Origin of the sequence: Nonomuraea pusilla, from assembly GCF_900109355.1 — a bacterium.
In the GTDB taxonomy this organism is placed as follows: Bacteria; Actinomycetota; Actinomycetes; order Streptosporangiales; family Streptosporangiaceae; genus Nonomuraea; species Nonomuraea pusilla.
The window spans coordinates 1-56,953 of sequence record NZ_FOBF01000004.1 but is presented as its reverse complement, the minus strand read 5'-3'; the positions used below and the strand labels follow the sequence as shown (position 1 = coordinate 56,953).

51 protein-coding genes and 1 tRNA gene (1 of these 52 cut by a window edge) are annotated in these 56,953 nt (G+C 70.6%); 23 read left to right on the top strand and 29 right to left on the bottom strand.

Annotation, left to right across the window (positions count from 1 at the left end; translation table 11 throughout):
* Positions 1-986, top strand: partial view of a phytoene desaturase family protein gene (locus BMX74_RS09245; protein ID WP_091099677.1) — the 3' portion only. The gene continues 523 nt to the left of window position 1, outside the view; only the last 986 of its 1,509 coding nucleotides appear in the window; the start codon falls outside the window, past its left edge; it ends in the stop codon at positions 984-986.
* Between the two features lie 21 nt (positions 987-1,007).
* Here BMX74_RS09245 and BMX74_RS09240 read toward each other — a convergent pair whose 3' ends face one another.
* The 11 genes from BMX74_RS09240 to BMX74_RS09190 form a co-directional block, all read right to left on the bottom strand.
* Positions 1,008-2,054 carry a threonine aldolase family protein gene (locus BMX74_RS09240; protein WP_055503313.1) on the bottom strand — a complete coding sequence of 349 codons (1,047 nt, stop codon included), beginning with the start codon at positions 2,052-2,054 and terminating at the stop codon, positions 1,008-1,010.
* The gene (locus BMX74_RS09235) at positions 2,051-2,680 is read right to left on the bottom strand and encodes an SDR family NAD(P)-dependent oxidoreductase (RefSeq protein WP_055503314.1); all 630 of its coding nucleotides are present in this window, start codon (positions 2,678-2,680) and stop codon (positions 2,051-2,053) included. Before BMX74_RS09235 ends, BMX74_RS09240 begins: the two co-directional genes overlap by 4 nt.
* Entirely contained in the window at positions 2,677-4,740 is a 2,064-nt protein-coding gene (locus BMX74_RS09230) for a DUF6421 family protein (protein WP_091099674.1), read from the bottom strand. The genes BMX74_RS09235 and BMX74_RS09230 overlap by 4 nt, the downstream gene beginning before the upstream one ends.
* An 88-nt stretch (positions 4,741-4,828) precedes the next feature.
* Entirely contained in the window at positions 4,829-5,485 is a 657-nt protein-coding gene (locus tag BMX74_RS09225; protein WP_055503316.1) for a response regulator, read from the bottom strand.
* A 98-nt stretch (positions 5,486-5,583) separates the two neighbouring features.
* Positions 5,584-7,392 (bottom strand): serine/threonine-protein kinase, encoded by a 1,809-nt coding sequence (locus BMX74_RS09220; RefSeq protein WP_091099672.1) that lies wholly within the window; start codon positions 7,390-7,392, stop codon positions 5,584-5,586.
* Positions 7,392-8,858 carry a zinc ribbon domain-containing protein gene (locus tag BMX74_RS09215; RefSeq protein WP_055503318.1) on the bottom strand — a complete coding sequence of 489 codons (1,467 nt, stop codon included), beginning with the start codon at positions 8,856-8,858 and terminating at the stop codon, positions 7,392-7,394. The genes BMX74_RS09220 and BMX74_RS09215 overlap by 1 nt, the downstream gene beginning before the upstream one ends.
* A 322-nt stretch (positions 8,859-9,180) precedes the next feature.
* The gene (locus BMX74_RS09210) at positions 9,181-9,837 is read right to left on the bottom strand and encodes an adenosylcobinamide amidohydrolase (protein ID WP_091099668.1); all 657 of its coding nucleotides are present in this window, start codon (positions 9,835-9,837) and stop codon (positions 9,181-9,183) included.
* Positions 9,834-10,607 (bottom strand): ABC transporter ATP-binding protein, encoded by a 774-nt coding sequence (locus BMX74_RS09205; protein WP_091099666.1) that lies wholly within the window; start codon positions 10,605-10,607, stop codon positions 9,834-9,836. Before BMX74_RS09205 ends, BMX74_RS09210 begins: the two co-directional genes overlap by 4 nt.
* The gene (locus BMX74_RS09200; protein WP_055504068.1) at positions 10,604-11,596 is read right to left on the bottom strand and encodes a FecCD family ABC transporter permease; all 993 of its coding nucleotides are present in this window, start codon (positions 11,594-11,596) and stop codon (positions 10,604-10,606) included. The genes BMX74_RS09205 and BMX74_RS09200 overlap by 4 nt, the downstream gene beginning before the upstream one ends.
* Before the next feature lie 107 nt (positions 11,597-11,703).
* Positions 11,704-12,669: an ABC transporter substrate-binding protein gene (locus BMX74_RS09195; RefSeq protein WP_055503321.1), complete on the bottom strand. Its 966-nt coding sequence runs from the start codon at positions 12,667-12,669 to the stop codon at positions 11,704-11,706.
* A 237-nt stretch (positions 12,670-12,906) separates the two neighbouring features.
* Entirely contained in the window at positions 12,907-13,764 is an 858-nt protein-coding gene (locus BMX74_RS09190) for a Gfo/Idh/MocA family protein (protein WP_091099663.1), read from the bottom strand.
* 99 nt (positions 13,765-13,863) lie between these two features.
* Here BMX74_RS09190 and BMX74_RS09185 point away from each other — a divergent pair, with 99 nt between their 5' ends.
* Positions 13,864-14,460 (top strand): histidine phosphatase family protein, encoded by a 597-nt coding sequence (locus BMX74_RS09185; protein ID WP_055503323.1) that lies wholly within the window; start codon positions 13,864-13,866, stop codon positions 14,458-14,460.
* A gap of 9 nt (positions 14,461-14,469) precedes the next feature.
* On the opposite strand, the gene BMX74_RS09180 is transcribed toward BMX74_RS09185, so the two are convergent.
* The 3 genes from BMX74_RS09180 to BMX74_RS09170 all read right to left on the bottom strand — a co-directional run bounded on the left by BMX74_RS09180 (position 14,470) and on the right by BMX74_RS09170 (position 15,873).
* Positions 14,470-14,727, bottom strand: a complete 258-nt coding sequence (locus tag BMX74_RS09180; protein ID WP_055503324.1) for a hypothetical protein — start codon at positions 14,725-14,727, stop codon at positions 14,470-14,472.
* A gap of 87 nt (positions 14,728-14,814) precedes the next feature.
* A complete protein-coding gene (locus BMX74_RS09175; RefSeq protein ID WP_055503325.1) occupies positions 14,815-15,051 on the bottom strand; it encodes a DUF397 domain-containing protein in 237 nt (78 codons plus the stop codon).
* Positions 15,052-15,873, bottom strand: coding sequence for a helix-turn-helix domain-containing protein (locus tag BMX74_RS09170; protein WP_055503326.1), 822 nt, complete (start codon positions 15,871-15,873; stop codon positions 15,052-15,054).
* A gap of 223 nt (positions 15,874-16,096) precedes the next feature.
* Between BMX74_RS09170 and BMX74_RS09165 the strand changes: the two genes are divergently transcribed.
* The gene (locus BMX74_RS09165) at positions 16,097-16,600 is read left to right on the top strand and encodes an ATP-binding protein (RefSeq protein ID WP_055503327.1); all 504 of its coding nucleotides are present in this window, start codon (positions 16,097-16,099) and stop codon (positions 16,598-16,600) included.
* Between the two features lie 77 nt (positions 16,601-16,677).
* Positions 16,678-19,080, top strand: coding sequence for a helicase-associated domain-containing protein (locus BMX74_RS09160; protein WP_091099657.1), 2,403 nt, complete (start codon positions 16,678-16,680; stop codon positions 19,078-19,080).
* On the opposite strand, the gene BMX74_RS09155 is transcribed toward BMX74_RS09160, so the two are convergent.
* Positions 19,064-20,068: an ABC transporter substrate-binding protein gene (locus tag BMX74_RS09155; RefSeq protein WP_091099656.1), complete on the bottom strand. Its 1,005-nt coding sequence runs from the start codon at positions 20,066-20,068 to the stop codon at positions 19,064-19,066. The genes BMX74_RS09160 and BMX74_RS09155 overlap by 17 nt on opposite strands.
* Positions 20,069-20,153: 85 nt before the next feature.
* Here BMX74_RS09155 and BMX74_RS09150 point away from each other — a divergent pair, with 85 nt between their 5' ends.
* The 3 genes from BMX74_RS09150 to BMX74_RS09140 are packed head-to-tail and all read left to right on the top strand — an operon-like array spanning position 20,154 to position 23,010.
* Positions 20,154-21,203, top strand: a complete 1,050-nt coding sequence (locus BMX74_RS09150; RefSeq protein WP_091099655.1) for a FecCD family ABC transporter permease — start codon at positions 20,154-20,156, stop codon at positions 21,201-21,203.
* Complete coding sequence (locus tag BMX74_RS09145; RefSeq protein ID WP_091099650.1) at positions 21,200-22,207, top strand: FecCD family ABC transporter permease; 1,008 nt, start codon at positions 21,200-21,202, stop codon at positions 22,205-22,207. The genes BMX74_RS09150 and BMX74_RS09145 overlap by 4 nt, the downstream gene beginning before the upstream one ends.
* A complete protein-coding gene (locus tag BMX74_RS09140) occupies positions 22,207-23,010 on the top strand; it encodes an ABC transporter ATP-binding protein (protein ID WP_055503332.1) in 804 nt (267 codons plus the stop codon). The genes BMX74_RS09145 and BMX74_RS09140 overlap by 1 nt, the downstream gene beginning before the upstream one ends.
* A gap of 16 nt (positions 23,011-23,026) precedes the next feature.
* On the opposite strand, the gene BMX74_RS09135 is transcribed toward BMX74_RS09140, so the two are convergent.
* Together BMX74_RS09135 and BMX74_RS09130 are read right to left on the bottom strand one after the other, a co-directional pair.
* Positions 23,027-23,632 carry a TetR/AcrR family transcriptional regulator gene (locus BMX74_RS09135; RefSeq protein WP_091099649.1) on the bottom strand — a complete coding sequence of 202 codons (606 nt, stop codon included), beginning with the start codon at positions 23,630-23,632 and terminating at the stop codon, positions 23,027-23,029.
* 117 nt (positions 23,633-23,749) lie between these two features.
* Positions 23,750-25,003: an ArgE/DapE family deacylase gene (locus BMX74_RS09130; protein WP_091100127.1), complete on the bottom strand. Its 1,254-nt coding sequence runs from the start codon at positions 25,001-25,003 to the stop codon at positions 23,750-23,752.
* Between the two features lie 55 nt (positions 25,004-25,058).
* Between BMX74_RS09130 and BMX74_RS09125 the strand changes: the two genes are divergently transcribed.
* The gene (locus BMX74_RS09125) at positions 25,059-25,991 is read left to right on the top strand and encodes an endonuclease/exonuclease/phosphatase family protein (protein ID WP_055503334.1); all 933 of its coding nucleotides are present in this window, start codon (positions 25,059-25,061) and stop codon (positions 25,989-25,991) included.
* Between the two features lie 52 nt (positions 25,992-26,043).
* On the opposite strand, the gene BMX74_RS09120 is transcribed toward BMX74_RS09125, so the two are convergent.
* On the bottom strand, positions 26,044-26,574 hold the full coding sequence (locus tag BMX74_RS09120) for a spherulation-specific family 4 protein (RefSeq protein WP_177227298.1): 531 nt from the start codon (positions 26,572-26,574) through the stop codon (positions 26,044-26,046).
* Between the two features lie 248 nt (positions 26,575-26,822).
* On the opposite strand from BMX74_RS09120, the gene BMX74_RS09115 reads away from it, so the two are divergent.
* Positions 26,823-27,143 carry a GroES family chaperonin gene (locus tag BMX74_RS09115; protein WP_055503336.1) on the top strand — a complete coding sequence of 107 codons (321 nt, stop codon included), beginning with the start codon at positions 26,823-26,825 and terminating at the stop codon, positions 27,141-27,143.
* 69 nt (positions 27,144-27,212) lie between these two features.
* Here the strand turns inward: BMX74_RS09115 and BMX74_RS09110 are convergent, their stop codons facing one another.
* The gene (locus BMX74_RS09110) at positions 27,213-28,178 is read right to left on the bottom strand and encodes a TolB-like translocation protein (RefSeq protein WP_091099647.1); all 966 of its coding nucleotides are present in this window, start codon (positions 28,176-28,178) and stop codon (positions 27,213-27,215) included.
* A gap of 96 nt (positions 28,179-28,274) precedes the next feature.
* A complete protein-coding gene (locus tag BMX74_RS09105; protein WP_055503338.1) occupies positions 28,275-28,739 on the bottom strand; it encodes a TIGR02611 family protein in 465 nt (154 codons plus the stop codon).
* Between the two features lie 147 nt (positions 28,740-28,886).
* Here BMX74_RS09105 and BMX74_RS09100 point away from each other — a divergent pair, with 147 nt between their 5' ends.
* From BMX74_RS09100 to BMX74_RS09085, 4 genes are all read left to right on the top strand, one after another.
* Entirely contained in the window at positions 28,887-29,795 is a 909-nt protein-coding gene (locus BMX74_RS09100) for a phosphotriesterase family protein (protein ID WP_091099646.1), read from the top strand.
* Between the two features lie 33 nt (positions 29,796-29,828).
* Entirely contained in the window at positions 29,829-30,218 is a 390-nt protein-coding gene (locus BMX74_RS09095) for a PPOX class F420-dependent oxidoreductase (protein ID WP_055503340.1), read from the top strand.
* 118 nt (positions 30,219-30,336) lie between these two features.
* Positions 30,337-31,326 carry a sensor histidine kinase gene (locus BMX74_RS09090; RefSeq protein ID WP_177227297.1) on the top strand — a complete coding sequence of 330 codons (990 nt, stop codon included), beginning with the start codon at positions 30,337-30,339 and terminating at the stop codon, positions 31,324-31,326.
* Positions 31,327-31,436: 110 nt separating this feature from the next.
* Positions 31,437-32,087: a response regulator gene (locus BMX74_RS09085; protein WP_091100125.1), complete on the top strand. Its 651-nt coding sequence runs from the start codon at positions 31,437-31,439 to the stop codon at positions 32,085-32,087.
* Between the two features lie 2 nt (positions 32,088-32,089).
* Here the strand turns inward: BMX74_RS09085 and secY are convergent, their stop codons facing one another.
* A complete protein-coding gene (gene secY / locus BMX74_RS09080) occupies positions 32,090-33,379 on the bottom strand; it encodes a preprotein translocase subunit SecY (RefSeq protein WP_091099644.1) in 1,290 nt (429 codons plus the stop codon).
* Between the two features lie 280 nt (positions 33,380-33,659).
* On the opposite strand from secY, the gene BMX74_RS09075 reads away from it, so the two are divergent.
* From BMX74_RS09075 to BMX74_RS09060, 4 genes are all read left to right on the top strand, one after another.
* Positions 33,660-34,634 (top strand): hypothetical protein, encoded by a 975-nt coding sequence (locus tag BMX74_RS09075; protein WP_143078606.1) that lies wholly within the window; start codon positions 33,660-33,662, stop codon positions 34,632-34,634.
* A gap of 3 nt (positions 34,635-34,637) precedes the next feature.
* Positions 34,638-35,447 carry a hypothetical protein gene (locus BMX74_RS09070; RefSeq protein ID WP_091099639.1) on the top strand — a complete coding sequence of 270 codons (810 nt, stop codon included), beginning with the start codon at positions 34,638-34,640 and terminating at the stop codon, positions 35,445-35,447.
* 266 nt (positions 35,448-35,713) lie between these two features.
* The gene (locus tag BMX74_RS43950) at positions 35,714-36,133 is read left to right on the top strand and encodes an RDD family protein (RefSeq protein WP_177227296.1); all 420 of its coding nucleotides are present in this window, start codon (positions 35,714-35,716) and stop codon (positions 36,131-36,133) included.
* Positions 36,134-36,186: 53 nt separating this feature from the next.
* Positions 36,187-36,771, top strand: coding sequence for a P-loop nucleotide/nucleoside kinase family protein (locus tag BMX74_RS09060; protein WP_091100122.1), 585 nt, complete (start codon positions 36,187-36,189; stop codon positions 36,769-36,771).
* A 60-nt stretch (positions 36,772-36,831) separates the two neighbouring features.
* On the opposite strand, the gene BMX74_RS09055 is transcribed toward BMX74_RS09060, so the two are convergent.
* Genes BMX74_RS09055 through BMX74_RS09045 form a run of 3 tightly spaced genes read right to left on the bottom strand, consistent with a single transcriptional unit; the run spans position 36,832 to position 38,111 of the window.
* Entirely contained in the window at positions 36,832-37,611 is a 780-nt protein-coding gene (locus BMX74_RS09055) for a putative hydro-lyase (RefSeq protein WP_256256846.1), read from the bottom strand.
* A 39-nt stretch (positions 37,612-37,650) separates the two neighbouring features.
* A complete protein-coding gene (locus BMX74_RS09050; RefSeq protein ID WP_091099619.1) occupies positions 37,651-37,887 on the bottom strand; it encodes an IclR family transcriptional regulator in 237 nt (78 codons plus the stop codon).
* The gene (locus BMX74_RS09045) at positions 37,887-38,111 is read right to left on the bottom strand and encodes a DUF6158 family protein (RefSeq protein ID WP_055503346.1); all 225 of its coding nucleotides are present in this window, start codon (positions 38,109-38,111) and stop codon (positions 37,887-37,889) included. The genes BMX74_RS09050 and BMX74_RS09045 overlap by 1 nt, the downstream gene beginning before the upstream one ends.
* Positions 38,112-38,201: 90 nt before the next feature.
* Between BMX74_RS09045 and BMX74_RS09040 the strand changes: the two genes are divergently transcribed.
* Entirely contained in the window at positions 38,202-39,134 is a 933-nt protein-coding gene (locus tag BMX74_RS09040; protein WP_091099616.1) for a LysR family transcriptional regulator, read from the top strand.
* 195 nt (positions 39,135-39,329) lie between these two features.
* On the opposite strand, the gene BMX74_RS09035 is transcribed toward BMX74_RS09040, so the two are convergent.
* Positions 39,330-39,857 carry a histidine phosphatase family protein gene (locus BMX74_RS09035; RefSeq protein WP_091100120.1) on the bottom strand — a complete coding sequence of 176 codons (528 nt, stop codon included), beginning with the start codon at positions 39,855-39,857 and terminating at the stop codon, positions 39,330-39,332.
* A gap of 181 nt (positions 39,858-40,038) precedes the next feature.
* Here BMX74_RS09035 and BMX74_RS09030 point away from each other — a divergent pair.
* Positions 40,039-40,112: transfer RNA gene (locus BMX74_RS09030), tRNA-Ile, on the top strand.
* Positions 40,113-40,578: 466 nt separating this feature from the next.
* Here BMX74_RS09030 and BMX74_RS09025 read toward each other — a convergent pair.
* Both BMX74_RS09025 and BMX74_RS09020 read right to left on the bottom strand, forming a co-directional pair.
* Positions 40,579-40,836, bottom strand: a complete 258-nt coding sequence (locus tag BMX74_RS09025; RefSeq protein ID WP_091099613.1) for a tyrosine-type recombinase/integrase — start codon at positions 40,834-40,836, stop codon at positions 40,579-40,581.
* Between the two features lie 9 nt (positions 40,837-40,845).
* Positions 40,846-41,946 (bottom strand): integrase core domain-containing protein, encoded by a 1,101-nt coding sequence (locus BMX74_RS09020; protein WP_091099612.1) that lies wholly within the window; start codon positions 41,944-41,946, stop codon positions 40,846-40,848.
* 276 nt (positions 41,947-42,222) lie between these two features.
* Between BMX74_RS09020 and BMX74_RS09015 the strand changes: the two genes are divergently transcribed.
* Positions 42,223-45,531: a type ISP restriction/modification enzyme gene (locus BMX74_RS09015; protein WP_256256881.1), complete on the top strand. Its 3,309-nt coding sequence runs from the start codon at positions 42,223-42,225 to the stop codon at positions 45,529-45,531.
* A 131-nt stretch (positions 45,532-45,662) separates the two neighbouring features.
* Here BMX74_RS09015 and BMX74_RS09010 read toward each other — a convergent pair whose 3' ends face one another.
* Positions 45,663-49,838 carry an NACHT domain-containing protein gene (locus BMX74_RS09010; RefSeq protein ID WP_091099610.1) on the bottom strand — a complete coding sequence of 1,392 codons (4,176 nt, stop codon included), beginning with the start codon at positions 49,836-49,838 and terminating at the stop codon, positions 45,663-45,665.
* Between the two features lie 554 nt (positions 49,839-50,392).
* Between BMX74_RS09010 and BMX74_RS42940 the strand changes: the two genes are divergently transcribed.
* Both BMX74_RS42940 and BMX74_RS09000 read left to right on the top strand, forming a co-directional pair.
* A complete protein-coding gene (locus BMX74_RS42940) occupies positions 50,393-50,818 on the top strand; it encodes a hypothetical protein (RefSeq protein WP_143078605.1) in 426 nt (141 codons plus the stop codon).
* A gap of 73 nt (positions 50,819-50,891) precedes the next feature.
* Entirely contained in the window at positions 50,892-55,100 is a 4,209-nt protein-coding gene (locus tag BMX74_RS09000; protein ID WP_143078604.1) for an NACHT domain-containing protein, read from the top strand.
* A 934-nt stretch (positions 55,101-56,034) separates the two neighbouring features.
* Here the strand turns inward: BMX74_RS09000 and BMX74_RS08990 are convergent.
* Positions 56,035-56,364 (bottom strand): hypothetical protein, encoded by a 330-nt coding sequence (locus BMX74_RS08990; RefSeq protein WP_091099605.1) that lies wholly within the window; start codon positions 56,362-56,364, stop codon positions 56,035-56,037.
* Positions 56,365-56,764: 400 nt separating this feature from the next.
* On the opposite strand from BMX74_RS08990, the gene BMX74_RS08985 reads away from it, so the two are divergent.
* Positions 56,765-56,953, top strand: a 189-nt coding sequence (locus BMX74_RS08985) for a helix-turn-helix domain-containing protein (RefSeq protein ID WP_143078603.1), incomplete at its 3' end; no start/stop codon positions are given.

Below are 56,953 nucleotides of genomic sequence, written 5' to 3'. Positions count from 1 at the left end.
GCCCGTGGCGGGCGCCGCTCGGCACGTTCGCCGCCGCGGCCGCGTTCGGCGCGGCCGGCCTGCTGCCCGCCACGACGTTCGCCCGGCGGGCGTTCCGCACGGTCGAGGGGCGGGCGGTGTTCGCGGGCATGGCCGCGCACTCGGTGCTCGACCTGCGCGCACCCCTCACCACCGGCTACGGCCTGATGCTCGCCGGGCTCGCCCACCTGGTGGGCTGGCCGCTCGTCCGCGGCGGGTCGCAGGTGCTCGCCGACGCCCTCGTGGCCGCGCTGCGCGAGCTGGGCGGCGAGGCCGTCAGCGGCCACCCGGTGCGCCGCCTCGACGAGCTCTCCGCCGAGACGATCGTGCTCGACGTGACGCCCCGGCAGTTCCTCGCCATGGCGGACCTGCCGCCGCGCTACCGCAGGGCGCTGCGACGCCACCGGTACGGCCCCGGCGTGTTCAAGCTCGACTGGGCGCTCGACGGCCCCGTGCCGTGGCGCGACCCGGCGGTGGCGGGGGCGGGCACCGTGCACCTCGGCGGCACGCTGGAGGAGATCGCGCTCAGCGAGGCGGAGATGGCCGCGGGCCGCCACTCGCCACGCCCGTTCGTGCTGCTCGTGCAGCCGTACGCGGCCGACCCGACCAGGGGCGGCCACACCCTGTACGCCTACTGCCACGTCCCGAACGGCTCGGCCGTGGACATGACGGGGCGGATCGAGTCGCAGATCGAGCGGTTCGCGCCCGGCTTCCGCGACCGGGTGCTGGCCAGGCACGCGTCGGGCCCCGCCGACCTGGAGGCGGGCAACCCGAACCTGGTCGGCGGCGACATCGGCGGCGGGCTGGCCAGCCTGGTGCAGTTCCTCAGGCGGCCGGTGTGGTCGCCCGCCCCGTGGCGCACGCCCCTGCCGGGCGTGTTCCTGTGCTCGTCCTCGACGCCGCCGGGCGGCGGCACGCACGGCATGGGCGGCTGGCAGGCGGCCAGGCTCGCCCTGCGGGGCCGCTGAGGGCCCCGCAGGGGGCCGGGCTCAGGCGGTCTCCTCCGCCACGGCCGCCGCGAACGCGTCGACGTCGGCCTCGGTCGTGTCGTACGCGCACATCCAGCGCACCTCGCCCGTCGCCTCGTTCCAGGTGTAGAAGCGGAAGCGCTTGCGCAGCCGGTCGGCGGCGTCGGCGGGCAGGACGGCGAAGACGGCGTTGGCCTCGACCGGCCTGGTCAGCTCGACGCCGGGCAGGCCGCCCACCGCCTCGGCCAGCCGCCGCCCCATGGCGTTGGCGTTGCGCGCGTTGCGCAGCCACAGGTCGCCCGAGAGCAGGGCCACGAACTGCGCCGACACGAACCGCATCTTCGACGACAGCTGCATGAACGTCTTGCGGATGTAGTCGACGCCCTGAGCGGCCTCGGGGTTGAGCACGACGACCGCCTCGCCGTACAGCATGCCGATCTTGGTGCCGCCGAACGAGACGACGTCCACGCCGGCGTCGGTGGTCAGCGCCCGCATGGGGACGTCCAGCGCGGCGGCGGCGTTCGTCAGGCGCGAGCCGTCGAGGTGGACGAGCAGGCCGAGGTCGTGCGCGTGCGCGCAGATCGCGGCGATCTCGCCGGGCGTGTAGACGGTGCCCAGCTCGGTGGTGTTCGAGATGGACACCACCTTCGGCTGGGCCCGGTGCACGTCGCCGAACCCCCATGCCTGCCGGTCGATCAGCTCGGGCGTGAGCTTGCCGTCGGGCGTGGGGACGGTGAGCAGCTTGATGCCGCCCACCACCTCGGGCGCGCCGCCCTCGTCGGTGTTGATGTGGGCGGTCTCCGCGCAGACGACCGCCTCCCACTGCGCGGTCATCGCGCGCAGCGAGACGACGTTGGCGGCGGTGCCGTTGAACACCGGGTACGCCTGCGCCCCCTCGCCGAAGTGGCGGGCGAAGACCTCGCGCAGCTCGGCGGTGTAGACGTCGTCGCCGTAGGCGATCTGGTGGCCGCCGTTGGCCGCGGCGATCGCCTCCAGGATCTCCGGGTGGACTCCGGCGTAGTTGTCGCTGGCGAACGACTTGAGGAGGGGGTCGTGCCTGGGTGTCACGTGGTGAGGTCCAATCGGGTGCCGTTGATCTCCGCTGCGGGCCGGTCGTAGAGCCCGCCGATGGCTTCGGCGAGGTCGCGCACGTCGGTGAAGCCCGGGAAGGCCGCCTCGGGCTTCTCCGCCCGCATGGCGTCGTTGACGAGGGCCTTGACGACGAGGACCACGGCCGCGCTGCCCGTGCCCTTGAGGGCGTCGGCCAGCGAGAGCGTCCACGCCTCGGCCGCCGCCTTGGCCGCGCTGTAGACGGCGCCGCCGGCGCCGGGACGCTCCGCCGCCTTGGCGGAGACGATCACGAAGCGGCCGTTGTCGCTCTCGCGCAGCAGCGGCTCGAAGGCCAGCGAGACGTGCTGGAGCGTGCGGATCAGCAGGTCGTGCAGGACGGCCCAGTCGTCGAGGCTGGTCTCGGCGAACGTGCGCGACCCGCGCCAGCCGCCGACCAGGTGGACGACGCCGTCGACCTTGCCGTGCTCGCGGCCGACCCGGTCGGCGAACTCCTGCACGGCGGCCCGGTCGAGCAGGTCGACGTCGGACTTGTCCACCCCGATGACCGTGTGGCCGTGCTTGGTGAAGTACTCGGACACGGCCTGGCCGGTGGGCCCGCCGGCGCCCGTCACCACGATGATCATGCTCGGATACCCCTCGTCGACTCGACCACTTCGGCCAGCTTACGGCGCAGCGCCTCGTAGAACATGCTCAGGGGGAACTCGTCCGGCAGCACCGCGTCCACCTTGGCCTTCTGCTCCTCGGGCAGCGCCTGCGCGCCCTTCGCCCACACCGAGGCGGGGCTCGGCGGTACGTACGCGCTCACCAGCTCGTACGCCGCCAGCCAGTGCGCCAGCTTGGAGCGGTCGATGCTGTCGCGGTAGAGCTTCTCCACCTCGCCGCGCAGGTCGGCGACGCCGTCGGCGACCCGGTCCCAGTCGACGCTGAGCCGGTTGTCGGTCCAGCGGACGATGTCGTTGCGGTGCAGGTAGGCGAACAGCAGCTGGCCGCCGAGCCCGTCGTAGTTGCGCACCCGCTCACCGGTGATCGGGAAGCGGAACAGCCGGTCGAACAGGATGGCGTACTGGACGTAGCGGGCGTGCGGCACGCCCTGCCGCTCCAGCTCGACCGCCTCGCCGAACGCGGTCAGGTCGCAGCGCAGCTCCTCCAGCGAGTACAGCCAGTACGGCATCCGCTGCTTGATCATGAACGGGTCGAACGGCAGGTCGCCGTGGCTGTGGGTGCGGTCGTGGATGAGGTCCCACAGCACGAAGGTGTCCTGGGCGAGCGCCTGCGAGGCGAGCAGCCTGGCGGCGTCCGGCGGCAGCTCCAGCTTGAGCGTCTCGGTGGCCGCGCCGGAGACCCGGCGGAAGCGGGCCGACTCGCGGTCGGCGAAGATGCCGCCCCAGGTGAAGCGCGACGGCGTCTGCCGCACGGCGACGGTCTCGGGGAACAGCACGGCCGAGTGGGTGTCGTAGCCGGCGGTGAAGTCCTCGAACGCGATCGGCACGAACATCGGGTTGTCGTAGCGGGACGACTCCAGCGCGGCCAGCCAGCCGGGCCAGATCGTGCGCAGCCAGACGGCCTCCAGGTTGCGGTCGAGGTTGCCGTTCTGGGTGTACATGGGGAAGACGACGACGTGCTCCAGGCCGTCCACCCGCTGGGTGTCGGGGTGGAAGCGGTCGAGCGAGTCGAGGAAGTCGGGCACGCCGAGGTCCTGGTCGGCCCAGCGGGCGAGGTCGGCGTCCACGGCGCTCAGGTACTCGGCGTCGTGGGGGAAGTGCGGGGCGATCGCGGCCAGCCGCTCGCGGACGGCGGCGACCAGTTCCTTGCCGCGCTCCTTGTCCTCGGGGACGGAGCCGTCCTTGACCTGGAGCGGCCGCAGCGCCTCCACGGCCTCCTTCAGCGTGGCGAACAGCCCGGCCTTGACCTGGTCGCGCGGCTCCGCGCGCCCGTCGCCCTCGGGGACGCGGGCGGCCCAGGTGACGACGTTGCCCCAGAGCCTGCGGTGGTCGTGGTCCTCGATGGAGTCGTCGCCGAACAGGTCGGAGTCGGCGAACGCGACGACCCTGCCGTTGCCGTGCCGCAGGGCGACGGCGAGCGGGGCGCCGGCCGGGTCGGCGTCGGCGGAGGTGGAGAAGAGCACGGTCGCGCCGTCGGGGGCCTTCAGCACGCCGGAACGGTAGAAGCAGGCGCTGCGCACGCCGGCGAGCAGGCCGTCGTCGGTGGCGCGCTCGCCGAGCACCCAGGTGGCGACGCCGCGGTGGGCGTGGCGCGGGTCGCGCACGGTGGTGTGCTCGACGCCCACGCCGAACCCGGCGAGCAGCTCGGCCAGGTTGTTGCCGTACTTGTCCTGCTCCTCCTCGGCGAGGACGACGAGGCCGCCGCCTTCGGCGACGAACGCGCGCACCGTGGCGAGCTCGGCGTCGGAGAACACCGGGCTGCCCAGGCCGGTGGTGCGCTCCCACCGCTCGCCGGAGGGGTGCGCGATCACCAGGACGTCCTGTCCGGCCAGCGCCTCAGGGGTGAGCGGGCCGTCGGTGTGGGCCGTGACCGTGTGCCCGAGGTGGCGCAGCAGCTCGGCCGCGCGGACGTAGCTGTTGTCGTCGGGATGCGCGGGGTTGATGGTCTCGGCGACGTCGCGCCTGATGGTCCATGACTCGCTGTGGGCCTCGTCGAACAGCACCCGGGGGAACGCACGCATGGAAGATCTCCTGTATCTACCGCCTTATGGCGAAAAATATACACACAGGGTGGGCGTGCTTGACAAAAGGCTCTCGAATGGCGAGATGTCAGGCGGCTCCCGGGCGCACCACACCCGACTCGTACGCGAACACCACGGCCTGGGCCCGGTCGCGCAGGCCCAGCTTCATCAGCACCCGCGCGACGTGCGTCTTCACGGTCGCCTCCCCCACGAACAGGTCCTTGGCGATCTCCGCGTTCGTCAGGCCGCGGGCGAGCAGGCGCAGCACCTCCAGCTCGCGCGGCGTCAGCTCCGACAGCGCCGGCGACGGCGTGGGGTCGGCCCGCCCGGCGAACGTGGCGATCACCCGGCTCGTCACCGCCGGGTCCAGCAGCGCGTCGCCCGAGTGCACCACCCTGATCGCCTCCAGCAGCTGCTCCGGCGGCGACACCTTCAGCAGGAAACCGCTCGTGCCCGCCCGCAGTGCCGCGTACAGGTTCTCGTCGGTGTCGAACGTCGTCAGTGTGATGATCTTCGGCGGGGACGGCGTCTCCAGCAGCTCCCTGGCCGCGGCCAGGCCGTCCAGCCTGGGCATCGAGATGTCCATGAGGACGATGTCCGGACGGGTGCGCCTGGCCACGGCGACCGCCTCGCGCCCGTCGCCCGCCTCGCCCACGACCTGCATGCCGGGGTCGCTCTCGACGACCATGCGCAACCCGGCCCTGACCATCGCCTGGTCGTCGGCGATGACGATTCGAATGCCCACACGCGGAGAGTAGACGTCCCGCCCCCGGCTTGGACAGCCAAGCCAAGCCGGGCGCAAGTCAGTTCCAAGTCGCGGCCGCGGGCGCCCGCCGGCGGCCGTCAGGACAGGCGGACGCTCTGCCTGATGCGGGCCTGCGTCGCGTCGTCACAGGTGTTCCTCGCGCAGAAGTACATGACGAGCACCGACTTGGGCTTGCGGTCCACCACGTAGCCGACGATGCCGAGCCTGGCGCCCGTGCCCGGGTCGCGCAGCGAGCCGTCGTAGCGGGTGGCGGGGCTCGGGCCCACCTGGTCCTGCACCGGCCTGCCGAGATCGACCTCGCCCGGCAGCAGGCCCTCCAGCGTGGCCTTCATCTGCTCCGAGTTCGCCGTCGCGTCGAGGGTGTCTGAGACCTGGACGTACAGGCCGGAGGCGGCGTCGGGATCGTCCGCGACGATGCCGGACACCGCCGACCAGTCGGCGCCCTGGCCCGCCACGAACAGGTCCTCGAACTCGGCCGCGCGCGGCGACGCCACCGCGAACAGGTCCTGGTGGGTGCGCACCGACCAGTCGCCCGGATACTCGAACGACAGCGGCGCCGCGGCGCCGGCCTGGTAGCGCGCCCAGGTGTCGCCCCGGTGGCCCAGGACGATCATGGCGACCAGCGCCAGCGCGGCCACGGCGGCGACCAGCGTGGCGGCGACGATCGGCAGGCGTCCCGGACGGCCCCGCCGCGGCGCGGAGGGCTGCGACGGCTGCGTGGGGGCGGTGTAGGGCGACAGCGGGCCGCCCGGCCCGCCGGGCGGCGCCTGCGGCCCGCTCCCCTGCCCGCCTGCCCGCCTCCTGGCGCCCGGTCCCGCGCCGGGTCCCGTGCCCGGCCCTGTGCCCGGCCCTGCGCCGGAGACGGCCACGGGGGCCGCGTACAGGCCGGCGTGCTGCCCGGCGTGCTGTCCGGCGTGTTGTCCCGCCGGGGGTGCGGGCTGCGGGTCGCTGGGAGAGCCGCCCGGGGACGCCCCTCGCGGGCCGCCGTGCGAGGCCGGCTGGGGGCCGCTGGGCGGCGCCGGGCGGTAGGAGCCGAACGGCCCCCCGCCGACCCCCATCGCCTCCCGCAGCTCGCCCACGAACTCCGCGCAGCTGTCGAAACGCTGCTCCGGCGCCTTGGCCAGGGCCCGCATCATCACCGCGTCCACCTCGGGCGGCAGGTCCGGCCGCAGGCTCGACAGCGGCACCGGCTGCTCGGCCAGGTGCGCCCACAGCAGCGCGATGTCGTTCTCCCGCTGGAACGGCAGCCGCCCCGACAGCGCCTCATGGACGACGCAGGCCAGCGCGTACTGGTCGCACCTGCCGTCGATGTGCTCCTTGTTGATCTGCTCGGGCGACATGTACCTCGGCGTCCCGATGAACTGGTCGGTCTGGGTCAGGCCCGAGATGGACGACCGGTGCTTGGTGATGCCGAAGTCCGTCAGGTACACGTGGTCGCCGGCCAGCAGGATGTTGGCCGGCTTGACGTCGCGGTGGATGAGGTCGTGGGCGTGGGCGGCGTCGAGCGCGGCGGCCGTCTGGGCGAACAGGTGCGCGGCCTGGTCGAGCGGCAGCGGGCCCCTGTCGTAGATGAGGCGGCGCAGGTCGAGCCCGTCCACGTAACGCATCGCGATGTACAGGACGCCGTCGGCGTCGGCGTTCGCCTCGTAGATCGGGATGATGTTGGGGTGCTCGATGCTGGCGACCGTCCTCGACTCCAGGATGAACCGCTGCCTGAACCTGTCGTCCACGCTGAGCACCGGGTTGAGGATCTTCAGCGCCACCCGGCGGCTCAGCCTCGGGTCGAGCGCCAGGTAGACGACGGCCATGCCGCCCTTGCCCACGATGTCCTCGATGTAGTACCCGGCCACCTCCTGGCCGATGAGCGATCTCTCGTTCACCGGCATCACGTCTCGACCGGGTGGCCGCAGTAGCCGCAGAAGCGGTGCCCAGCGCCGAGCCGCATGCCGCACGAGACGCAGAACGCGATCACCGGCTCCCCTCCGGCCGCCACCGGCTGCGCCTGCCCCACCATCTGGAACTGCTGCGACCGCCGCACCACCACGGTCTGGTTCGCGCCCTCGTCGAGCGGCGGCCCCGCGGCCACCGGCTGCGGCAGCTCGCCGGGCTCGTCGGAGCCGCGGCGCCTCCACAGCAGGTACGCCCCCGCGGTCACGGCGAGGAACAGCACCCCGGCCGCGAGGACGAGCGGCCACTGCGGCGTGGACCGCTCGGGCTCGGCCGCCGCCGCTCTCCTCGCGCCCTGGTCCTCGGGGCCGCCCCGTTTGGACAGCGAGGTCTTCAGCAGCGTCGCGGCCACCACGTCGCCCGGGTAGAGCTCCAGCACGCGCTGGAAGCCCGTCGCGGCCTCGGTGTAGTACCTGGAGTGGTAGCGGCTGAGCGCGGCCTCGAACGCCGCGTCGATGGCGCCCCTGCGGGGCGCGACGCCCGCCTTGGCCAGCGCGCCGGTGATCTCCCTGACGCCGATCATCCTGGCGGTCTTGCCGCCGCCGACGAGCAGGCCGATGACGTGGCCGTCCTTGTCGCCGATGACGGGCGCGCCGAGCAGGCCCCTGTCGGCCAGGCCGCCCAGCTTGACCGGCTCGTCCACCTTCTTCTCCGGGTCGCCGAACGGGCGTCCCGACTCGCCCTGGACGCCGCCCTTGCCCAGGTGGGCGATCTCGACGGTGTGCTGCACGGCGGGGCCTGGGCGGCCGAGGAAGCCGGCCACGTTCGTGGGCGAGCCCTGCTGGTCGGGCACCTTGTCGGCGAGCGGCGCGGTGGGCAGGCCGACGCTGCCGACGGCCCCGCCGAGCGGCGTCAGCACGGCCGGGCTGTCGGGCTTGGCGCCCGCCTTCACGAGCTTCGCCTTGAACCCGTCGGGGTCGGCGGGCGAGACGTTCGGGAAGACCGTGATGTCGGTGGTGACGTCGACGATGCAGGTCGCGGTGTCGGTCTTGGGCGGGTAGCACTCCTTGAGGTGGTGGTCGAGCAGGTCGTCCTTGAGCTTGTGGCGCTCGAAGTCGGCCGGGATCTTCACCTTGAAGTGCTCGGCGAAGATCTTGTTCGCCGCGTAGACGGCGACGTCCTGGTCGGACGAGACGACGCGGGTGAGCGTGACGACGGCGCCGTCGGGGTTGACCACGGTGCCGGTGCCGGTGCCGATGGGCACCTCGTAGGAGCGCTCCACGTGTTTGAGCTCGCCGACGTGGTCGAGCAGGGTGATGTCCACCCGAGACACCGCTTCGACGCGTACGACGGCGGGGGTGACGAGGTCGGTGATGCCGCTGGGGTGCTCGTGGGCCATGGCCGGGGCCGCGACCAGCACGAGTACCGCCGCTGCGCCGCCGGCGAGGGCTTTGAGGCGCGCCATGTCCGCTCCAAACAAGGGAATAGGACCAGAGTCCCAATCAGATGCGGTAAGTCAAGGGACCGATACAGAGACGAGCGCTTGTTTGGAACGTAAGAGGCGTGGCTGCGCGCGGTCGCCGGTCCCGGCGCGCGCCGAACGCTCACCGGCCTGGCCGTCGACGGTTCCACCGGCCGCGATCCGCGGGCCGCGTGCGAGAGCACCCACTCTGGTCCATCGCGCGCGGCGGCCTCACCGTTACGCGCACCCCCTCCGACCAGCCCGGAAGGACGGCGAACCGGCAGGCGCAGGGCGCGGCCGATGACGCGCCGGCGGGGCGACGGCGCTACTCTCCCGCTTTCTCCGGCCCTGCGTCATGGGGGCGCCACGCCTCGGCGCCCGCCCGGACGGCGGCGTGGGTGGCGCGGGCGGCCCTGGCGCCCCAGAGCGAGCGGGGGCCGCCGAACAGCTCCTGCTCGCCCGACGACGGCACCGCCACGCACACGGCGTCGGACGCGGTGCCGGTGCAGGCGAAGCCCGCCTCGACGAGCGCCTGCGTCTTGGCCTCCGTCACGGTCATTACGAGGTTGACGAGGGCGGCGTCGGTCATGGCGACGGGGACGGCCACGACGATGTTCACGGTCCCCGCGATCATGGGGGCCAGCTCGGCGTCGGGGACGCCCTCGGGGGCCGCGGCCCAGGTGGGGACGCGCAGCCCGACGGTGGCGACGGCCTCGACGCCGCCGTCCCCGGCCCGGCGGTGACGCTCGACCGAGGCGGCGGTGAGCATGCCGACGCCGGGCCCCGCCGGGCCGAGCGCGGTCAGGTGCTCGACGGGGTCCATGCGGGAGTACCCGGCCACGACCTGCGCGTTCAGCACCCACTCGCGGGGGCCGATGCCGCCGCCCAGCATGGCCGAGGAGATCATGCGCCAGCCGGGACCGAACTCCCACAACAGCGACCCGAGCCGCTCGCCGTCCTCGACCCGGTAGGTGAGCTTCACGTTCCTCCTCTGACCAGGTGCACGACGGGCCGCCCTCCGGGGCCGGGCTCGATTCTCACACGGGCGTCGAAGTGCCTGCCGACCAGTGGCTCGGTGAGCACCTCGGCCGGCTCGCCCGCGGCGGCGGCGCGGCCGTCCGCGATCAGCAGGAGGGAGTCGGCGTACAGGCCGGCGACGGTGAGGTCGTGCAGGGTGCTCACGACGGTCAGCCCGTCGGCGCGGCGCAGCCGGTCCACGAGTTCGAGGACCTGCTGCTGGTGCCCGAGGTCGAGCGCGGTCGTGGGCTCGTCGAGCAGGAGCACGGGGGCCTGCTGCGCGAGCGCCCTGGCCAGCACGACGCGCTGCCGCTCCCCTCCCGACAGCTCGCCGACGCGGCGGCCGGCGAACGCGGTGAGGTCGAGCCGGTCCAGCACCGACGCGGCGATCTCACGGTCGCTCCGGCTCTCCCTGCCCAGGTAGGGGATGTAGGGGGTGCGGCCGAGCAGGGCGTAGTCGAACACGGTCATGTCGGCGGGCAGCGCGGGCGTCTGCGGCGCGTACGCCATGAGCCTGGCGCGTTCGCGGGGCCGCAGGCGGGCGGCGGGCCTGCCGTCGAGCGTGACGTCGCCGCGGTGGGCGACGAGCCCCATCACGGCCTTGAGCAGCGTGGACTTGCCGGCGCCGTTCGGCCCGATGACGGCGAGCCACTCGCCGCGCCCGACGCCGAGGTCCACGCCCGTGAGCACGTCGCGCTCGCCGAGCCGCACCGAGACGGAACGTGCCTCGATCATGTGAGGGTCCGCCTCGTCATCCGCAGGACGGCCACGAAGAACGGCGCCCCGACGAACATCGTGACCACGCCGATGGGCAGCTCGGCGGGCGCGAGGACGGTCCGGGCGACGAGGTCGGCCAGCACGAGGAAGGCGGCGCCGCCGATGAGCGACAGCGGCAGCACGATCCGGTATGACCCGCCCGCCAGCCGCCGCACGACGTGCGGGACGACGATCCCGACGAAGCCGATGAGCCCGCTGGAGGCGACGGCGGCGGCCGTGGCCAGCGACGCGGCCATGAGCACGACCAGCCGCACCCGGCCGGCGCGCAGGCCGAGGCTGGCGGCCTCCTCGTCGCCCACGGACAGCACGTCGAGCATGCGCCCGTGCAGCAGCAGGACGGCCGCGGAGACGGCGCCGTACGGCAGCACCATGACGGCCTGCTCCCATCCGCCGCCGATGTCGCCGAGGATCCACGCGTACACGCGCTGCAGCTCCTCGACCTTGAACTGCTGGATGAAGGTCTGCACGGCGGTCAGGAACGAGGTGACGGCGACCCCGGCCAGCACCAGCGTGGCGGTGCCGCCGCCGCGCCCGGCCGAGTGACCGAGCGCGTACGCGAGGAAGACGCCGCCCAGGGCGCCGGCGAAGGCGGCGACGGGGATGGCGTTGCCGGGCACCGACAGCAGCACGATGGCCACCGTGGTGGTCAGCCCGGCCCCGGCGGCGGCGCCGAGCAGGTACGGGTCGGCGAGCGGGTTGCGGAACACGCCCTGGTAGCCGGCCCCTGCCATGGCGAGCAGCCCGCCGACGACGGCCGCGACGATCACCCTGGGCAGCCGCAGCTCGAACAGCAGCCCCTGCTCGACGGGGGTCAGCCCGGAGTCGACGTGGACGAACGGCAGCCAGTCCGCCGCCTGCAGCACGACCTGCCAGGGCGAGATGTCGGCGGCGCCGCCGAGCAGCCCGGCGACCATGGAGGCGGCGAGCACGACGAGCGCGCCCGCCAGCCACGCGGGCCTGGCGCGCGACGGCCTGGCTGTCCCGGCCGCCGGCGCGCCGGCCCGCGGTTGCGCGCCCGTCTCCTCCCGGGCGGGCGCCTGGTGTGACGGCACGGTCAGCTCGTGGCGGCCTTGCCGACGGCGTCGCCGATGGCCCTGGCCAGGTCCACGACGCGCGGGCCCCAGCGGGACGCGATGTCGTCGTCGAGCTCGATCACGCGGTCCTTCTTGACGGCCGACAGGTCCTTCCAGCCGGGCCGCCCGGCCACCGCGTCCTTGTTCTGCTGGCAGCACTTGACGTCGGCCAGGAAGATCAGGTCGGGGTCGGCCTGGGCGACGAACTCGGCCGACAGCTTGGGGTAGCCGCCCGCGGCGTCGGGGGCCTTGTCGGCGATGTTGGTCAGCCCGAACAGGCCGTAGATCTGGCCGATGAACGTCTGGGACGTGGCGGCGTACGGCGTCTGGTCGAGCTCGTGGTAGTAGGTGAGCTTCGCGGCCTTGGGGGCGCCGGCGGCGAGCTTGTCCAGTTCGGACTTCATGCCGGAGACGACCTCGCCGGCCTTGGCCTGGTTGCCGGTGGCCGCGCCGATCTCGGTGATCTCCTCGTACGCCTCGTCGAGCTTGGTGGCGGCGGGTTCGAGCAGGACGGGGATGTTGACCTTTGCCAGCTCGGCGACGATGTGGTCCTGGTCGTTGGAGAGGATGACGAGGTCGGGCTGCTTGGCGACGATGGCCTCGACGTTCGGCTTGAAGCCCGACAGGTCGGTCTTGGGGGCCTCGGCCGGGTAGTTCGACTGGTCGTCGACGGCGACGACCTGGGGTCCCGCGCCGATCGCGAACAGCGTCTCGGTGTGGGTGGCCGAGAGCGAGACGATGCGCTCGGGCTTCTTGGCGATGGTGACCTTGCCGTTGCCCGCCTCGACGGTGACGGGGAACCCGGCGGAGCCGGAAGCGGAGGAGGCGCTGGGGGCGGCGGAGGTGGGGGCGGCGGTCGAGCCGGACGTGGTGCCGGTCTGGCCGCATCCGGCCAGGATGACCGTTCCCAGCAGCGCGCCCGCGAAGGCCGTGCGTACGGGCCTCACGAGAAGTCCTTTCACACTGTCGGAACCGAGAGACCCGCGATGTGCGACGGATCACCCTTTTCCACGAGGGTTGATGGCGTCGGCGCAGAGGCAGGCGACCTGGCTATGACAGTTGCGGGACAGCGCCGGACTCGCACCGGACTTCGCTGCAGCACTGCGCGTCGGACAAACGCTATCAATCCTCCAACCGCGGCCTCCGTCAAGGGGGCGGAGCGGAGCCGGAGGCGCCGACGCGGGTCAGGAGGCGAGCTGGGACTCCGCCTCCGCGATGATCTCCTGCAGCCTGAGGCCGCGCGCCGCGTCGAGCGGGTGGCCGCCGCCGCGCCGCACCGTCTCGGCGAACTCGGCGGCCACGGCCTCGAAGGGGTCGTCGTCGGCGGGACGCAGCACGGCGCTGCCGGTGCGGCCGTACACCGCGAAGGAGGAGGGCGGGGTGTCGCCGGCGGCGGCCAGGCACAGCGACGCCTCGCTCACCGCGCCGCCCTCGTGCTCCAGCAGCAGCCCGGTCCAGCGCAGCGGGTCGCCGTGCGCGCGCACGCCGGTGACGGGGCCGAGCGCGGCGTCGAGCAGGTCGATGACGTGCGGTCCGACGTCGAGCAGCGCTCCGCGCTCCAGCCGCCACGGGGTGGCGAAGGGGTGGTCGCCGAGGAGCACGCCGGAGACGGTGGCAGCGTGGCCGCCGAACGGCTCGATCTCGGCGCACCGGTCGAGGAACGCCCGGGTCGCCGCCGTGTAGCGCAGGGTGAGCATCATCTGGGTGGCGACGCCGGTCTCGGCGACGACCCCGGCGAGCCGCCTCGCGGCCTCCAGCGAGCCGGCGAGCGGCTTCTCCAGCAGCAGCGCCTTGCCCGCCCGCGCGGCGCGGACGGCCAGCTCGGCCTGGACGGCGGGCGGCACGCTGAACGCGACCGCCTCGCAGGCGTCGAACAGCTCCTCCAGGCGCTCGAAGACGGGCGCGCCGAGCCGGGCCGCGGCCTCGGGGCGCCGGGCCCACACGCCGGCCAGCCGCGTGTGCGGCCCCTTGGCGAGCATCGGCGCGTGCGCCATCTCGGCCCACGGGCCTGCTCCTACGAGTCCCACGGCGACCGGTTCCATGGCGGCAATGATGTCATCGTTCATCCCGCTCTGGGGTGAAATGCGGCAGCCACCACCTCGGGCGCGGCCGGACATCGGGCGTACAGGATGATGGACCGCATGAACGAGATGCTGCTCCTCAGACATGGCGAAACCGAGTGGAGCAGGGCGGGCAGGCACACCGGCCGCACCGACCTGCCGCTGACCGCGCATGGCGAGGAGCAGGCCAGGGCCCTGGCGCCCCTGGTGAAGGAGCTGCTGGAGGAGCAGGGCTTCGGCCTCGTGCTGGTCTCGCCCGCGCGGCGCGCCCTCCGTACGGCGGACCTCGCCGGGCTGCCCGCCTACGAGGTCGAGCCCGACCTGTGGGAGTGGGACTACGGCGGCTACGAGGGCATCACGACGCCCGACATCCGGGCGGACCGGCCCGGCTGGTACCTGTGGCGCGACGGCGTGGTGCCGGGCGACGCCGCGCACCCCGGCGAGACGGCGGCCCAGGTGGGCGCCCGCGCCGACCGGGTGATCGAGCGGGCGAGGCAGGCCCCCGGGCTGGTGGCGCTGGTCGCCCACGGCCACCTGCTGCGGGTGCTGGCCGCGCGCTGGCTGGGGCTGCGCCCCGAGGACGGGCGGCTGCTGCGGCTCGACACGGGCACGTACTCGCGGCTGGGCTTCGAGCACGGCGAGCCGGTGCTGAAGACCTGGAACGCCCCCGCCGCCTGACGGCGGCGGTCAGGTGGGCGGCTGGGCGGGTCGCGGCCCGCGGCCCGTCAGCCACTCCAGCACGCGGCGGTGCCCCGAGGCGGCGTCCTCGAAGTGGCCCCAGTGCCAGTAGCGGGGCTGGTCCCTGATGCCGGTGACCCAGGTGCGGTAGGAGACGGAGGCGCCGGAGGTGGCGGGCGCCACGCCGTAGGTGCGGACCACGACCCTGCCGCCGGGCGCGAACAGCACGTCGTCGGCGATCGGGTAGAGCGTCATCTGGTCGAGCATGGACCGATGCTCTCCCGGCCGGGAAGCGGATCGGTTACGCCTCCGGCGCGCCGCCGTTAAGCGGCCGCGCCGGAGGTGAACACGCTGTTACACGAGCAGGCCGTCGAACTCTCCGTCCTTGACCCCGAGCACCAGGGCCCGGATCTCCTCGCGGGTATAGATCAGCGCGGGGCCGTCGGGGAAGCGGGAGTTGCGCACCGCGACGCCGCCGTCGGGGAGCTGGGCGAGCTCCACGCAGTTGCCCTGGGAGTTGCTGTAGCGGCTCTTGCGCCACGCGACCTCGGTCAGGTCCGCTGCGGGCATGCCGTTGTAGGTCTGGTTCATCTACATCTTTCTGAGAAGACCGCCGATGAGCTCGACGGTGCCCCCTGGCGTGGTGCTCTCCACGCACAACTGCTCCATGGCCGTGAGGTACGGGTCGATGTCCTCACGCTTGTCCAGGTACAGGGCACCCCAGAGCTGCTCGACGTAGACGACGTCCGACAAGTCGGACTCGGGAAACCGCAAGATGCTGAACGCGCCCCCCTCGGCGGCGTGCTTGCCGAACCTGAAGGGCATCACCTGCAGGGTGATGTTCGGGAGGGCGGCGACCTCCAGCAGATGCTGAAGCTGCTCGGCCATGATCTCTCGCCCGCCGATGGTCCGCATGAGGGCCGCCTCGTCGATGACGGCCCACAGCCGGGGGCCGTCCTTGCGCGTGAAGCGCTCCTGACGCTGCATGCGCATGTGCACGCGGCGCTCGATCTTCTCCGGACTGGCCTCGGGATTGCCCAGCTGGAACACCGCCCGCGCGTACGCGGCCGTCTGGAGCAGCCCCGGCACGAACTGCACCTCGTAGGTGCGGATCACGCTGGCGGCCTCCTCCAGACCCACGTAGGTGGTGAACCACGAGGGCAGCTCGGCGGAGTACTTGTGCCACCACCCGGGGGTGTTGGCCTCGCGGACCATCTCCAGCAGGGCTCGGCGTTCGGCGTCGTCGACGACGCCGTACAGGGTGAGCAGGTCTTCCACATCACGTGTCTTGAAGCCGACGCGGCCGAGCTCCATACGGCTGATCTTGGACTCGGACGCCCGGATGTGGAATCCGGCCTGGTCTCGGGTGAGCCCGCTCGCCTCACGCAGACGCCTCAGGCTCGCACCCAGCATGATGCGCCGAACGGTCGAACCGGAACCGGGCGGATCAATGGACACGTGGTGCTCCTTGGTCGTTTCCTTGCGACACAGTCTGTCACTTCACGGCCGAAAGATCATTGGCCGCGGACAAGATCCCCTTTCCCCCAGATTGACCTTTTGATGGCCAACGGTAGCGGTTGCACGGGACTCCTGCACGTGCATTCGCTCTTGCACCTGCACGAGAGTTTGCTCCAGAATGATCACCGTGCAATCCACCACGGCGCCCGGCCAGTGGACCACGTTCGATTGGTGGCCTCCGGTCGGCTGGTGGCCCGAGGCAGCCCGCGATCTGCTGGTTCCCGGCCCGTCCGCGAGCGCCACGTACGTGCTCCCGCCCACCCCGTCATCGGTTCACTCCGCCCGCAGCTTCACGGCGGGCACCCTCACGGGCTGGGGTCTCGGCGAGCTGATCGAGAACATGGAGCTGGTGGTCTCCGAGCTCGCGACCAACGCCCTGCGGCACGGCCTGCGCCTGACCGAGCCGCCCTGCCGGCGGCCCGTCCACATGTCCCTCGTCCGGCACGGCTCGCTCGTCACCAGCGCGTTCACCGATCCCGGCTCCTCGGTGCCGGTGCTGAGATACCCTGGCCCCCTTGACACCGGCGGGCTCGGGCTCCACATCGTCGAGTCGCTCAGCCTCCGCTGGGGCTGGTCGGCGCTGGCCCCCTACGGAAAGATCGTCTGGGCAGTCCTCTCCTGACAAGGGTGATCTGCATTACCGTGGATGGTCATGGCTCACGGTGAGTCCGGCGCGCGACCCCATGAGAGTGCTGACCGATGGAAGATCACCTGCTCGGCTGGCTGCGAACACTAGACGAAGACCGACTCGCCCGCATCCTGGCGAACAGGCCCGACGCCATCTCGGCACCCTGGCCGCGCCGCCTCGACACCCTGGCCCAGCGCCTGAGCAACGGCTTCGCCGTCATGGAGGCGCTGCGCACCCTCCCGCTGCCCTGCCTGCAGCTCGCCGAGTCCTGCCTGGTGCTGCGCGACCCCACGCCGGCCCGGCTGGCGCAGTTCCTCGGCGCGCCGGCCGCCGCCGTGGCCCCCTGGCTCGACCTGCTGTACGACCACGCCCTGGCCTGGCCGGGCGCCGGCGGCGTGATCCACCTGGCCGAGGGCGTCTCGCGCTGGTGGTCGGCGCCGCTCGGCCTGGGCGAGCCGCTCGACCACCACCTCAACTCCTGGACGATCAGCAACGACGCCCTGCGGGCGCTCGCCCGCCGCCTGGGCCTGCCTCCCCACGGCAACAAGCGGCGCACGGTCGCCCGCGCCGCCGAGGTGCTCGCCGACCCGGCCCGCGTCGCCGCGCTGCTGGAGGACGCCCCCGAGGGCACCCGCGCCTTCCTCGACCGCTTCGCCTGGGAGGGCCCGGCGCGCGACGTCGACGGCGGCCGGTTCGTCACGCCGGGCACCCCCGAGAAGTGGGCCGCCGACCACGGCATGCTCTACCGCCCCAACTGGAACGTCGCCGAGATGCCACGCGAGGTCGCGCTGTGCCTGCGCGGCCCCGGCTACCACCCGCCGTTCGCGCCCGACGCCCCCGAGGTCGCCACCATCCCGGTCGACCCCGAGGAGGTCGACCACCTCATGACGCTGGCCGCGCCGCACGTCGTCGAGCGCTGCGCGGCCCTGCTCGACAACGCCTCCAAGACGCCGCTGCCGCTGCTGAAGACCGGCGGGGTGGGGGTGCGCGAGGTCAGGAGGGTGGCCAGGGAGACCGGCTGCGACGAGGACGAGACCCGGCTGCTGCTGGAGGTCTGCGCCGTGGCCAGGCTGCTGGCCTGGGACGACAAGTCGGGCGGCATGGTCCCCACCGAGCGGTTCGACCGCTGGCGGCTCGACGAGGGCGCGGCCAGGCTGCGCGTGCTGCTGTCGGCGTGGTGGCGGATGGAGCGCTCGTCGCTGCGCAGGTCCGACGGCAAGTACGGCACCGTGCTGGGCGACGACCCGGCGGGCAGCGCGATCGCCCGCGTCAGGCGGGCCGTGCTGCCGGTGCTCGCGCGGCTGCCCGACGGCACCGGCGTGGCCGACCGGGCGTCGCTGGTGCGCGCCGTGCACTGGCACGCCCCGCTGCTCGACCAGGCGCTGCTCGCCGGCTGCGCCCCTGCCGTGCTGGACGAGGCGACGCTGCTCGGCCTGCTGGCCCGCGAGGCGCTGACCGACCTGGGCCGGGCGCTCGCCGGGCTGGCCGGGCGGGCGGGCGACGAGAACGACGACTGCGTCCCGCAGGTCGAGCACGACCCCGGGCTCGTGGAGGCGTCCACGCGGGCGCTGGCGGGCGTGCGCAGGAGCGCGCTGTTCGGGCCCGACCTCACGGCGGTCGTCACCGGGCCGCCGTCGGCCGAGCTGGCGGCGCTGCTCGACCGGGTGGCGGAACGCGAGTCGCGGGGCGCGGCCTCGGTGTGGCGGTTCACCACCGAGAGCGTGCGCCGCGCGCTCGACCGCGGCTACGACGCCGACGAGCTGCTCGGCGAGCTGGCCGAGGTGGGCACCGTGCCGCAGCCGCTCGACTACCTCGTCCGCGACACCGCCCGCAGGCACGGCGAGGTCACCGTCACCTCGGTCGGCTGCGTCGTGCAGTCGTCCGACCCTGCGCTCCTCGCGGAGATCGCCGGGCACCGGCGGCTGGCCCGGCTGGGGCTGCGCCTGCTCGCGCCCACCGTCCTGGTGTCCGCCGCCGACGCCGAACGCACCCTGGCCGCGCTGCGCGAGAACGGCTACGCCCCCGTGCCGGTCTCCGACACCGGCGAGATCACCATCCGGCGGGCCAGGGCCGACGACCCTCCCCACGGCCGCCTGGTCCTGCTGCCCGGCGGCCAGGTGGCCGAGCGGGCCGGGTTCGAGGCCCCGGCGCACGCGCTGGCCGAGCCGGCGCCCGACCCGCGCGAGCACGCCCGCAGGCTGATCGAGACGAGCCGGGCCGAGAGCGGCACGCAGGGCCGCACCTGGGCGGTCATCGGCAGGATGGCCACCAGGCTGAGCACGGCCCAGCAGTCGCTGCTCGGCTTCGTCGTCGACCGCGGCGTACGGGCGGGCATCACGCTCACCGACGGGCTGACGGCGACGATCAGCCACGGCGAGCTCAGGGGCGGCGCGCTCGACGCGTGGTGCGAGGAGGCGGGCGACTACCTGGAGTTCCCGCTCGCGGAGATCGTCGAGGTCAGGGGAGCTTACTAGCCTTCTCCAGGTTGGCCACCAGCTCCTCCAGGAAGCCGGCGTAGCCCTGGTAGCTGAAGGGCGCCTCGGCCCGCCACGGGTAGAGCTGTCCCGCCTTGACGGCGGGCAGGTCGGCGAAGGTGGGCTTGGCCTTCATCTCCTCCGGCTTGAGCGCCTGCGTGCGGGTGTCGTGGAGGATCACGTCCGCCTCGTACGCGTCGGCGTTCTCCCAGCTGAGCGTCTGGAAGAAGCCGCCCTCGTCCACCTTGTCGGGCTTGACGACGTTCAGGCCGTTCTCGGTCAGGTGGACGATGTCGGGGTACTCGGGCGGGTTGACCACCCACATGGCGTCGGCGCCGCCGGACATCAGGAGGACCCGCAGGTCCTTGAACCGGGCCAGCTGCGCGGTGGCGGCCCGCATCCTGTCCTTCGCCTCGGCGACGCCCTTCATGTCCGCGCCGAGTGAGGCGGCGAGCTCCTCGTACCTGCCGATGACCTGGGAGGCGCTGCGGCCGGTGAGCTGGATGCCCACGGTGGGGGCGACCTGCTCGATGGTGGCCTTCGACTTCTCGGGGACGTACCAGAGGGCGCCTTTGACGTACATGCTGCTGACGAGCAGGTCGGGCTGGAGGGAGATGTACTTCTCGACGTTGAACTCGTCCCAGACGTTGCCGAGGCCCTCGACCTTGGTGATGTCGACGTTGCCCACCTGGGGGTCCTTGGCGCCGTCGGCCAGCTTGTGCGGGCCGAAGACGGCGACGGGCCGCACGCCGAAGTCCCACAGCGCCGCCGCCGCGCCGACCTGCGCGACGACCCGGGCGGGGCGCCGGGGCAGGTCGAGCTTCTCCCCGCGGTCGTCGGTGAACGTCCAGGGGCCCGCGGTGGAGCCCTGGGCGGTGCTTCCAGGAGCGGCGGCGGGCCTCTGCCCGCCGCATCCCGGCAGGGCCAGTGCCGCCAGTCCTGCGGTGGCCGCGAGGAAGCCCCTGCGCGCCAGTACCGGTCCCGACATTTACCGCTCCTTAGGTTAGGCTTGCCTTGCTCTTGAGAAATGAGATTAGCCTTACCTAACTGACAGGGCGAGGAGAGGGGGCCGGGTGCGACAGGCGGAAGAGGTGCGCGACCGGCGCCGGGAGCCGTCGCCGCAGGGACGTCCCGGCCTGCTCGTCGGGGGGCTCGTCGTGGCCGTCGCCGCGCTCGCGCTGGTCGCCGCGGCCAGCGTCGCCCTCGGAGCGCGATCCGTGCCGCTGTCCACCGTCGTGGCCGCGCTGACCGCGCCCGACGGCTCCACCGACCACACCGTCATCAGGGAACTGCGCGTCCCCCGCACCCTGCTCGGCATCGGCGTCGGCGCCGCACTCGGCCTCGCGGGCGCGCTCATGCAGGGGCTGACCCGCAACGCCCTCGCCGACCCCGGGCTGCTCGGGGTCAACGAGGGCGCCGCCCTCGGCGTCGCGCTCGCGCTCGGCCTGTTCGGGGTGTCCGACCCGGCCGGGTACGTCTGGTTCGCCTTCGGCGGCGCCGCCCTGGCCGCCGTGGCCGTCCACGGCCTGGCGGCGGCCGGCCGCTCAGGCTCCGGCCCCGTACGGCTCACCCTCGCCGGGGTCGCGCTCGGCATGGTGTTCACCGCCGTCGCCTCCGCCATCCTGCGCATGGACGCGGAGACGTTCGACCGGATGCGGTTCTGGCTCACCGGGTCGCTGGCCGGGCAGACGCCGGGCACGCTCGCCAGGCTCGCCCCGTTCATGGCCGCCGGCCTGGCGCTGGGGCTGCTGCTGGCCAGGCCGCTCAACCTGCTGTCCATGGGCGACGACACCGGCCGCGCCCTCGGCCTGTCGGTCGGCCGCACCCGGGCGCTCACCGGCGTCGCCATCACGCTGCTGTGCGGCTCCGCCACGGCGGCGGCCGGGCCGCTGTGGTTCGTCGGGCTGATCGTGCCCCACGCCGTGCGCGGCGTCGTCGGCGGCGACCAGCGCTGGGTGCTGCCGTACTCGGCGGTGGCGGCGCCCGTGCTGCTGCTCGGCGCCGACGTCGCCGGACGGCTCGTCGCCCGTCCCGGGGAGGTCCAGGTGGGCATCGTGTGGGCGGTGATCGGCGCGCCGATCTTCATCCTGCTCGCCAGGCGCAGGAGGGTGGCGGCGCTGTGACCGTGCGCCTCGGCCCCTGGTCGGTGCGGCTCGCGCCGCGCGCCCTGCTCGTCTGCGCGGCCCTCGCCCTCGCGGGCTGCACCGTCGCCGTGGCCGCCGTCGCCACCGGCGAGTACACCCTGCCCGTACGCGACGTGCTCGCCGCGCTCACCGGCGACGGCACGCCCGCCGCCGACCTCGTCGTGAGCAGGCTGCGCGCGCCCCGCGTCGTGACCGGGCTGCTGGTCGGCGCGGCCTTCGGCGTCAGCGGCGCGATCTTCCAGAGCCTCACCAGGAACCCCCTCGGCAGCCCCGACTTCATCGGCTTCACCGCGGGCGCCTCGACCGGCGGCATCCTCGCCGTCGTCGCGGGCGGCTCCGCGATGACGATCGCGGGCGGCGCGCTCGCCGGGTGCGTCACCACGGCCGCGCTGGTCTACGCGCTCGCCTTCCGCGGCGGCGTGGCCGGCCACCGGCTCGTGCTCGTCGGCATCGGCGTCAACGCCCTGCTGCTCGCCGTCAACTCGTACCTGCTGACCAGGGCGAACATCAACGACGCGGCCACGGCGGGCGCCTGGCTGACCGGCAGCCTGAGCGGGCGCGGATGGGACCACGCCGTCCCCGTGGCGGTCGCGCTGGCCGTGCTGCTGCCGGTCGCGGCCGTCGCGGCCAGGCCGCTGCGGATGATCGAGATGGGCGACGACGCGGCGCGGGCCGCGGGCGTCCGGGTCGAGGCGGTGCGGGCCGCCGCCGTCGCGGCCGGGGTGCTGCTGTCGGGCACCGCCACCGCCGCCGCCGGGCCCGTCGTCTTCGTCGCGCTCGCCGCGCCCCAGGTCGCCCGCAGGCTGACCCGCTCCCCCGGCGTGACGCTCGGCGCGTCCGCGCTCGTCGGCGCCGTGCTGCTGACCGGCGCCGACCTGGCCGCGCAGCGGCTGCTCGCCCCCACCCAGCTCCCCGTCGGCGTGCTGACCGCCGGGATCGGCGGCGCCTACCTCGCCCTCCTCCTGCGGAAGGAACGCCACTGATGACCGTCTCGCGCCTGTCGGCCGGCGACCTCACCCTCGCCTACGACCAGCGGGTCGTGGCGACCGGCCTGGACGTCGCGATCCCCGACCGGTCGTTCACCGTGATCGTCGGGCCGAACGCCTGCGGCAAGTCCACCCTGCTGCGCGCCCTGGCCAGGATGCTCAAGCCCAGGACGGGCGCCGTCCACCTCGACGGGAGCGTCATCACGTCCCTGCCGTCGAAGGAGGTGGCGCGGCGGCTCGGCCTGCTGCCGCAGAGCTCGATCGTCCCCGACGGCATCACCGTCGCCGACCTGGTCGCGCGGGGCCGCTACCCGCACCAGCGGCTCATGCGGCAGTGGTCACGGGCCGACGAGGCGGCCGTGGCCGAGGCGATGCGCTCCACCGACGTGGCCGACCTGGCCGACAGGCTGGTGGACGAGCTGTCCGGCGGCCAGCGGCAGCGGGTGTGGCTGGCCATGGCGCTCGCCCAGGAGACGCCGATCCTGCTCCTCGACGAGCCCACCACGTTCCTCGACATCGCCCACCAGATCGAGGTGCTCGACCTGTGCGCCGACCTGCACGAGGCGGGGCGCACCCTGGTCGCCGTGCTGCACGACCTCAATCAGGCCTGCAGGTACGCCACCCACCTCGTCGTCATGAAGGCGGGCGAGGTCGTCGCGGAGGGCGAGCCCGGGGCGGTCGTCACCCCCGAGCTGGTCGGGCACGTCTTCGGGCTGCGCTGCGAGATCATCGAGGACCCGCAGACCGGCACGCCGCTCATCGTGCCCGAGGCGCGCCGCCGGGCCTCCGCCCCGGCCTGATCCCGCGGCTCCCGGTTCAGGCGTGGCCGCGGGTCAGGGCGGCGGCCAGCTCCTCGACGGCGGCCTCCGCCCGTTCGCGACCGCACTCCGCCGCGAGCGTGCCCGCGGGCTCCGCCGCCACGGCGGCGAGCAGCGCGTGCGCCAGCGCGTCGGCGTCCACGCCCGGACGGGCCTCGGCGAGCAGGATGGCGACGTGCCGGTGCCAGAAGCGGTACGCGCCGATGCGGTAGCGGGCCCCCGGGCTGGCCGTCTCCGACATGCGTACGAGGTCGAGGTGGGCGAACAGGTAGCCGAGGTAGGCGCGGACGAACGCGGCGAGCCGCTCGGCGGGCGGAGCCCCCGGGCCGAGCGGCGGCGGGCCCGACAGTACGCGCTGCTGGAGGTCGCGCTCGCGGGCGTCGAGCAGCGCCGCCGCCAGCCCCGCCTTGTCGCCGAACCTGCGGAACAGCGTGCCCTTGCCGACCCCGGCCTCCGCGGCCACGGCGTCCATGGACACGGCCTCGACGCCCTTCTCCGCGAACAGCCTGGCCGCCGCCGCGAGCACCTTCTCCCTGTTGCGGGCCGCGTCGGCGCGCTCCTGGACCGGGCGGCCGGTCAGCAGTTCGAGCGGGATGCTCTCCATGATTCGGACTGTAGTCCTGTTGTCTGCCGCGCCGCAACGCGGAGCCCGCCGGACACGGGCCCCCGGGCGTTCACCGGACGCCGCGGCGGCGCACCGTGAGCGCGGGCCCTCCCGCGTTCACAGGACGCCGCAGCGGCGCACCGTGAGCAGCGCCAGCGCCCGGGTCACCTCGCGCAGCTCCCGCAGCTCCACCTGCTCCCTCGGCGCGTGCGCGAACCGCACGTCGCCCGGCCCGTAGTGCAGCGTCGGGATGCCTCCCGACGCGTACAGCCGCAGGTCGCTCCCGTACGGCGCCGCGCTCTCCTCGGGCGTGCGGCCCGCGACGTCCGCCACGGCGCCATTCACCTGGCCGAGCAGCTCGTGCCCCGCGGGCAGCCTGCCGCTCGCGAACTGCCCGCCCGGCCAGGTGACGGCGGGCGGGTGGTGCCGCAGCCAGGGGTGCGCCGTGCCCGCGACCGCCTCCTCGAAGGCGGCGCGCGCGTCTGCCGGGTCCTCGTCCAGCCGCACGCCCAGCCGCCCCTCCGCCACGAGCAGGTCGGGCACCGTGCTCGCCCAGTCGCCCGCCCGCACGACCCCGACCTCGATCGGGTACGGCATCGCGTTGCCGCGGAAGAGCTCGGGGACGTCCCTGTTGCGTTCGGCCTCCAGCCGCCTGATCGCCTCGAACACCGGCCAGAACGCCTCGATCGCGTTGACGCCCTCGTACCGGGTCGCGCCGTGCGCCGCCCGCCCGGCCACCTCCAGGCGGAACGTCAGGGCCCCGGCGTTGGCCGTGATCACGGCGCCGCCCGTGGGCTCGGTGATGACGGCCGCCTCCGCCGTGTGCCCCCTGTCCAGGGTGGCGAACGCGCCGAGCCCGCCGTCCTCCTCGCTGACCACGCAGTGCACCGCCAGCGGCCTGGCCAGCCGCACCCCGGAGCGGTGCACGGCGCGGGCCACGGCCAGGTTCGCGACGAGGCCCGCCTTCATGTCGCAGGCGCCCCTGCCGTGCAGGACGTCGCCGGTGACCCAGGCCGCGAACGGGTCGCTGCCCTCCCACCTGGCCAGGTCTCCGGTGGGCACGACGTCCACGTGGCCCTGCAGCGCCAGCGCCGGGACGCCCTCGCCCCCGGTCACCCCCACCACGCCGTACCCCTCGCTCCTCGGGGCCTCGGTGCCGGGGAAGCCCTCGCGCGCCGCCAGGCCTGCCAGGTCGAGCTTCCAGACGTCCACGTCCAGGCCGGACTCGGTGAGCAGGCGGGCGAACCTGTGCTGCAGGTCGGACTCGGCGTCGGTGCCGGTGACGCTCGGCACCCTGACCGCCTCCGCCAGCAGGCTCACCGTCTCCGCCTCGTCGATGGCGTTCAGCACCCGGGCTTCCGCGTCGCGCATGGTGCCCACCTTCTCACGCGTGAACCCGAATGGGCAGACAGGGCGATACAGAGACATGCGAACGTGGATGAGCTGGGCGGCGGTGACGCCCTTCGCCGTGTGGGCGGCGATCAGGTGGAGCGGGTTCGAACCGGACTGGCCGTGGGTGCCCGCGGTCGCGTTCACCCCCTACGCCGCCGCGGCCGCCGTGCTCGCGCTCGGCCTCGCCCTGCTGCTGCGGCGGCGGGCGGCCGTCCTGGTCGCGCTCGCCGCGGCCGTCGCGCTCGGCGTCGCCGTACTGCCCAGGGCGCTGCCCGACGGCGGCGGCCCCGCCGCGAAGGGGCCCGAGCTGCGCGTCCTGGCCGCCAACCTAATGGTCGGCATGGCCGACCCTGCGCGGCTGGTGGCGCTGGTCGAGGAGCTGAAGCCCGACGTCCTCGCCCTCCAGGAGCTCACGCCGAAGGCCCTGGACCGGCTGGAGGGCGAAGGGCTGCGCGACCTGCTGCCCCACGCCGTCACCCGGCCGCTGCCCGGCGTCGGCGGATCCGCCGTCTACGCCCGCCACCCCCTCACCCCGGGCCAGGCCATCCAGTACGGCCCCTTCGGGCAGGCCAGGGCGTTCCTGGCGCACCCGCACGCCGGACGGATCGAGGTGGTGTCGGTGCACCCGTGCGCGCCCAAGCGCTACGGCAGGGCCCCGTGCTGGCGGCAGGGGCTGGAGGCGCTGCCGCGCGGCGGCGGCGGACCGCTGCGGCTGCTCGCCGGGGACTTCAACGCCACGCTCGACCACCTGCCGGTGCGGGACCTGCTGGCGGACGGCTACCGCGACGCGGCCGACGCCGCCGGTCACGGTCTGCGCGCCACCTGGCCGCAGGGCGGCTGGGGACCGTTCGGCGTGACCATCGACCACGTCCTGGCCGACGAGCGGATGGGCGTGACGGACTTCCGGGTGCTGTCGCTGGGCGGCACCGACCACCGCCCGGTGTTCGCGACCCTGCGCCTCCCCTGACCCGGGCATCCCGGCGGCCGGGCGACCGCAAGGCGACGTCCCTCCGGGATCTCTAGGTCGCCACGGCCGCCCGGCCGCGGGGGGCGGGGGCGCCCGTCCAGGGGCGGACGACCACGACGCCCGCGTACCTGGAGGCCCGGCGCAGCACCGCCGCCCGCGCCGCGCCCGGCACGTCGTGGATGACGTGGCAGAACCTGGCGCGGTCCAGCTCGCGCGCCCACGACGGCTCCCGCATCGCCCGGTACGCCGCGAGCGGCCCGTCGAACGTCACCAGCACGTCGGCCAGCTCGGCGTACGCGGGGTCGGGGTAGACGCCCGGGTTCAGCACGACGGCGCCGGGCACCGACGCGGCGATCGCCCGGTAGTGGCCGAGCCGTTCGCCGCAGGCCGCCGCCTGGTCGAGGAACGCTCCCATGACGCCGTACCAGGACTGGTGGCGCCGCAGGTCGGCGCGGACGTCGGCGAGCGGCCGCAGCCCGAAGTCGGTGTCGACGCGCGCCACCACCTCGGTGCCCGCGGCGGCCAGGCGGCGCGCCACGACGGCGACGGCAGGGTCCCTGGGGCGCCCCTCGACGTCGAGCACCGCCAGGCGGGGCGGCCCGCCGTCCGCGCCACCGTCTGCGCCACCGTTTGCGCCACCGTCCGCGCCCTCGCCGCTCTCGCTGCACAGCCACCTGCCCGGCACGCGCCCCCGATCCCCCGTGCTGCCGTGAACCGCCTCCCCGCATTCATAGCGGAACCCGCGCCGCCGCCGCCGGGATTCACACTGCTCAGCGGGCCGCGGCGGGCACACGGGAGTGGCCGCGTGGCGGCGGATCGTAAACTTGCCCTGTGGAAGAGCCCAAGTTCGAGATTCAGATGCTGCACGACCGGGTGATGATCCGGCTCGAGCACGAGGCCGAGGAGCGGCGCAGCGGCTCGGGCATCGTCATCCCCGCCACGGTCAAGATGCCCAACAGGCTGGCCTGGGGCGAGGTCTGCGGCGTCGGCGCGAACGTCCGTTCCGTGAAGGTGGGCGACAAGGTGCTGCTCAACCCCGAGGAGCAGTTCGAGGTGGAGCTGCACACGCACGTGTACCTCGTCATGCGCGAGCGCGACCTGCACGCCGTCGCCACCCAGGAGACCGACCACGGCACCGGCCTGTACCTCTGACGAGCTCACCGCCGCCGTCCCTGACGAGCTCACCGCCGCTCCCGGCGGGGCCGCCGCGTCCGGCTGCGGCTATTTCGCGCGGGCGCGGGTGAACGACACCCACAGGTCCGCGTCCCACGCCGGGCGCGGCACGTCCGCGAGGGCGCGGGTCGCCCTCCCCGCGAGGTCGAGCACGGCCAGCCGGTAGCCGGTGCCCTGCCGCGCCACGCCCACCAGGTGGGTGTCGTCCCACCAGCCGAAGACCGCCTCGGGCCGGGGAGCCATCCGCCGGGCCACCGTGCCGGAGGCCACGTCCACGACGCAGAGCTGCTCCCCCGCCGCCTGCCTGCCCGACGGCGGCGGGCACCACGTCGCCAGCCTCGTGCCCGACGGCGAGAACGGATCCTCGGGCCCCGTCGGCCGGCCGACGCCCCGCAGGGTGCGCACCACCGCGCCGTCGGCCGCCCGGTAGAAGCGCACGCCCCCGCCGTACGACGCCACCAGCGAGCCGCCGGGGCTCCACCAGAAGCCCGCCTTCGGCGGCAGGCCGGCCACGCCGACCGTCCTCGCGGCGCCGGTGCGGACGTCCACGACGGTGAAGCCGACCGCGCGCCAGGCGCCGCCCGTCCTGCTCTGGACGGTGAGCGCGACCCGCCGCCCGTCGCGCGACCAGGAGGCGTACGAGGCGGTCAGCGGCTTCCTGACGGTGCGTACGCGGACGCTCCTGCCGGTGGCCCTGTCGGTGAGGACGAGCGCGTCGAACCCGTCGCGGTACGCCTTCGGCACGCCCGCCGCCAGCCTGCCGTCGGGCGAGACGGAGACCTCGGAGAGCGCGGCGTTCCTGGTGAAGGCGGCGCCGGACGGGGCCCGCAGGTACGCGGCGCGGGTGCCGAGCCCGTAGGCGGTGAGCCGCACCGGGTCACCCGCCTGCTCCCGGTACGTCACGCCGCCCGAACCGGGCAGCGACACGTCGGCCCGCGCGGTCAGCGGTTCGGCCCGCGCGGTCGCGGGGGCGAGGAGCGTCAGGGTCAGCGCGGCGGCGAGACGGGCGATCACGCCGCAAAGATAGGCAGAGCCGCTGCCGGATATCTCGTGCGATAACCACCCGGTCTGGCCCGCCCGTCCCGCCCGGGCCGGTTCCCGGCGGGGTGGCTAGCCGGGCTGGACGAAGCGGAGCGCGAGTTCGACGACGTCCACACCGACCGACCGCAGGCCCACGTAGACGATGGCGCCCGCGGCGGCCACGGTGACGAGCAGCACGGCGATGCGGACCGTCCAGCCCTGGCGCTTGTACCACTGCGTCCAGGCGTGCAGCGTGCGCTTGCCGAACTCCAGCAGCCGGTGCGCCCAGATGAACTCGGTGGCCAGCACGGCGAGGCCGGCGAACACGACCAGCCACCCCGGCCCGGGGAACGGCACCATGATGAGGCCGCCGGCTACCATGACGGCGCCGATGACGCCGATGACGATCTTCAGGGTGAGGGCCCCTGTGCGGGTGGACCTGACGCCGTCGAGCCAGCCGTGGATGCCGGTGCGGCGCTCCGGCATGGACGAACGGCCGGCCGCCTCGTCCTTGATCAGGTCGGCGTCGCCGGTGTCGGAGTTGTGGATCGGCACGTTTCCCCCGTGTCGGTCGGTTGTCCCCAGGATACGCGGGGCGGTTACGTCGTCCTGGTGAACGACTTGCAGCTCGCTAAACCACCCAGACAGTAAAATCTGGCACTACAGCCGGAGACCTTGGGCGATAGTCGGATAATGTCGGGTATGCCCGAGGTCATGCTCCGTACCGTCACCGGTCCCATCCGCGCCGCCGCCGTCACCGGAGCCGTACTCCCCCACGAGCACCTCCGCACCGACATGCGCTGGGCCGTCGGCGTCGACTCCGACCCGTACCGGTGGCTCGACGAGGAGCAGGCCGTCGCCGCCGAGCTCCGCGAGCTGCGCGACAGCGAGGAACTCGGCCTGGTCGTGGACCTCACCTCCATCGGCATGGGGCGCGACGCCTCCGCCCTGGCCAGGATCGCCGCCTACAGCCGCGTCCCCGTCGTGGCCGGCACCGGGCTGTTCGCCGAACCGTTCAGCGCCATCGGCGACGGCGACGTCGACGCGCTCACCCGGCGGCTCATGGCCGAGATCTCCAACGGCCTGGACGAGACCGGCGTCTTCCCCGGCGTCATCGGCGAGGTCGGCTGCTGGGGCCCCCAGCCGACGCCGCGCGAGGAACGCGCCCTCGTCGCCACCGCCCGCGCCGCGAAGCAGTCCCGGCTGTCGGTCGCCACGCACGGGCAGGACGGCCCCGCGCTGCTGGAGATCCTGCTCGGCCAGGGCCTGCCGGGCTCCCGCGTCGCCGTCGGGCACACGGGCGCCGACCCCGGGGCGGCCAGGAAGATCGCCGAAGCGGGCGCGTACGTCAGCCTGACCGCCCTGTCCCAGAGCACCGAGCAGGTCGTGCGGACGGCGCTCGCCCTCGTCGAGGACGGCCACGCCGAGCGCCTGCTCCTCAGCACCGGCCTGAGCCGGGTCGCCCAGATCCGCCGGTACGACGGCCCCGGCTACGGCGCCCTGTTCCACTCCCTGCTGCCGGCCCTGCGCGAGGCCGGAGTCGGCGAGGACGTCGTCCGCCTCGTCACCCGCGACAACCCCGTGCGCTGGCTCACCGGCGGCTACGCTTGACCTCAAGGTGACTTGAGGTCGCATCCTGGGCCCATGACCTTCACCCAGGAAGAACTCGACTTCATGGCCACGCAGCGCCTGGGCCGCCTGGCCACCGTCGATCCGCGCGGACGCGTGCAGAACAACCCGGTCGGCTTCTTCGTCGACGCCAAGAGCGGCACCGTCGACATCGGCGGCCACGGCATGGGCGCCAGCAAGAAGTTCAGGAACGTACGGGCGGGCAGCACCGCCGCCCTCGTGATCGACGAGCTGGCCTCCGTCGCCCCCTGGACCGTCCGGGGCATCGAGATCCGCGGCACCGCCGAGGCGCTGGAGAACCAGGAGCCGCCGCTGCCCGGGTTCTCGGGCGAGATCATCAGGATCACCCCGCAGAAGATCGTCTCGTGGGGGCTGGGGGTGCCGAGCTCGAACCGGGAGGTGTGAAACTCGCTAGGATCGGGCCGGATCGATGCCTTCTGACCCGGCCCCCATCCCGGCGAGCCCACGGGCCACCGGCTCGGGGCGGCCGGCAGCGGGCGGGAGCGCAGCGGGTGGGGAGACGGTGACGGATCAGACGAGCGAGGGCGGGCGCCGCCGGCCGGTCGCCGGGCCGAGCCGTCTGTCCCGGCTCGGGCGGGTCGTCCGGGTCGCCCGGGTCGGCGACATCCCGGTGGTCGTCATGCTGGCCTGGGCGGGCTGGCTCGCCGTCCCCTGGTCGTTCAGCGGGCTGGCCCAGGCCCGAGCCGCCGCAGCCGCCGCCGCCACCGGCGCCCAGCCCCCGCACGCCGGCGTCCTCGAAGCCGACGCCGCGCACCTCGGCAGGCCCCGTACGGACGGCCCTCCGCCCGATGCCGGTGTGGCGGCGCGGCCCTGGGGCATCCCGGCGGTCCCCGACGCCCCGGCCACCACCGTCCTGCCCGCCGCCGGGCCCGCCGAGCGTCCCGCCGGCGGCGGCGAGGGCGACGCCGCGTACGAACTGGCCAGGGAGCGGGCGCGCCTCGCGGGCGAGGTGCACGACGCGGCCGGGCACGGGCTGGCGGCCATCGCGATGCAGGCCGGGCTGGCGCTGGTCGCGCTCGACGACGACCCCGAGCAGGCCAGGGCCTCGCTGCTGGCGATCAGGGAGACCAGCAGGACCGCGCTCGCCCAGCTCCGCGCCGCACTCGACGGCATCGACCCGCCGGGCGGCGACCTGCGGGCGCTCGTCGAGGGCGTGCGCGCCGCCGGGCTGCCCGTGGAGCTCGCGCCGGACGAACCCGCCGTGCCCCGGCACCTGCGCGAGCCCGTCTACCGCGTGGTCCGCGAGTCGCTCACGAACGTCCTGCGGCACGCCGGCCCGACCACCGCCGTGGTACGCCTGTCCGAGCTGCCGGAGGCGTACGTCCTGGAGGTGGCGGACCGGGGCCGCGGCGGGGGCGGCCCCGAGGGGCGTGGGCTGGCGGGCATGCGCGCCCGGGTGGCCGAGGCGGGCGGCCGGCTCGCGGCCGGGCCACGCGAAGGGGGCGGCTTCGCGGTCGTCGCCACGTTCCCCCGGGCACGGACGTCGGCGTGACGCGGGAGGATCTCGGCGCCCGCGACGGCGGCGCGGCCGGGAGCGCGCCAGGCGCCCCGGACGGCGGCACGACCCGGCACGAGGCCGCCGCGGCCCAGCAGCGGCAGCGCGTGATCAGGGTCGCGGTCGCCGACGACCAGGCGGTCGTGCGGATGGGGCTGCGGGCGCTGCTGGAGCGGGAGCCCGGCATGGAGTGCGTCGGCGAGGCGGCCGACGGGGCGGGCGCGCTCGCGCTGGTCCGCCGCACCAGGCCCGACGTCCTGCTGCTGGACATCCGCATGCCCGGCATGGACGGCCTCGCCGTGCTGCGCGCCGTCGCGGCCGACGCCGGGCTGGCCGGCACGAGGGTCGTGATGGTGACGACGTTCGCCGTGGACGAGTACGTCTTCGCCGCCCTCCAGGCCGGGGCCGCCGGCTTCGTGCTCAAGGACGGCGCCCCCGACGAGCTGGTCAACGCGGTGCGCGTGGTGGCCGCCGGGGAGGCGCTGCTGTCGCCGTCGATCACGAGGAAGGTCATCGGCCTGTTCGGCCGGCACGGCGCGGGCCCGGTGGAGGGCCTCGACACCCTCACGCCGCGCGAACGGGAACTGGTCGCCTGGGTGGCCACCGGCCTGTCGAACGAGGAGATCGCCCGCGAACTGGTGATCAGCCCCGAGACGGTCAGGACGCACGTGAGCCGCGCCATGGTCAAGCTGCGCGCGAGGGACCGGGCGCAGCTCGTCGTGTTCGCCATGCGGGCCGGTCTGACCCCGCCCGCCTGACCTCACTTCAGCAGGCCCTGGTACGCGCGCTGCTGCACCTGCGCCTCGATCTGCTTCACCGTCTCCAGCCCGACCGAGACCATGATGAGCAGGCTCGTGCCGCCGAACGGGAAGTTCTGCCGCGTGCCGGGGTCCCGAGTGATCGCGAACGCCACCAGCGGCAGCAGCGCCAGCACCGCCAGGTAGAGCGCGCCGGGGGCGGTCAGCCGCGACAGGACGTACGCCAGGTACCGCTCGGTGGGCCGTCCCGGCCGCACCCCCGGCACGAACCCGCCGTGCCGCCGCATCCCGTCCGCCACCTCCACCGGATTGAACGTGATCGACACGTAGAAGTACGCGAACCCGACGATCAGGAGCGCGTACGCGGACAGGTAGAGGGGGTGCGTGCCGGACGTGAGGGTGCGCTCCACCCAGCCGCCGAGCTCGTCGCCGAGCAGCGGCGCGGCCATGGCCAGCAGGTAGAGCAGCGAGGACGTGAAGATCACCGGCACGATCCCGGCCTGGTTCACCTTGACCGGGATGTACGTGCTCGTCCCCCCGTACACGCGCCGCCCGACCATCCGCCTGGCGTACTGCACAGGGACGCGCCGCTGCGCCTGCTCCACGAACACCACGGCCGCCACCAGGAACAGCCCCGCCACCAGCAGCACGACGAGCGTGAACGGGCTGGTCAGGAAGACGGTGGACACGTACGCCGGGAAGACCGCCACCACCTGCGCGAACATCAGGATCGACATCCCGTTGCCGACGCCCCTGCCGGTGACCAGCTCCCCCATCCACATGACGACGCAGGCGCCCGCGACCATGGTGACGACGATGACGACGACGGCGAGCGGGCCGTCGTCCAGCAGGAGCGGGCGCGGGCAGCCGGGCAGCAGCCGCCCGGCGCGGGCGAGGGCGACCACGGTCGTGGCGTTCAGCACCGCGACGGCCACCGTCAGGTACCGCGTGTACTGCGTGATCCGCGCCTGCCCCCGCTGCCCCTCCTTCCTCAGCTCCGCCAGCCGGGGCACCACCACGGCGCACAGCTGCATGACGATGCTCGCCGTGATGTAGGGCATCACCCCCAGCGCGAACACCGACAGGTGGAGCATCGCCCCGCCGCTGAGCATCTGCACCATGTCGAACAGGCCGCCACGGGCGGACCCGACGCAGGCGCGCACGGCCACGACGTCCACGCCGGGGGAGGGCATGAGCTGCCCCAGACGGAACAGCGCGACGAGGCCCAGCGTGAACAGCAGCTTCCTGCGGAGTTCCGGCACGCGGAACGCCCTGGTGAGTACGGTCGGCATGCCGGCGAGTCTCCCGGCGCCCCGGGCCCGCGGTCGTCCCCTGCACCGCGTCACCGGCGTACGCGAATCCGCGTACGCCGGGCAGGGGACGGACGCACGGCGAGCTCCGCGGCGGCCATTTATCCAGCTTTTCCGTGCAATCCAGGCAATAATCCCCTTAGATGAAAAAGGGCGTTCATGTCTGCTGGAAACCGATGCCTTCCAGTGATTCATGCCCACCAGGAATGCAGCCGCCCCTTTACATGGACGGGATCAACGCGCTCCTTTACCCTTCCAGCCTATGAGTTTCTCCGGGATGGATCCGGCACGAGCTCGTGACCTCGGCGCCGCCGTCGAGGTGGTGGGCGGCAGCCTGGCGATCGAGGGAACGGCGCTGCGCCGACTCCTCGAACGATGGAGCGGGGACACGTCGGGATTGGCCGCATTCCCGGGTCGTTCATCCTGGGCCCAGCAGCAGGCCAAGGACATCCGGGATCGCCTCGGCCTGCTGGAGGAGGATCCCGAGGGTGTTCTCGCGTTCGCGGGGATCGCGGGCGTGCTCGACACCTGGAAGGAGATCGAGTCCAGCCCCGAATATCAGAAGTACAAGAAGGTTCACGAGGACACCACGACCCCGCTGAAGATCCTCAGGGTGCCCACGGCCGTCGAAGCCGCTCTCCACCTCCATCGCCGCTGGGACCAAGGAAGGAACGTGACGGCCGCGCGGGGCTTGCTCGACTTCAGCCGGTGGTGGGGCGACCCCGGCCGAATAACCGGAACGCGGAGGGAGCTACTCAGGGAGCTGCTCAAGGATCAGAAGATCCGAAACATGTACAAGGAGCCGTGGAAGTGGCAGCAGGCGGTACGCACCGCAGCCCAGCGGTTGCGGATACCGCAGGCCGACAAACTCTTCACGAAGGCGCCAGGGACCGGCTTCATCGCTCAACGGGTCCTGCTTCCGCTCAGCGTCGTCGCGGGACTCAAGGAGACGATCGCTCCCACCCATGAAGGCTCACAAGGGTGGGCGGACCGCGGCATGGGGGCCCTGCAGGCAGCGGGCGCAGCAGCCGTCCTGGGCGGCGCGGGGGCGGCCACCGCGCTGGGCGCCTCGGCCGCCGTCGCGGCAGCCGTCCCCGTCGCCGGCTGGGTGGCCCTCGGCATCGCCGGCGCGTACTTCCTCGGCAGCTGGGCCTGGGACAACTGGGGTGACGACGTGAAGACGGGCGCGGGCGCCGCCGCTGAATGGATCGGCAAGAGGGTCAAGAAGTTGTGGTAGTGGATGGCCGAAATCGACATGAACATGTCCGAGTTTCGAGAAGAGCTCGCCGACGCGCTGGCGGAGGGAGGCACACGAACGCTCCCCCGACTGACCGACGAGGAACTCGCAGTCCTGGATCCTGTTACCGCCGAGGAGTCGATCGTCTCCAGTCCGCATCTCTCGGCACTTCCACCGGAGCAGCAGAACCTGGTCATGGCCACCGCACTGCGCTCGCTCGTCGCCCGCGGAGTGGTGGAGATATCGAACGTCCAGGAGATGGCGGCCGTCCTGAACGGCTCTCACGGCAGCAGCCTGGCGCAGGTGGACATGCGGATCCAGTTCGATGTGGACCTGGTTCTCACATTGCGCCGGACCGCCGACCGCGCGTTGGCGCTCCGACAGGAGACCGCAGCGGGAGCGGCGTTTGCCTACGCCTATATCCACACCTCTCATCTGCTTCTCCTCGAACGGGTTACGACAGCGGGAGTGCATCTGTTCACTCTGGCCGGCAACATCCGCGACGCCGCGGTTCTGTTGTGCTCGTTCGTCGACCCGTTCGGCGTGGCGGATCGTGACGGCCCCGAGCAGAGGCTGGGACCTTCGCTCGACCGTGATGACATCGGTCCGCTGGCAGGGATCATCGACAACGCAAAGATCGTCACATCTCTCGCACTCCTGGCCGACGACCCTGGGCCGATGATGGTGGCCTATGGCACGGACACAGCAATATGGACGGTGACAGTCGACAGGCCGCAAGGGCCGACAGGAATCAGAAGTCAGGCAGTCGGCAGGGAAACCCTGACCCGGCGACTGATGGACATGCTCTCGTAGAGATTCGTGAGGGGGTGTTCGGTGGGCGATCGGGTCGCCGAATGCAGAGCGGACATGCGAGCGATTCAGCGAGCAGCCGGCGAAATAGCGAGAACGTTGGATTCTGTGGATGCCCTGAGCGGGACCGATGTATGGTCAGGCCCGGCGGGAGACCGCTTCCGGGGAGAATGGGCCGTCCACAGAGCGGCCATACGATCAGTGCTCCAATCCGCCCAAGAACAGGCCGAGGCCATTCTTGCCAAAGTGCAGAAGGAGGAGGCCGGAGGATGATCGACAAGCTCCGCTCCGCGAGCGAGGCGCGCCGCGCCTTCTCCTCGGCAGTCGACGGTCTCGTCTCCCTGGCCTGCGGTCTCGCCGTTGCCGTCTGGCCGGTCGGCGCGAGGACCGACGGCGATCTTCACTGGGGCGAACCACGGCTGTGGCTGACGCTGCTCGGTGTCACCGTTGCGGTGTCCTTCCTGAACCATGTGGTGCTCACCTTGGTGGGGTCGGCCAGCATCGGAAAACTCCTGGGCGGGATCAGGATCGTGCGGGAGGCAGACGCGGCGCGGCCTGGCTTCGCGCAGATGACGCGGCGCTGGCTCTGGGGGTTCTACTGGATGATCGTGATCGTCCCGATCTCGATCGCTTCTCAGAGTGATGTCAACCAGGAGGACATGTCCGGCCTCAAGGTCGTTCGCGCTTGAGGCCCATCGTCCGGAGCACCGCCTGCGGCCGCTCCTGGCGGCAGACTGGGCGCATGGCGACGGTGTGGGTGGTCAGCGGGCCGCCGGGGGCGGGCAAGTCCACGGTGGCCGAGGCGCTGCTGGCGCGGCTGCGCCCGGTGCCCGCGCTGCTGGACAAGGACACCGTGTACGGGCGGTTCGTCGCGGCCGTGCTGGAGTCGCACGGCAGGCATCCCGGCGAGCGCGAGGGCCCCTGGTACGACGAGCACGTCAAGCGTCACGAGTACGCCGGGCTGACCGACCTCGCGCGGCAGATCAGGCGGCACGGCTGCCCCGTGCTGCTCGACGGGCCCTTCACCACGCAGGTGCACGAGGCGGACCGGTGGGCGGCCTGGGTGGAGGAGCTGGGCGGGCCGCCGGTGCGGCTGGTGTGGGTGCGCTCCGACGGCCCGACGCTGCGCGAACGGCTGCCGGCCAGAGGGCTCGAACGCGACGCGGGCAAGCTCGCGGACTTCGAGGCGTACCTGAGGGCGATCCGCGTGGACGAGCCGCCGGTCGTCCCGCACCTGGAGATCGACAACCGGAGGGGCGCGCCGCCGCCGGGCGAGCAGCTCGACGCCGCCCGCGCCTGGCTGCGAGGGCCGGCGGACGGCCCCTGACCCCTCCGCGCGGCCTGGTGGTCCCGGCGACGGCCCCGGCTCCGGTCTGCGCTGAGGCGGTCAGTCCACGCGGTAGTCGTCGTCGCGGGCGTCCAGGATCGCCATGTGGCCCGGCAGGTGGCCGATCGCGTACTCCACACCGCTCGCCATCACGGCCGCCTGCGGCGTCACCCCGCACGCCCAGAACACCGGCACCTCGCCCTCGCGCACCTCGACCGCGTCGCCGAAGTCGGGCCGGGACAGGTCCGCGACGCCTATCGCGGCAGGGTCGCCGGCGTGCACCGGCGCGCCGTGGACCATCGGGTACCTGCCGGTCACCTCCACGGCGGTGGCCACCAGCTGCTCGGGGACGGGCCGCATGGACACGACCAGCGGCCCCGAGAGCGCCCCCGCCGGCCGGCAGGGCAGGCCGGTGCGGTACATGGGCACGTTCACGCCCAGCTCCAGGTGCCGTACCGGCACGCCGGCCGCGAGCAGCGCCCGCTCGAACGTGAAGCTGCAGCCGATGAGGAACGGCACGAGGTCGGAGCGCCAGGCGGACACCACGTCACCGAGGTCGGCCACGGGGGCGCCGTCGCGGTAGAGGCGGTAGCCGGGCAGGTCGGTACGCAGGTCGCCGGGGAAGAGCCGGGTCGTCCACGCGCCCGGCTCCCCAGCGTCCAGCACCGGGCAGGCCTGCGGGTTGCGCCGCGCGAACAGCCGCAGGTCGTCGCGCAGCCGCTCCGGCACGGCGATGAGGTTGGCCTGCGTCCAGCCGCTGCACCAGCCGGACGTGGGGGCGCGCTCCCCCCGGCGGAAGCGCTCCCGCGCCTGGGCGGGGCTGAGGTCGGCGACGTCCACACCCCGACGGTACGCCTGCCGGGCCGCCGTGCCCATGGGTCAGTACTCGACCTCGAAGGTGTGGGGGCCGAGGGCGTACCCGTCGCCCTTGGGCACCACGTACCCCTGGGCGATGAGGGTGGCCAGGCTGCGCCGCAGGTCCCCCTCCCGCAGGCCGGTCGCGTGGACGAGCGCGTCCAGCCCGATCGCCCCGCCGCCGACGGCCTGCGAGGTGACGGCCTCGTAGACGTGGATGTCCAGGTCGGACAGGGCCTGCACGTCGTGGCTTCCGGACATCAGCGCTGCCTCGCTCCCTCCCGCAGCCGGCCCGGGTCGACCTCGCGGTCGGGGTGGCGGCGCAGGTACTCGGTCTCCAGTTCGTGGGTACGGGACGTGTGCGTGGCGAGCGCGTCGTCCGAACCGTGGAAGAACGTGTCGCTGCGGGTCATGTGCAGGTGCCGCAGTTCTCGGATCAGGTCGTCGTCGCTGAGCTGTGCCGGATCGATTCCCATCGTCGTCATGCGGTCCCCCTACCCGCCGGACAATTCGTGTCACTATTCCTGACATACGGCCATTGTTCGGAGGAGACGAACCGCCTTACCTTTCCCGTTATGGACCTAGAGCTCCGACACCTCAGGATCGTCCGCGAAGTCGCGGACGCGGGAAGTGTCAGCAAGGCCGCGTCCCGGCTCGGTCTGGCACAGCCGGCTCTGACCGCCCAGCTCAAACGCATCGAACGGGTGCTCGGCGGCACCCTGTTCGAGCGCGACAGGCACGGCGCGCGCCCCACCCGCCTCGGCGAGCTCGTCCTCGCCCGAGCCAGAGTGCTCCTCCCCGCAGCCAAGGAACTCCAGGAGGAAGCCGTACGATTCGCCCACACCCCCTCCCCCGGTTTCCGCATCGGCGCCACGAACGGCCCCATCCTCGGCGGCCTCGTCGACCGGATCGCCGCAGAACGCGCCGTCACCACCTACACCTCGTGGTCCGCCCAGGAACTGAACGGCATGGTCGAACACGGCCGGCTCGACTACGTCCTGACCGGCGCCTGCGGCGACGCCGGCGTCCCGAGCGGCGCCCTGCTGTGGGAGACGATCAGCCTCGACCCCGTGTTCGTCCTCGTCAGCAGGGACCACTCCATGGCCGGCGCCAAGGAGGTCGGGCTCGCCGACCTGGCCGGCGAGCAGTGGGCCGTGACCCCCGGCGACGGATGCTTCGCCGACTGCTTCGCCACGGCCTGCGCCCGCGCCGGCTTCACCCCGGGAACGATCTACGAGACCGACGTCCCCACCTGCACCCACCTCGCCCGCGTCGGACGGGCCGTCGTGCTCTGCCAGGCCACCCACCAGCCCGCCGCCGGGCTCGTCATGGTGCCGCTCGCGGGGGCGCCGCTGCGCTGGCGGCAACTCCTCGGCCGCCACCCCACCGCCCCCGACCCCGCCTGCGTCGTCACCCAGGCCAGACAGGCACACCACGACGCGGTACGCCGCAGCCCCGTCTACGCCGACTGGCTGGACCGCAACCCCGGCTACGGAACCACCGCCTGACCGGCCGCTCGCCCACCGTCAACGGGGCCACCAGATGGAGCGAGCACGATGCCCGCGCCGGCCGCACGCCGCTCGGGACGCCGGCGGGGACGCCGCACGGTCAGCGGTCGAGAGACCGGTCGGGCTCCTTGGGGCCCGCTTGGGCTCGTTGGGGCTCACTGGGCTCGGTCGGGCTCGGTCGGGCTCGGTCGGCGGTCAGATCCGGTACTCCCAGCCCGGCTGCCACACGAACGGCGCGTCCACCAGGTCCTCCAGCGGAGTGCCGAAGATCAGGTTCCGCAGCGCCCACCGGTTCGCCGAGTGCGCCACCACCAGGACCCTCCCGCCCTGCCACTCGGCCAGCACGTCCTCCAGGAACGCCGCCGTCTCCCCCACCACCTGGCGGTAACTCTGCCCGCCCGGCCACGGCACGTCCACATGCCCGCCGCGCAGCGCCGCCACCTCCCGCACGGGCCTGCCGTTGAACGCCCCGTAGTCGCACTCCCTGAGCCGCCGGTCCAGCCTGACCTCCGTCCCGCCGCCCCCGAACGCGATCTCGACCGTCTCGACCGCCCGGCGCAGGTCGGAGGCGTACACGACGTCGACGTCCCGCCGCCGCACCCCCAGCTCCGCCGCCGCCCGCCGCCCCGCCGCCGACAGCTCCCCGGGCAGCCACCCGGTGGCGACGCCCGCCTCGTTGTCCACGGTGATGGCGTGCGTCTCGTACACCAGCGTGACACTCATGATCACGTACGTACCCGGGGATGCCCGCTTGTGATCGACTCGGGCTCCACCAACTCTCGGGAACATGGAATGATGTCACCGGAGAGCCGGCTTCCTGCCGGCGCCACACCCGGACGCGATGCTCTAGCCTTGACATGCGCGGGGCCGCACGCACCGCCCGGGCGGCCAACAACTGAATCCAGGGGCGGTAGCTCAGCCGGTCAGAGCATCGGACTCATAATCCGTGGGTCGTGGGTTCAAGTCCCACCCGCCCTACTCTTCAACATCGTGTTCGACCTGGGGTTTCTCGGTTCTCGCCGGCCTCGAATCTCGTTTTTGATCATGGTTGGTTGCTCGGTGGTTGCTCTTGTGTACGGACCGTGTATCGCGGCAGATCATTTAGGCACCCATCGTCAACTCAGACCCCAGAGATGACCATCAGAAGATTAAGCAAGAAGGTCTGCTCAGCGTCACCGGTCAGCGATAGCTTGATGCTCGGTCAAGCCTTGTCCAAGTCGGCTCGTCTTGCCCAACAGGCCGTTCGTGACCAGCAGATAAAAGATCCGCTGCTTCTCGCGGCGATCCTCTCGGCCCTGTTTACAGGACGGGCTAGGGAGCGGTCGGCTGCCTCACTTGCACGACAGCGCTGTGGACAAAGACGCAGGCCCGCCGAAGAAAACGACGGGTCTGCTGGGTTCGGTGGTTCAGGTTGTGGCGTCGCCGGTGTGGGTCGGCAGAGTGATCAGCCGGGCGGTCCTGCGGCTGCGGTGTTGACGAGAGCGGCGGTGGATTCCGCCGCCGCCCGGGCCACCTCCGGGTAGACGCTGGTATAGGTGGCACGGGTGAAGGTGGACGACACGTGGCCGAGGGTCTCCTGCACGACCTTCAGGTCGACCCCGGCGGCGAGCATGAGCGAGGCGGCGCCATGGCGGAGGTCGTGCAGCCGCACCGGTGGCAGTCCCACCTGGAAGGCCAGCTGTGCGCCTGCCGACAATTCCATCCACGCAGGTCACACCGCTTGTGAGTACTCATGGAGGACGCCGCCGAGCCGGTCTCGTCGGCGGACATTCAGGGCGATGATTCGCTCTGGGTCCGTGATCGGATCGGGGACGGTGCGCAGCGGGGCTGCTTGGTTCAGGGCTTGATGTGCTCGGTGCTGGTTGTAGAAGTGTTCATATTCGCGCAGGGCGTGCCGCAGGTGGTGTTCGTTCCAGATCAGACAGCGGTCGAGAAGCTCGTGACGGCACGACTGCACCCACCGCTCCATGATCGAGTTCATCCGCGGCATCCGGATACCGGTGAGCACCGTCTTGATGCCGGCCTCGGCGAGCACCTCGTCTATGAGGGCGGGGAACTTCCCATCCCGATCTCGGAGCAGAAAGCGCGCCCGACAGCCCGCATCGTTCAGATCCATCACCAGATGCCGGATCGCTTGGATGACCCAGCTGGCGCTCGGATGTGCAGTGGTGCCGAGCACACGGACCCGCCTCGTGGCGTGCTCGATCACCGCCAGAATGTACTGGCGTTGCCCGTTCAGGGTGATGGTCTCGATGAAATCGCAGGCCAGCAGGGCGTTTGCTTGCGAGCGCAGGAAGTCGGCCCACGTGGTGGACGCCCGCTCGGGCGCCGGATCAAGACCTTCCCGCTTGAGGATCTCCCACACCGTGGACGGCGCGACCTTGATACCGAGTGTGGCGAGCTCACCATGCACCCGCCGATAGCCCCAGCCGGGGTTCTCTCGCACCAAGCGCAGGATGAGGGCGCGAATAGAGCGGACGATGGGTGGGCGGCCAGGCCGCTTCGGCCGGCAGGTACGGGCATGACGACGTCGCATGAAATCGCGGTGCCAGCGGAGAACCGTGTCCGGACGGATGAGGAGCCGCAGCCGGCACAGGACCTCGCGCGGCAGCGACGTCAGAAGCGCGGCAAGGAAGGCTCGGTCCTCGGGCGCGAATCTCACTCTGGTGTCGGCGCCGAGCTGGCGTTCAAGGACGGTGATCTGGTGACGCAGAGCAAGTATCTCCACGTCCTTGTCCCGATCGCCCATGGGCAGCAACCGCAGCGCGGCGAACGTGTTCGTGACGGTCAGGTAGGCCAGGCGAAGCAGCACAGCGGATCATCCTGCCGTACGCGCTTCCGTCTCCCGGGTGACCAGAGCTCGCGAACGCCACGCGAAGCCCTCGCAGAGTCATGACCTGGGTGGACGTAATTATCGGCAGGCGCACACTGGACTGCGGTGGCCTTCCAGATCATGTGCCGCATAGATCGGCTTTTAGGGTAGCCGATTTCTGTAGATAGGGCCTGGAACGTGTGAAACTGTCAGAGCCAATCGCGCGATACGCAAGAGACCGGTCTGGCGCAACAATTTCACATCGAACGGGTGTACATGGCCGCGACTAATCCCCCTAAGCCGCTGCTGGACAAGGCCGCTGAAGCGGTGACACGCTTCGGCAAATCCGCCACCATCAAGTTGAACGGCGGCGGGCAACCCGAGGATCAACTCCGTGCGCCGCTAGAGCGGCTATTCGAGGACATAGCCGCAGCCCTCGGTGTCGACGTGGCCATGATCGGTGAGATGTCTCTCGCCACACTCGGCGTACGTCCGGACTATGCCGTGGACGTGGCCGGTGCCCGGGTGGGCTATGTCGAGCTCAAAGCTCCGGGACGCGGCGTGCCGACGACCTGGACGCCGAACAAACACGAGAAGACGCAATGGGAGAAGCTGCGCCTGCTGCCGAACGTCCTCTATACCGACGGCGCTCTTTGGGCCCTCTATCGCGATGGCGAGTTGATCGGGCAGGTGGCCCGGTTGAACGGTGACGTCCGTACAGCAGGCAGCAAGCTTGCTCCCTTCGACGGGGAGTTCGCCCGCGTCGTTTCCGACTTCCTTCTGTGGAAGCCGAACCCCCCTCGCAACATCCGCCAGCTCGTTCGCGCTGTAGCCGGACTGTGCAAGCTGCTGCGCACCGAGGTCCTCGAAACCATCAGCCGTGAGTTGCGGGACGAGGAGAAGCAAAAGATCTTCACTGAGCTCACCACAGACTGGCGCAAACTGCTGTTCCCCGGCCTCACGCATGAGGAGTTCGCTGACGCCTACGCACAGACGGTGACGTTCGCCATGTTGCTGGCGCGGGTGGACGGCATCGCCTTCGAGGGCCGCAGCCTCGGCCAAATCGCCGCACACCTCGGCAAGAACCACTCGCTCATGGGCAAGGCACTAGCCGTACTCACCCATGACGCCGTGGAGGGCCGCAGCGTCGTCGCCGAGACGCTCAAGCGGGTCATCGGAGCGGTGGACTGGGACCGGATCAGCGACGGCTCGGCGGACTCCTACCTTCACCTATATGAGCACTTCCTCGAGGCCTACGACTCCGACCTCCGTAAGGAAAGCGGCTCATACTACACACCGAACGAGATCGTCTCGTTCATGGTCCGCTTCGTCGATGACATCCTGCGCAACCGGTTCAGGCGGGAAGGCGGCTTCGCAGCAGACGACGTCGTGGCCGTGGACCCGGCGATGGGCACGGGAACCTACCTGCTCAACATCGTCAACAGCGTGGCCCGGACTGTAGAGAAGGAGGAAGGCAAAGGCGCGGTTCCCGCCCAGCTGAAGAAGCTCTTCGGACGCCTGATCGGACTGGAGCGACAGGCCGGCCCCTACGCCGTCGCCGAACTCCGGCTGAATCAGGCCCTCAAAACGGAGCATGGAGCCGAAGTCGCCGAGAAGGACCAGAAGCTCTACGTCGCCGACACTCTAGACAGCCCCTTTGATGACACGCACCTTGACCTGGGCTCAATGTACGAGCCGATCGTACGGTCTCGCCGCGAAGCCAACCGAGTCAAGCGCGAGACGCGAGTCCAAGTCGTCATCGGCAACCCGCCGTACCGGGAACGTGCCAAAGGACTGGGCGGCTGGATCGAGCAGGGCGCCGAAAACTCCGGCGTCGGCACGCCGCTGCTCGACTTCAAGGCCACCGGGCTCGGCAGATACGAGTATGTGCTGTCCAACATGTATGTCTACTTCTGGCGGTGGGCGACATGGAAGGTCTTCGACGCCCACCCGGACCAGCCCGCCGGCATCGTGGCGTTCATCACGACCTCCGGCTACACCACCGGCCCTGGCTTCGCTGGAATGCGCGAGTACCTCCGCCGGACAGCCGATGAGGGATGGATCATCGATCTCTCACCGGAGGGACACCAACCTGACGTGTCGACTCGTGTCTTCCCCGGCGTTCAGCAGCCGCTCTGCATAGGAATCTTCGCCCGGTACGGCACGGGCAACCGAGAGACCCCCGCGCTGATCCATCACATCAGCCTGGCGGGGCATCGCTCCGAGAAGTTCGCTCGCCTGGCGGAACTGGCCATCGACGGATCTGCATGGGCCGACTGCGCAACCGGCTGGTCGGATCGACTCCAGCCCGTCGAAGGGAAGGAGTGGCGTAGCTATCCGGCGCTTGGAGACGTGATGCCCTGGCAAGCTCCTGGCGTCAAACCCAACCGGACCTGGGTGTACGCCCCCAGCCCCGACACTCTACGGCTTCGGTGGGAGCGCCTGATCAAGTCGCCTGTCGGCGACAAGGCCATCTTGTTTAAGGAGAGCGACGCCCGCAAGGTCGACAGCGTCGTAAAGGCGATAACCGGTTTCGCTGTTCACAAAGGGACGATCAAGGATGAGGCTGGCCCTTGTCCAGCCCCGGTCCGCGTCGGCTACCGATCCTTCGATCGGCAATGGGTGATTCCCGACAATCGCGTTCATCACCGCCCGAGCCCTGATCTATGGCGTGTTGCAAGCAGCTCCCAGATCTTCACCGTTGAACAACATGCCCAGCCGCTTGGGAACGGACCTGGTCTCGTCTTCTCTGCCCATGTTCCAGACATGGACCACTTCAAGGGAAGCGCAGGCGGGCGTGTACTTCCGCTCTACCGTGATCGAGCTGCCGGTTCGCCCAACCTCGCTCCTGGCCTCACGCGCCTACTCGCCCACCGTCTCGGCCTTTCCGTCACGGCACCCGACGTGCTGGCGTACGTCGCGGCGGTAACCGCGCACGGCAGCTACACGACCCGCTTCGCCCAGGAACTCCGAACCCCAGGCATCCGGGTACCGCTCACGGCCGACCCAGAGCTGTGGAACCAAGCCGTACATCTAGGGAAACGCGTCATCTGGCTGCACACCTACGGCGAGCGCTTCGCTGACTCGGCCGAGGGCCGTCCCTCGGGACCCCCAAAACCGGATCCGGTCCACCGTGCAAAGTCACAAGTAGCCATCCCTGGAACAGCTGAAGAGATGCCCGATGACATCTCCTACGACCCCGAGAGTGCGACCCTGCACGTCGGCGCCGGCCGAATCTCACCCGTTCGCCCTGAGGTGTGGGCGTACGAGGTATCCGGGATGAAGATCGTCAAGAAGTGGTTCGGCTACCGCAAGAAGAACCCAGCAGGCCGGAAGTCCTCACCCCTCGACAACATCCACAGCGAAGAATGGCCTGCCGAGTTCACCACAGAGCTGCTGCAACTCCTCCACGTACTCACGCTGTGCGTGGAGCTGGAACCCGACCAGGCCGCCCTGCTGGAGAAGATCTGCAACAGCCCGCTCATTTCCGTCGGCGACCTCGAGCGAGCAGGCGTCTTGCCGGTTCCCGCCATCGCTCGCAAAGCTCCGGCCCCCGAGTCCCCCGAAGCTCCGACCTTGTTGTGATCGCGTCCACTCGAGCTTGCTCGTCCTGGCAACTGCCTAAGCTGATCGCGTGACTTAGGAAGACGCTGCTGTCCCCGAGCGCGTAGGCCGTTCACTGCCATCGGTCTTCTGGAGTTCCCGCCGGTCGCAGTTCAGGAGGTGCTGGCAGCGACGCGGTACCAGCCGGGTGCGGCGGTCTGGATGCCTTCGCCGGGTGTCCAGGACCGCACTTGGGAGCGGGTCAGTCTCCCCGGGTGGTCACCTCCACCGCTGAAGTCTCTGTACACGTCCTTGCCGGTGTTCTCGACCCAGACGAGCGACTTCTGCTCGGCGATGAGCCACCGTTCGAGCCACTCTGCGTCGACAAGGAGTTCGTTCTGGCCAACGTTGACCGAGTGCCGAACGGTCGCGACGAGTTGGCCCGTGTCGTCGGTCCAGCCGTTGCGCCCGTTCCAGTGGAGCTCGCCTGGGGCGAGTCCGAAGAACTCGGGGGCGGGCATGTAGAGGGAGATGGTGTTCTGGTCCCCGGGGGCGTACTCGTACTCGCCGAGGATGCGCCAGGCGGCAGGCTGGGTTGGAACGGTGAGTGGCTCGGTCCATTCATGGCGCATCACGTGGAGGCCCTCTCCGTGGTGGTGGCCGTAAGGAAATTCTCCGATGTACCCATGGTGCATTTCAGGGTTGTTGGCGATGGACTTGCCGAGGAGATCGCGTCCTTCGAGTTCGCTGATGGCGGTAGCAAGGTCTTGGGTCGCGACCAGATGGGTGTAGAGGTGGGTCCAAATGCCTCTGGTGCGCTTCGTGGTGTCGGAGCCGTTGTTCCAGTCGTAGGTGCCAGACAGGACGATGTGGGGGCGGCCTTCGAGGATGGCTTCGTTGACTGCGACGTCTGGGAGGTCGGTGTCGTCGGCGATCCACTCGGCGTCGGTCTTCGCGACGGTGAGTGCCCAGTCGTAAGCGGGTACCCATGGGCGTGGCGTCTGGTCGGCGGGGGCGAACTCGACGATGGTCGGGTCGACTTGCCGGGAGATATGGGTGTGCGGGCCGGGGACGGCGGGCGCCGGCGGGTCCCATCTGTCGGGGGTTTTGGGGGCGTGGTCGGAGACGATGCCGATGAGGCGGTTGAGCGCTATCCACTGGTACTTCTTGCCGATGCGTTCAATCCATGCGGGCTTGGACCGGCCGATGCCGAACTTTCCGACGACGTACCCGTCGAAGGACGCGTGGAGTTGGGGCTGGTACCCGAGGCGGATGACTTCGGTGACTACCCATCGCGCGGCGGCAGGGAGGTCGAGGCCGGGCCGGTCTCGGAGCTCGGGGCTGAGCTGGTAGATGAAGAAGTCGTCGCCGGTGGCCGAGCGGACCAGCTTCGGGTAGCTGCTGGTGTCGTACGCGGCAATGTCTGTGTCGGTGGGCCAGGTGAGGGGCCAATCGCTGGTGTAGGGCGGACGGATCTGGTCGACGGTGACGCCAGCGGGGAGGGCTCCGCGGTTGTTGGCGGCTTCGAGGATGCTGCGGGCGGCATCACGCACGGCGGCGTTCGGGGTGACGGCCGACGGCACAGAGAAGATGTTTTTCCACACCACCTCGGCCGCGGCAGCCCAGTCGTCTTGGGTGCCGTTCGCAAGGAGGGCCGCGTACGCGGCCTCGCAGGCTCGTTCGACGACCCACTCGTCATCGACCACGGTGAACCGGTCCAGCAGCCCGGCCGCCTGGCCCGGGTGGCGGGTCAGGAGACGGACGGCGGCGATGGCTACCGGATCCCGGACGCGGCGGTCGCTGGCGCTGGTGGCCCACAGCAGCGCGGTCACCCACAGGCGGGTGGTGTGTTCACCGACGTGGTCCAGCGGCTTCTCCCTCGCCCACCGGATGAGCCGGTCGACTGCCCCACTGGTGCCGTGGGTGATGTGGAACCAGCCGAGCAGAAACGAGTCGCGGGCACCCATGTTCAGGCCGGTGAGGAACTCATGGAGCCAGTCGGCATTCAGGGGGTGATCGGGGCGGGCGGCGAGACGGAACAGCATCGTCAACGCGTCGGAGCACACGTCAGCCCGGCGGAGCGCGTCGACGACGACGTCGCGGGTGGCGTCGGTGATTGAGCTGTCGTTGCGCCATCCGATTCCGGCCACGACGGCTGCCGCGATGGCGTCGTCGTCCCCGATTTCAGTGCGGAACTCGGTGAGCTCAAGCCCGAACCGTTCCGCGACCACGACGGACATTGCTTCGAGAAGACCCAGGTCGACCGTGCCACCGAGGCCGATGACTCTGCCGAGACGGCCGCCGAGCTCGGCCGTGATGCCGGCGGCCTCGGTGACGTCGGAGAGGGCGTCGGAGACGATGAGGTGGTGTCCGATGCGTTCGAACGTGATGGCGATGATGTCTGCGCCGAAGGGGCTGCCGTCGGGGACGACGTCCTCTTCGACGAGCCCTTGGGCGATGAGCGCGTCGAGGAGTGACTTCTCGGCACTCCGGTCGGACCAGATCGGTGCCAGCTGGGCTTGGGCCTGGGCACGAGTCAGCAACGGATCGCCGCCGCCGTCGGCGATCGCTGAGGCGAGGGCGTGCATAGCCTGGTGGACGAGGCGGTCGGACGGTGAGGCGTCGATCCGGTCGCTAACGATGTTGTTCGCATTGTCGAGGACCATCCGGGTCAGCTCGTCGAGGCCCATGTTGGCCTGGTCGAGGGACAGCCGGGTGTTGTTCTTGAGCGCTTCGCAGACCAGGCGCAGGTACAGCGGGTTGTCGAACTCGCCGTGGATGGGCGGCGACGTCGGCGGTTCGAGGCCGTAGAACGCGGCGTACTCGCTGACAGCTTCGAACTCGACCCCTTCGAATCCGGTGTGCTCGAACCGCGGCAGGGTGAGTCCGGGTGGGAGGACCTGGCCGACGTAGTGCGTGCGGGCTGTGAGGAGGAGCCGGAGGTTCGGGTACCGGCTGACAGTGGTGATGAGCCGTTCGAGGTTGTCGCGCCACGTGGACCGTGGACGGGTGTCGTTGAGCGCGTCGATGACGAGGAGGGTCGGGACGCCTGCGACGCGGGCGCTCTCGTCGAGGAGCGCGATGGCTTCCTCGCTGGTGAGGTCGGACGGCGTCTTTAGCACGTCGCGCAGGTGGGTCAGCGGGTCACGGTCGGTGAACCAGCGGCCGTGCATCATGACGCTGGGGCGGCCCTGGCCGAGGCGCCGGGCGACCGCGTCGATGGCGAGGTAGGTCTTCCCGATGCCGGCGGCACCAGTCATGAGTGCGACCTGGGCGGCGGCGAGCCGACCGACCGGGCTGATGAGGAGTCCGGTGGCGTCAGTGAGCTTTTCGCTGAGTTCGCGCAGGGCGTCGACGGGTGCTGCGGGGAACGACACCTGGTACTCGGCTTGGAACTGCCGCCAGCTCTGGGTGTCCCAGTTGTGGTCGGGGTACTTGGCGTTCATTGCTGCGGCTTCGACAGCTTCTTGGTCGCTGACGATTTTCGACGCCTCGTCGAGCGCTTGAGCAAGGTCGTCTAGTCCAGTGGTCGTGCGCGAGGTGTGCCAGGCGGCTAGCGCGTCAGTGACCTTGGTGGCGGCGTCGAGGGCTGTGCTCAGGTCTGCGGCGAGTACTTCGTCCTTGGCGTTGCGCACGCGGCGAACGGAGTCGTTGACCTGATCGATCTGGTCCCTGACGACCGCCCACCACTCGTCGTCGGAGCAGAGCGCTGCGATGGATCTGGCGGCCGGCACCTCAACGTTCAACTCGGGCATGTACCGGGGCCGGGCGGCGTCTATCGCCTCCTGCAGCCGATCATTCCACCACTGGACGGCGAGGACGTCGGCGTCGAACCAGTACCGGCGCTGGATGCCGGTGGTGTCAAGGCGTTCGAGACGGACGATGATGTTCGTCGCCCACTCAAGCTCAAACTCCACCGTCATGCCGCGGGCGGTGGCCATGGATTTCCAGCCCTCGAGCCAGCCTCCCGGATCGTTGATCTTCTCCAGGAGCGACTTGCCGCGGCCTCCGGTGGGGCCGGTCGGGTCAACCGGGATTGCAATCACGTACTTGGTCAGATTCGGATGCTGGTCAAGGGCAGCCTTGACGGACTTGTCGAGCTGGGCCTTGTCGACGTCGGTGTGGGTGGTCCAGTATTTGGCCTGCCAGCCGTGCTCGGTGCCGCCGGGGAGCGTCCAGTAGCACTCGATGCCACCGTCGCCTCCGGCTCCATGCAGTGAGACGAACTTGGCGTCGGCCGCGGGTGACTCCTGTGCAACCTGTTCGCAGATGAACTGCTCGTACCCGTCGCGTTGCCCACCAGGGCCAAGTGACCGAATCCGCGTGAATTCGACATCGGGGATGTTCACGGGGGTGTCCTTCAGAATGCTGCCGGTCGGGGTCCGGAAGAAACGCTACCGGTCTGCCGCGGAACTCGCGGCCGGGCACTGACGCGCCCGGCCCCCTCTACGCTGGCCGTGGTATGACGTCGAGTGCACTCCTGTGACAGTGATCGCGAGCTGGACGCAAGATCCGCGCACAGACCTCTCGGACGTTGCATTTCGGGCCGGATTGATCAAGCTCGTGGTCGGCGCGGCCCTGGTTGGGGTCCGCAAGGCCTCACCAGGCGGGAAACCCGCCTTGCCCCCGGCGCCGGTGGACCGGGTGTGATGATCGGCGTGAACATCTTCTCGGCGGTCGAGCGAACCGACCCGTCCCCGGCCGAACACGGGGACAGCCACTTTCAGTTCATCGACCGTCTGGCAGGCCCATTCTGGGGCCAGGTTCGGGACCTGATCGAGGACTGGTTCGCTCGGCTCTGCTCGGACGCCCATGCGGACGTCAGGGGACGGCTGCACTCCAGGGACAACCGGCAGTCCAGGGAGCCTTCTTCGAGTTGTACCTGCATGAGTGCCTTCTCCGGATGGGCTACACCGTGACTCGCCATCCGGAAGTCGACGGGACCAATCACCGCCCGGACTTCCGCGCAGAGAAGGACGGCGGCGCGGTCTACGTCGAAGCTCGATCAGCGTCGTCCAGCAACGTCGCAGTGGGCGCGGACGCGAAGGTCAACACCCTTTACGAGTCGCTCGACAAGCTCGACAGCCCGAACTTCTTCCTGTGGATCAACGTGGAGAGGCAAGGGGGCGGCCCGCTCCGGGCTCGCCCGCTGCGCTCCACTCCGGCTTGGTGGATCGACGACTGGGCGGGCGAGGTTCTCTTCCACGCCAACCATCGCGTTACGCCTTTGCCACGTACGACCACTTGCAGCAGGGTCACGGGGAACTCGACCTCGCCTCGATCCTCGCAGCTGCCGAGCTTTCAGGTCGATCGGGGATGTGGCAAATGAGGCGGAACGGCCACTAAAGTGACCACCTTGGATCGTGCCTAGCGTTGTTTCTGCCGCCGAAATGCGAGACTCCGTGACTCAACTCCCTGAGATCAACTGGCATCAGATCCGCGGCAAGGCGCCGTCGGGGTCGCGTCGTGACGGGTTCGAGGAGCTCGGTAACCAGCTAATGATTTACGGCGGTCTGGTCACGTGGCCGTCCAGCACGACGTTTACCACGTTTGGCAACCCCGACGGGGGACGGGAAGGACGAGGCGAACTGCCTGGCGGCGCGGTCTGGGGATGGCAGGCGAAGTACCTGTTCACGCTTGACGACGACGCTCTCGCGCAGATCGACAAGTCGATTCGCCGCGTCCTGACGACCGAGCCCACTCTTGAGCGATACTACGTGCTCATGCCGTACAACCGGCCCGGCGGTGATACCGCCAAGACGAAGAGCGCGTGGACGAAATGGAACGAGCACGTCAGGACATGGGAAACCGCCGCCGTATCGGCAGGTAGGGCGGTGACGTTCGAATACATCGGCGAGACCCAACTCAACGAGTGCTTGCTCCAGCCGTCGCAAGCGGGGCGACTGCGCTACTGGTTCGATCTGGACGTCTTCTCGGAAGATCGATTCCGCCAGATTGCGGCTCGGGCCGAAGCCGACGCAGGCGGCCGATACAGCCCCGCACTGAACGTGGAACTACCCATCCGCGCCGTCTTCGACGGCCTGGCCCATACTCCTGCGTTCGAACACGACATTCGGAACGCACTGGCTACCCTCCGCAAGGCCCGAGGCATCTATGGCCTGTCGGTGCCCAGAGAACGCCCAGACTTGTTCGAGCCCGCAATCGCGATGCTAAACGAGCGCCTCGATGGCCTCGAAGAGCTAGTAACCGAAGCCGCAAGGCAGGCCCGGCAACCACATGGGGTGCTGCCCGACTTCACCCCAGCGATCGAGGCCATAGAGGCTCCCTCAGCGAGCGTCTCGGACCTGCTCCGGCAGCACTGCCTCAAGGATCGCTATTACACCGACAACGCGGGCAGCCTCTACGGCCAGGTCGCGGCGATTCGATCAGCGGTTGCCGAGCTGAACGAGCTGCGCGCCGGTCGTGCATGGCGTGGCTTCGAGGCTGCAGCCATCCTCGTCACCGGCACGGGCGGCGCGGGAAAGACTCACCTACTGTGCGACCTCGCCAAAATGCGTGCCGCGAACGCCTTACCAACGATCATTGCGCTCGGTGAGCAGTTCGAACACGGTCCCATCGAAGCCGACCTGGGTAGGATCATCGGATTTCAAAACCCGGCAAGCCAGCTACTGACCACCTTTGACGCTGCCTGCCAGGCCATCGGCGAAATCGGCCTAATCGTCATCGACGGGTTGAATGAATCGGCCGACCGACAGCTGTGGAACAAATACTTGTCCAGCTTCCTCAACGACGTCGCCAAGTACCGTCACATCAGACTTGTCCTCTCCTGTCGCACCGAATTTCTCGCCGACACGTTGTCGGATATATTGCAGGCTCGGCTCCCTGTGTTTCAACACACTGGATTCGAGGAGGTTCCTCGCGACGCAATTCGGCAGTTCCTCGACTGGTACGGCATCGAGCGGCCCTCATTCCCGATGATGGACCCCGAATTCACCAATCCGCTGTTCCTCAAACTCCTCTGCACGGCACTGATGACCAGCGGAAAGCGCCGCTTCCCTCGCACAGGCATCGGAACATCGTGGATCTACGACAGCTTTCTCGACGCGATGGACATTCGACTCTCAGCCGAGGAACGCTGCGACTATGACCGCACCAGCGAACTCGTCCGCCGCGCCGTCGAGCAAATCGCCGCTGCCATGCACGCCCAAGGTCGCAGGCTGCTCAGGGCGGACGTCGACCGCATCACGTCAGCGCTACTTCCGGACCGTAAATGGAGCCAGAGTCTGCTCAACGGCCTGCTGAAGGAGGCCGTCCTAGCAAACCTCTCGATCGACGGGACCGAGTACATCAGATTCGGATACGAGCGGCTCGGTGACATCGCTCTGGCGAAGCTGATCGCGGCGGACGGCCTTGATGGGGCGAAGGCTGAAGTGAGCCGGCTGGCCGAGCGATGGTTCACCAATGCGGGGGTGTTGCAGGCCCTAGCCGCGGTTCTTCCCGAGGTGTTCGGCGTCGAATTGATCGACATACTGCAGATCTCGACCGCTGAGTATCATCCGGATGCTCATGCTGACTTTCTGCTCAGCCTCGGTTGGCGGAAGCTCGAAGCGGTCAGTGATCGCACTGCGGAGATCGTCATGAAGCTCCAACGCAACCCGGACTTCACCGATGACGCCAACACCGCCGTGCTGCAGGTTGCCACCGTACCGGGCCATCCGCTCAACGCCGAGTGGCTGCACCGTCAACTCGCCGAGCTTACCCTGCCTGAACGGGACGTAACCTGGTCATACTTTTGTGACCGACAGGACGAGCTCGCCGGTCATCTCCCCGGTTTGATTGATTGGGCGTGGTCGGAGGCCAGCTCCGATGCCAACGACGAGACCCGCTATCTCGCGGCACTCGCTCTCTGCTGGACATTGTCATCCTCTCATCGCCCTACGCGAGACGACGCCACAAAAGCAATCATCGCACTGCTGGAGCCGGCGCCGCATCTCTACGACTCGATTCTGCAAGGCTTTGTCAACGGCGGCGACGACTACATCGAGGAGCGATTGCTGGCGGCCGGCTGCGGTATCGCCCAACGCACCTTGAGCCCGAATACCGCTACCGGCATCGCCAAAGCGGTACTTAACTTCACCCTTGGCCGACGATACTGGCCACAGAATTACCTCAGCCGAGACTATGCACGTCGCGCGATGGACGCTGCATTGGAACTCGGCTGGCAGCCCAGTATTGAGGGCCTCGCCACGCGCGTCCACCCGCCGTATGCCTCGGACTGGATCGCGCCGCAACGGTCACCGGCCGAGGTCGAAGAGCTAGCCGGGCCACCGAACTATAGGTATAGCGCTATCCACCATCCCGTGATGTCCGACTTCGACGATTTCCGCAAATACGTTGTCGGTTCCCTGGTCCGCAGCTTCAAGCTCGATGAAGAGATCGATGCCGATTACCTCGGCACAATCCTATTCGAGCAGGCTCTTAAACTCGGATGGACACCGGAGCGCTTCGGCATCATCGACCGGAACTTTCCGCGAGCCTCCTCGCCGGATGGCAAGAAGCACGATGGATACGCACAGAAGTACCTCTGGATAGCCTTCAACCAACTCGTCGGTCGAATGACCGACCGTTATGGACTCAACCCGAGCCGCCGCGACGACCGGCGAACGCGCTACGAGACGCCCCTTGACATCCATGGCCACGACATCGATCCGACGATGCTGCAACGCCGAGCCGAGAATCGGGTCTACGCGGACACTCCCGCCACCTGGTACGCACCCGTCGCCGCAACCTTCCCAGAGCACCTCGATCCCGAGTGGGTGACCAACGACGAGCACAGCCCGCCGGTCGACCGTCTCCTCATCTGCACGAACGCGGCAGGCATAACCTGGCTGGTGCTGGAGGGCCATTATCAGTGGTCGCAGCCACAGAACCCAGACGACGCGGCCGCGGGCATCCCTCACCACACCATTTGGGCCCAAATCCGCTCATACCTCATCGACACGGCGGACGCCGACGTATGGGCGCAATGGGCCGAAGGTAAAGACTTCTATGGCCGATGGATGCCCGAGTCAGGGAGCCCGTCCGGTCTGCTGCTCGCCGATCACCCGTACAAGTCCGACTGGCCTGACCTGGAAGATCGAAACGGCACCCGCTACGGGGAAATGTCCTTGCCGGGGGGCCTCATTGTCGCGACGACCCGATACGGCGGCGTCAACGACTGGGACCAATCGGCAAGCAAACACCTCTACACATTTCTGCCGTCGACGGCGTTCTGCTCAGCGTTGGGCCTAGAGCGTATCGGCGACTTCCAGTGGGGAAGAGCGGGCACGTTGGCGGTGGAGAGCTTCGCGGCCCGCGGAGTGGGTCCCGACACCGTACATGTCACCGCTGAAGCACTTAGCGCGGCGCTCGCTGCGAGCGGGCAGTGCCTGCTGTGGACAGTTCTGGCGGAGAAGGAGACTACCATGTCCGAATATCAACGGCCCCCCGATGGGGAGCCGTTCTCTCGCAGCTACTCGGCGTCATATCTTTTTGACGGAACCAACATTCGACTGCTTGACGCCAACGTGCGCACCCTGCACGTGGCTGGAGGCAGCTCAAACGAGACTTCTTGGAACTTGCCTAGAGACATACCGCTTGAGCCAGCGTAGGTGAAGCAAACACTCACAGTCGGGGGCTCACGCCACTTAGTCTGATGTGGAACTGCAGTTGAGAGGCTCCACTCATGTGCCGTTGAGAACGTTCCTCGACATCCTGCGCCGGGTCGCCCGGCTGCTCCATGGCTGCTCGCACATCTTGATCGTCACCGGACAGCCACCCTTTTTGCGACCACACCCAAAGGGATGAATTGGACATAATATCGACGGTCAAGAACGCATGGTTGCTCGGTGGTTGCTCGCGTGTAAGCGATACAGCGCGATACACATAGGCACAGGCCGACACTCCGGCCGGGAGGATCCCGCTCACAGCGATACAAAACAACACTCCGCGGCACTGGGCGACATCAAAAAACCGACTCATAATCCGTGGGTCCTGGGTTCAAGTCCCACCCGCCCTACTCCTCTTCACCACCGCGTCTCTGGCTTGAGCAAAGGTCTCCACCCATGCCCGGCGCGCTCGGCGGCTTCCGGGGCATGAACCCACGTTGAGCCAGAGCGGCACGGCCGCGTTCCGCAGGTCGTACGGCCGGGCAGCGAGCGGGGAGGTGACCCGGTCGGGGGTGAGGGCGAAGGCCCGCGCTTCCTTCCAGACCTTGGAGATGGTCGAGCCCGAGAAGACGGCGCCGGTTCGCGTGCAGAACAGCCGGCCGACCTCGGCCACGCCGTGCCGTTCGATGTGCTCGCGAAGGATGGCCACCAGCTCCGGAGGGATGGGCACGACGCGGGTCGTCTTCGTACATGGTCCCCTGCACCCGCCGCCCAATCGTCCGGGGCAGGCGGAACCTGTCAAGGATGGCTGTGCATGTAGGACAACCGCGAACGATGGAAGGTCACCGGATGAGGGAACACGCAATGCCATCTCTGACAGAACCCGCCTGACAGTCGCGGAGGTGGGCAGCCAGCGGGGGCAGGGGGGAGGATGGCGTCATATCACAGCGGCAATTACCGCTGCCGCCTCCTCGTTGCTCCGCTTCGTGTGCGCGTGGGCGGCTCCGGCCGCCGCATCGGCCAGGGTTCGCCATCGCGCTTCGCTCAGCTTGCGGTCGGGCCGAAATCCCACGGCCGTGAACCGATAGCACTCCAGCTCAGCGACGTATCCGGCGGTCGCGACCAGCTTCTTGCCGTTGACATGCACCTGGGCGCCACGCTGGTCGTACTGGATGGAGTAGGTGTAGCTGAATCCGAGCGTACTTGTGACCCTGATGCCCCGCGCTACGCCTTGCGCATCCCACGAGATATGGACCGTCTCCGCCATCCGACCCCCTTCTGATCTTCACCTCATCATGCTGGGTAACGGGACAGCTCGGATTGAAGTTCCGAAAGTCACCGGCTGGAGGCATGATCCCGTGTGTGAGTTGAAGATCCGGGGCAGCTTCGGTGCCAGATGATCGGGGTCCTCGATGCTCGTCGAGATCGCTGGAAACTCGACCACCTTACGGGCGTCATCGGGGGTGGCGCATCCGGCTCTGCGACCCCCATGCGGGTCCGTAGGCAGGGCCGTGCTGCGCCGGCCACCTCAAGGACTGACGGCTGTCGTGGCTGCTCTAGTTGTACTTGGCCAAGATCTTGGTGACACGTGGCCTGAGATAATTGATCATGAAGAAGACCTCCGGGCGTAGTGGAGTTGCCGACTTCACCACCGCACGGAGGTCTTGATGGGTCACGCTAACGCTCGACTGACGTTTCATGGCAGATGCCTGCTGGTTCGTCGTGTCGTGTTCGACGGACGCCCGGTCGCGCACGTCGCCGCCGAACTGGGCATCTCCCGTCAGTGCGGGCACCGCTGGGTACGCCGGTTCCGGGCCGAGGGCTGGGACGGCCTGCACGAACGGCGCAGCGGCCCC

Coding starts and splice junctions, on each gene's coding strand:
- BMX74_RS09235 (WP_055503314.1), bottom strand. CDS start 2,680: ATGATCATCGTGGTGACGGGCGCCGGCGGGCCCACCGGCCAGGCCGTG.
- BMX74_RS09230 (WP_091099674.1), bottom strand. CDS start 4,740: ATGCGTGCGTTCCCCCGGGTGCTGTTCGACGAGGCCCACAGCGAGTCA.
- BMX74_RS09220 (WP_091099672.1), bottom strand. CDS start 7,392: ATGCCGGTGAACGAGAGATCGCTCATCGGCCAGGAGGTGGCCGGGTAC.
- BMX74_RS09215 (WP_055503318.1), bottom strand. CDS start 8,858: ATGGCGCGCCTCAAAGCCCTCGCCGGCGGCGCAGCGGCGGTACTCGTG.
- BMX74_RS09205 (WP_091099666.1), bottom strand. CDS start 10,607: ATGATCGAGGCACGTTCCGTCTCGGTGCGGCTCGGCGAGCGCGACGTG.
- BMX74_RS09190 (WP_091099663.1), bottom strand. CDS start 13,764: ATGGAACCGGTCGCCGTGGGACTCGTAGGAGCAGGCCCGTGGGCCGAG.
- BMX74_RS09185 (WP_055503323.1), top strand. CDS start 13,864: ATGAACGAGATGCTGCTCCTCAGACATGGCGAAACCGAGTGGAGCAGG.
- BMX74_RS09180 (WP_055503324.1), bottom strand. CDS start 14,727: ATGCTCGACCAGATGACGCTCTACCCGATCGCCGACGACGTGCTGTTC.
- BMX74_RS09175 (WP_055503325.1), bottom strand. CDS start 15,051: ATGAACCAGACCTACAACGGCATGCCCGCAGCGGACCTGACCGAGGTC.
- BMX74_RS09170 (WP_055503326.1), bottom strand. CDS start 15,873: ATGCTGGGTGCGAGCCTGAGGCGTCTGCGTGAGGCGAGCGGGCTCACC.
- BMX74_RS09165 (WP_055503327.1), top strand. CDS start 16,097: ATGATCACCGTGCAATCCACCACGGCGCCCGGCCAGTGGACCACGTTC.
- BMX74_RS09160 (WP_091099657.1), top strand. CDS start 16,678: ATGGAAGATCACCTGCTCGGCTGGCTGCGAACACTAGACGAAGACCGA.
- BMX74_RS09155 (WP_091099656.1), bottom strand. CDS start 20,068: ATGTCGGGACCGGTACTGGCGCGCAGGGGCTTCCTCGCGGCCACCGCA.
- BMX74_RS09140 (WP_055503332.1), top strand. CDS start 22,207: ATGACCGTCTCGCGCCTGTCGGCCGGCGACCTCACCCTCGCCTACGAC.
- BMX74_RS09135 (WP_091099649.1), bottom strand. CDS start 23,632: ATGGAGAGCATCCCGCTCGAACTGCTGACCGGCCGCCCGGTCCAGGAG.
- BMX74_RS09130 (WP_091100127.1), bottom strand. CDS start 25,003: ATGCGCGACGCGGAAGCCCGGGTGCTGAACGCCATCGACGAGGCGGAG.
- BMX74_RS09125 (WP_055503334.1), top strand. CDS start 25,059: ATGCGAACGTGGATGAGCTGGGCGGCGGTGACGCCCTTCGCCGTGTGG.
- BMX74_RS09100 (WP_091099646.1), top strand. CDS start 28,887: ATGCCCGAGGTCATGCTCCGTACCGTCACCGGTCCCATCCGCGCCGCC.
- BMX74_RS09095 (WP_055503340.1), top strand. CDS start 29,829: ATGACCTTCACCCAGGAAGAACTCGACTTCATGGCCACGCAGCGCCTG.
- secY (WP_091099644.1), bottom strand. CDS start 33,379: ATGCCGACCGTACTCACCAGGGCGTTCCGCGTGCCGGAACTCCGCAGG.
- BMX74_RS09075 (WP_143078606.1), top strand. CDS start 33,660: ATGAGTTTCTCCGGGATGGATCCGGCACGAGCTCGTGACCTCGGCGCC.
- BMX74_RS09070 (WP_091099639.1), top strand. CDS start 34,638: ATGGCCGAAATCGACATGAACATGTCCGAGTTTCGAGAAGAGCTCGCC.
- BMX74_RS43950 (WP_177227296.1), top strand. CDS start 35,714: ATGATCGACAAGCTCCGCTCCGCGAGCGAGGCGCGCCGCGCCTTCTCC.
- BMX74_RS09060 (WP_091100122.1), top strand. CDS start 36,187: ATGGCGACGGTGTGGGTGGTCAGCGGGCCGCCGGGGGCGGGCAAGTCC.
- BMX74_RS09050 (WP_091099619.1), bottom strand. CDS start 37,887: ATGTCCGGAAGCCACGACGTGCAGGCCCTGTCCGACCTGGACATCCAC.
- BMX74_RS09045 (WP_055503346.1), bottom strand. CDS start 38,111: ATGACGACGATGGGAATCGATCCGGCACAGCTCAGCGACGACGACCTG.
- BMX74_RS09040 (WP_091099616.1), top strand. CDS start 38,202: ATGGACCTAGAGCTCCGACACCTCAGGATCGTCCGCGAAGTCGCGGAC.
- BMX74_RS09035 (WP_091100120.1), bottom strand. CDS start 39,857: ATGAGTGTCACGCTGGTGTACGAGACGCACGCCATCACCGTGGACAAC.
- BMX74_RS09025 (WP_091099613.1), bottom strand. CDS start 40,836: ATGGAATTGTCGGCAGGCGCACAGCTGGCCTTCCAGGTGGGACTGCCA.
- BMX74_RS09015 (WP_256256881.1), top strand. CDS start 42,223: ATGGCCGCGACTAATCCCCCTAAGCCGCTGCTGGACAAGGCCGCTGAA.
- BMX74_RS42940 (WP_143078605.1), top strand. CDS start 50,393: ATGGGCTACACCGTGACTCGCCATCCGGAAGTCGACGGGACCAATCAC.
- BMX74_RS08990 (WP_091099605.1), bottom strand. CDS start 56,364: ATGGCGGAGACGGTCCATATCTCGTGGGATGCGCAAGGCGTAGCGCGG.